Annotated in this window: 59 protein-coding genes and 3 pseudogenes (2 of these 62 running past the window's edge); 25 read left to right on the top strand and 37 right to left on the bottom strand. The window is 68.8% G+C overall.

What is annotated here, in order from left to right:
- The 3 genes in view from ACIHFD_RS31725 to ACIHFD_RS31715 are tightly spaced (each overlapping or abutting the next) and all read left to right on the top strand, a layout consistent with a single transcriptional unit that may run on beyond the window.
- Positions 1-191, top strand: partial view of a KR domain-containing protein gene (locus ACIHFD_RS31725; RefSeq protein WP_397369997.1) — the 3' portion only. 2,353 nt of this gene lie to the left of the window's left edge; the window shows 191 of its 2,544 coding nt (coding positions 2,354-2,544); its start codon lies off the left edge, out of view; its stop codon occupies positions 189-191.
- Entirely contained in the window at positions 188-1,522 is a 1,335-nt protein-coding gene (locus tag ACIHFD_RS31720) for a cytochrome P450 (protein WP_397369996.1), read from the top strand. The genes ACIHFD_RS31725 and ACIHFD_RS31720 overlap by 4 nt, the downstream gene beginning before the upstream one ends.
- Positions 1,519-3,828, top strand: coding sequence for an SDR family NAD(P)-dependent oxidoreductase (locus ACIHFD_RS31715; protein WP_397369995.1), 2,310 nt, complete (start codon positions 1,519-1,521; stop codon positions 3,826-3,828). Before ACIHFD_RS31720 ends, ACIHFD_RS31715 begins: the two co-directional genes overlap by 4 nt.
- A gap of 30 nt (positions 3,829-3,858) precedes the next feature.
- Here ACIHFD_RS31715 and ACIHFD_RS31710 read toward each other — a convergent pair whose 3' ends face one another.
- Positions 3,859-5,175, bottom strand: a complete 1,317-nt coding sequence (locus ACIHFD_RS31710; RefSeq protein ID WP_397369994.1) for a S41 family peptidase — start codon at positions 5,173-5,175, stop codon at positions 3,859-3,861.
- Positions 5,176-5,262: 87 nt separating this feature from the next.
- Between ACIHFD_RS31710 and ACIHFD_RS31705 the strand changes: the two genes are divergently transcribed.
- Together ACIHFD_RS31705 and ACIHFD_RS31700 are read left to right on the top strand one after the other, a co-directional pair.
- On the top strand, positions 5,263-5,916 hold the full coding sequence (locus ACIHFD_RS31705; RefSeq protein WP_397369993.1) for a response regulator transcription factor: 654 nt from the start codon (positions 5,263-5,265) through the stop codon (positions 5,914-5,916).
- Entirely contained in the window at positions 5,913-7,019 is a 1,107-nt protein-coding gene (locus ACIHFD_RS31700) for an ATP-binding protein (protein ID WP_397369992.1), read from the top strand. The genes ACIHFD_RS31705 and ACIHFD_RS31700 overlap by 4 nt, the downstream gene beginning before the upstream one ends.
- 2 nt (positions 7,020-7,021) lie before the next feature.
- Here ACIHFD_RS31700 and ACIHFD_RS31695 read toward each other — a convergent pair whose 3' ends face one another.
- The 10 genes from ACIHFD_RS31695 to ACIHFD_RS31650 form a co-directional block, all read right to left on the bottom strand.
- The gene (locus ACIHFD_RS31695) at positions 7,022-7,609 is read right to left on the bottom strand and encodes an isochorismatase family protein (protein WP_397369991.1); all 588 of its coding nucleotides are present in this window, start codon (positions 7,607-7,609) and stop codon (positions 7,022-7,024) included.
- Positions 7,610-7,788: 179 nt separating this feature from the next.
- Positions 7,789-8,796 carry a 1-aminocyclopropane-1-carboxylate deaminase gene (locus ACIHFD_RS31690; protein ID WP_350740864.1) on the bottom strand — a complete coding sequence of 336 codons (1,008 nt, stop codon included), beginning with the start codon at positions 8,794-8,796 and terminating at the stop codon, positions 7,789-7,791.
- A gap of 10 nt (positions 8,797-8,806) precedes the next feature.
- The gene (locus tag ACIHFD_RS31685) at positions 8,807-9,493 is read right to left on the bottom strand and encodes a GntR family transcriptional regulator (RefSeq protein WP_397369990.1); all 687 of its coding nucleotides are present in this window, start codon (positions 9,491-9,493) and stop codon (positions 8,807-8,809) included.
- Between the two features lie 45 nt (positions 9,494-9,538).
- Positions 9,539-10,705 carry a pyridoxal phosphate-dependent aminotransferase gene (locus ACIHFD_RS31680; RefSeq protein ID WP_397369989.1) on the bottom strand — a complete coding sequence of 389 codons (1,167 nt, stop codon included), beginning with the start codon at positions 10,703-10,705 and terminating at the stop codon, positions 9,539-9,541.
- A 357-nt stretch (positions 10,706-11,062) separates the two neighbouring features.
- Entirely contained in the window at positions 11,063-11,866 is an 804-nt protein-coding gene (locus ACIHFD_RS31675) for a carbohydrate ABC transporter permease (protein ID WP_397369988.1), read from the bottom strand.
- Positions 11,863-12,786: a carbohydrate ABC transporter permease gene (locus tag ACIHFD_RS31670; RefSeq protein ID WP_397369987.1), complete on the bottom strand. Its 924-nt coding sequence runs from the start codon at positions 12,784-12,786 to the stop codon at positions 11,863-11,865. Before ACIHFD_RS31670 ends, ACIHFD_RS31675 begins: the two co-directional genes overlap by 4 nt.
- Positions 12,783-14,150, bottom strand: a complete 1,368-nt coding sequence (locus ACIHFD_RS31665) for an ABC transporter substrate-binding protein (RefSeq protein WP_397369986.1) — start codon at positions 14,148-14,150, stop codon at positions 12,783-12,785. Before ACIHFD_RS31665 ends, ACIHFD_RS31670 begins: the two co-directional genes overlap by 4 nt.
- A 21-nt stretch (positions 14,151-14,171) precedes the next feature.
- Complete coding sequence (locus ACIHFD_RS31660) at positions 14,172-15,197, bottom strand: glycoside hydrolase family 99 protein (protein WP_397369985.1); 1,026 nt, start codon at positions 15,195-15,197, stop codon at positions 14,172-14,174.
- Between the two features lie 98 nt (positions 15,198-15,295).
- Positions 15,296-16,960 (bottom strand): substrate-binding domain-containing protein, encoded by a 1,665-nt coding sequence (locus ACIHFD_RS31655; RefSeq protein WP_397369984.1) that lies wholly within the window; start codon positions 16,958-16,960, stop codon positions 15,296-15,298.
- Between the two features lie 106 nt (positions 16,961-17,066).
- Positions 17,067-17,918: an NAD-dependent epimerase/dehydratase family protein gene (locus tag ACIHFD_RS31650; protein WP_397369983.1), complete on the bottom strand. Its 852-nt coding sequence runs from the start codon at positions 17,916-17,918 to the stop codon at positions 17,067-17,069.
- Between the two features lie 505 nt (positions 17,919-18,423).
- Between ACIHFD_RS31650 and ACIHFD_RS31645 the strand changes: the two genes are divergently transcribed.
- On the top strand, positions 18,424-21,204 hold the full coding sequence (locus tag ACIHFD_RS31645; protein WP_397369982.1) for a carbohydrate-binding protein: 2,781 nt from the start codon (positions 18,424-18,426) through the stop codon (positions 21,202-21,204).
- A gap of 6 nt (positions 21,205-21,210) precedes the next feature.
- Complete coding sequence (locus tag ACIHFD_RS31640; protein WP_397369981.1) at positions 21,211-23,808, top strand: ThuA domain-containing protein; 2,598 nt, start codon at positions 21,211-21,213, stop codon at positions 23,806-23,808.
- A gap of 57 nt (positions 23,809-23,865) precedes the next feature.
- On the opposite strand, the gene ACIHFD_RS31635 is transcribed toward ACIHFD_RS31640, so the two are convergent.
- Positions 23,866-24,540: a GntR family transcriptional regulator gene (locus tag ACIHFD_RS31635; RefSeq protein WP_397369980.1), complete on the bottom strand. Its 675-nt coding sequence runs from the start codon at positions 24,538-24,540 to the stop codon at positions 23,866-23,868.
- A 123-nt stretch (positions 24,541-24,663) separates the two neighbouring features.
- Between ACIHFD_RS31635 and ACIHFD_RS31630 the strand changes: the two genes are divergently transcribed.
- From ACIHFD_RS31630 to ACIHFD_RS31605, 6 genes are all read left to right on the top strand, one after another.
- Positions 24,664-25,722, top strand: coding sequence for a sugar ABC transporter substrate-binding protein (locus ACIHFD_RS31630; RefSeq protein ID WP_397369979.1), 1,059 nt, complete (start codon positions 24,664-24,666; stop codon positions 25,720-25,722).
- A gap of 27 nt (positions 25,723-25,749) precedes the next feature.
- Positions 25,750-26,835 (top strand): mandelate racemase/muconate lactonizing enzyme family protein, encoded by a 1,086-nt coding sequence (locus ACIHFD_RS31625; RefSeq protein ID WP_397369978.1) that lies wholly within the window; start codon positions 25,750-25,752, stop codon positions 26,833-26,835.
- The gene (locus tag ACIHFD_RS31620) at positions 26,832-27,893 is read left to right on the top strand and encodes an ABC transporter permease (protein ID WP_397369976.1); all 1,062 of its coding nucleotides are present in this window, start codon (positions 26,832-26,834) and stop codon (positions 27,891-27,893) included. The genes ACIHFD_RS31625 and ACIHFD_RS31620 overlap by 4 nt, the downstream gene beginning before the upstream one ends.
- Positions 27,890-28,888, top strand: a complete 999-nt coding sequence (locus tag ACIHFD_RS31615; protein ID WP_363964416.1) for an ABC transporter permease — start codon at positions 27,890-27,892, stop codon at positions 28,886-28,888. The genes ACIHFD_RS31620 and ACIHFD_RS31615 overlap by 4 nt, the downstream gene beginning before the upstream one ends.
- A complete protein-coding gene (locus tag ACIHFD_RS31610; RefSeq protein ID WP_397369975.1) occupies positions 28,885-30,414 on the top strand; it encodes a sugar ABC transporter ATP-binding protein in 1,530 nt (509 codons plus the stop codon). The genes ACIHFD_RS31615 and ACIHFD_RS31610 overlap by 4 nt, the downstream gene beginning before the upstream one ends.
- A gap of 148 nt (positions 30,415-30,562) precedes the next feature.
- Positions 30,563-31,117: a nuclear transport factor 2 family protein gene (locus ACIHFD_RS31605; protein WP_397369974.1), complete on the top strand. Its 555-nt coding sequence runs from the start codon at positions 30,563-30,565 to the stop codon at positions 31,115-31,117.
- Between the two features lie 210 nt (positions 31,118-31,327).
- Here the strand turns inward: ACIHFD_RS31605 and ACIHFD_RS31600 are convergent, their stop codons facing one another.
- The 3 genes from ACIHFD_RS31600 to ACIHFD_RS31590 are packed head-to-tail and all read right to left on the bottom strand — an operon-like array spanning position 31,328 to position 32,850.
- Positions 31,328-31,771: a hypothetical protein gene (locus ACIHFD_RS31600; protein ID WP_397369973.1), complete on the bottom strand. Its 444-nt coding sequence runs from the start codon at positions 31,769-31,771 to the stop codon at positions 31,328-31,330.
- Entirely contained in the window at positions 31,762-32,088 is a 327-nt protein-coding gene (locus ACIHFD_RS31595) for a hypothetical protein (protein ID WP_397369972.1), read from the bottom strand. Before ACIHFD_RS31595 ends, ACIHFD_RS31600 begins: the two co-directional genes overlap by 10 nt.
- A gap of 15 nt (positions 32,089-32,103) precedes the next feature.
- Positions 32,104-32,850, bottom strand: a complete 747-nt coding sequence (locus ACIHFD_RS31590) for a hypothetical protein (protein WP_397369971.1) — start codon at positions 32,848-32,850, stop codon at positions 32,104-32,106.
- 280 nt (positions 32,851-33,130) lie between these two features.
- On the opposite strand from ACIHFD_RS31590, the gene ACIHFD_RS31585 reads away from it, so the two are divergent.
- Positions 33,131-33,259: a hypothetical protein gene (locus tag ACIHFD_RS31585; protein ID WP_397369970.1), complete on the top strand. Its 129-nt coding sequence runs from the start codon at positions 33,131-33,133 to the stop codon at positions 33,257-33,259.
- A 48-nt stretch (positions 33,260-33,307) separates the two neighbouring features.
- Positions 33,308-33,775 carry a CAP domain-containing protein gene (locus ACIHFD_RS31580; RefSeq protein ID WP_397369969.1) on the top strand — a complete coding sequence of 156 codons (468 nt, stop codon included), beginning with the start codon at positions 33,308-33,310 and terminating at the stop codon, positions 33,773-33,775.
- A 277-nt stretch (positions 33,776-34,052) separates the two neighbouring features.
- On the opposite strand, the gene ACIHFD_RS31575 is transcribed toward ACIHFD_RS31580, so the two are convergent.
- The 4 genes and pseudogenes from ACIHFD_RS31575 to ACIHFD_RS31560 all read right to left on the bottom strand — a co-directional run.
- Positions 34,053-34,211, bottom strand: a complete 159-nt coding sequence (locus ACIHFD_RS31575) for a hypothetical protein (RefSeq protein ID WP_397369968.1) — start codon at positions 34,209-34,211, stop codon at positions 34,053-34,055.
- Between the two features lie 46 nt (positions 34,212-34,257).
- Positions 34,258-34,452, bottom strand: coding sequence for a hypothetical protein (locus tag ACIHFD_RS31570; RefSeq protein ID WP_397369967.1), 195 nt, complete (start codon positions 34,450-34,452; stop codon positions 34,258-34,260).
- Positions 34,453-34,461: 9 nt separating this feature from the next.
- Complete coding sequence (locus ACIHFD_RS31565) at positions 34,462-34,845, bottom strand: hypothetical protein (protein ID WP_397369966.1); 384 nt, start codon at positions 34,843-34,845, stop codon at positions 34,462-34,464.
- A 67-nt stretch (positions 34,846-34,912) separates the two neighbouring features.
- Positions 34,913-35,107 (bottom strand): annotated as a pseudogene (locus ACIHFD_RS31560) (hypothetical protein); the annotation flags it as partial.
- On the opposite strand from ACIHFD_RS31560, the gene ACIHFD_RS31555 reads away from it, so the two are divergent.
- On the top strand, positions 35,089-35,379 hold the full coding sequence (locus tag ACIHFD_RS31555; protein ID WP_397369965.1) for a hypothetical protein: 291 nt from the start codon (positions 35,089-35,091) through the stop codon (positions 35,377-35,379). The pseudogene ACIHFD_RS31560 and the gene ACIHFD_RS31555 sit on opposite strands and share 19 nt — an antisense overlap.
- 436 nt (positions 35,380-35,815) lie before the next feature.
- Positions 35,816-36,379, top strand: a complete 564-nt coding sequence (locus ACIHFD_RS31550) for a hypothetical protein (RefSeq protein WP_397369964.1) — start codon at positions 35,816-35,818, stop codon at positions 36,377-36,379.
- A gap of 387 nt (positions 36,380-36,766) precedes the next feature.
- Here the strand turns inward: ACIHFD_RS31550 and ACIHFD_RS31545 are convergent, their stop codons facing one another.
- Both ACIHFD_RS31545 and ACIHFD_RS31540 read right to left on the bottom strand, forming a co-directional pair.
- On the bottom strand, positions 36,767-37,747 hold the full coding sequence (locus ACIHFD_RS31545; protein ID WP_397369963.1) for a tyrosine-type recombinase/integrase: 981 nt from the start codon (positions 37,745-37,747) through the stop codon (positions 36,767-36,769).
- A gap of 39 nt (positions 37,748-37,786) precedes the next feature.
- On the bottom strand, positions 37,787-38,227 hold the full coding sequence (locus tag ACIHFD_RS31540; protein ID WP_397369962.1) for a hypothetical protein: 441 nt from the start codon (positions 38,225-38,227) through the stop codon (positions 37,787-37,789).
- A 189-nt stretch (positions 38,228-38,416) separates the two neighbouring features.
- Here ACIHFD_RS31540 and ACIHFD_RS31535 point away from each other — a divergent pair, with 189 nt between their 5' ends.
- Positions 38,417-38,911 carry a hypothetical protein gene (locus ACIHFD_RS31535; protein WP_397369961.1) on the top strand — a complete coding sequence of 165 codons (495 nt, stop codon included), beginning with the start codon at positions 38,417-38,419 and terminating at the stop codon, positions 38,909-38,911.
- Here the strand turns inward: ACIHFD_RS31535 and ACIHFD_RS31530 are convergent.
- Positions 38,908-39,093: pseudogene (locus ACIHFD_RS31530) on the bottom strand (helix-turn-helix domain-containing protein). The gene ACIHFD_RS31535 and the pseudogene ACIHFD_RS31530 sit on opposite strands and share 4 nt — an antisense overlap.
- A gap of 748 nt (positions 39,094-39,841) precedes the next feature.
- On the opposite strand from ACIHFD_RS31530, the gene ACIHFD_RS31525 reads away from it, so the two are divergent.
- Positions 39,842-40,387 (top strand): hypothetical protein, encoded by a 546-nt coding sequence (locus tag ACIHFD_RS31525; RefSeq protein WP_397369960.1) that lies wholly within the window; start codon positions 39,842-39,844, stop codon positions 40,385-40,387.
- Between the two features lie 107 nt (positions 40,388-40,494).
- On the opposite strand, the gene ACIHFD_RS31520 is transcribed toward ACIHFD_RS31525, so the two are convergent.
- Genes ACIHFD_RS31520 through ACIHFD_RS31505 form a run of 4 tightly spaced genes read right to left on the bottom strand, consistent with a single transcriptional unit; the run spans position 40,495 to position 42,424 of the window.
- Positions 40,495-41,160 carry a hypothetical protein gene (locus ACIHFD_RS31520; protein WP_397369959.1) on the bottom strand — a complete coding sequence of 222 codons (666 nt, stop codon included), beginning with the start codon at positions 41,158-41,160 and terminating at the stop codon, positions 40,495-40,497.
- Positions 41,161-41,215: 55 nt separating this feature from the next.
- On the bottom strand, positions 41,216-41,788 hold the full coding sequence (locus tag ACIHFD_RS31515; protein ID WP_397369958.1) for a hypothetical protein: 573 nt from the start codon (positions 41,786-41,788) through the stop codon (positions 41,216-41,218).
- Between the two features lie 52 nt (positions 41,789-41,840).
- Positions 41,841-42,185, bottom strand: a complete 345-nt coding sequence (locus ACIHFD_RS31510; protein ID WP_397369957.1) for a hypothetical protein — start codon at positions 42,183-42,185, stop codon at positions 41,841-41,843.
- The gene (locus tag ACIHFD_RS31505; RefSeq protein ID WP_397369956.1) at positions 42,182-42,424 is read right to left on the bottom strand and encodes a hypothetical protein; all 243 of its coding nucleotides are present in this window, start codon (positions 42,422-42,424) and stop codon (positions 42,182-42,184) included. The genes ACIHFD_RS31510 and ACIHFD_RS31505 overlap by 4 nt, the downstream gene beginning before the upstream one ends.
- On the opposite strand from ACIHFD_RS31505, the gene ACIHFD_RS31500 reads away from it, so the two are divergent.
- Positions 42,393-42,830: a hypothetical protein gene (locus ACIHFD_RS31500; protein WP_397369955.1), complete on the top strand. Its 438-nt coding sequence runs from the start codon at positions 42,393-42,395 to the stop codon at positions 42,828-42,830. The two genes, ACIHFD_RS31505 and ACIHFD_RS31500, sit on opposite strands and share 32 nt — an antisense overlap.
- Positions 42,831-43,021: 191 nt before the next feature.
- On the opposite strand, the gene ACIHFD_RS31495 is transcribed toward ACIHFD_RS31500, so the two are convergent.
- Complete coding sequence (locus ACIHFD_RS31495; RefSeq protein ID WP_397369954.1) at positions 43,022-43,504, bottom strand: hypothetical protein; 483 nt, start codon at positions 43,502-43,504, stop codon at positions 43,022-43,024.
- Positions 43,505-43,645: 141 nt separating this feature from the next.
- Positions 43,646-43,927, bottom strand: coding sequence for an HU family DNA-binding protein (locus ACIHFD_RS31490; protein ID WP_397369953.1), 282 nt, complete (start codon positions 43,925-43,927; stop codon positions 43,646-43,648).
- A gap of 123 nt (positions 43,928-44,050) precedes the next feature.
- Between ACIHFD_RS31490 and ACIHFD_RS31485 the strand changes: the two genes are divergently transcribed.
- Both ACIHFD_RS31485 and ACIHFD_RS31480 read left to right on the top strand, forming a co-directional pair.
- Positions 44,051-44,257, top strand: a complete 207-nt coding sequence (locus tag ACIHFD_RS31485; RefSeq protein ID WP_397369952.1) for a DUF397 domain-containing protein — start codon at positions 44,051-44,053, stop codon at positions 44,255-44,257.
- A 220-nt stretch (positions 44,258-44,477) separates the two neighbouring features.
- Positions 44,478-45,239 carry a hypothetical protein gene (locus ACIHFD_RS31480; RefSeq protein ID WP_397369951.1) on the top strand — a complete coding sequence of 254 codons (762 nt, stop codon included), beginning with the start codon at positions 44,478-44,480 and terminating at the stop codon, positions 45,237-45,239.
- A gap of 378 nt (positions 45,240-45,617) precedes the next feature.
- Here ACIHFD_RS31480 and ACIHFD_RS31475 read toward each other — a convergent pair whose 3' ends face one another.
- From ACIHFD_RS31475 to ACIHFD_RS31455, 5 genes are all read right to left on the bottom strand, one after another.
- On the bottom strand, positions 45,618-46,001 hold the full coding sequence (locus ACIHFD_RS31475; RefSeq protein ID WP_397369950.1) for a hypothetical protein: 384 nt from the start codon (positions 45,999-46,001) through the stop codon (positions 45,618-45,620).
- 173 nt (positions 46,002-46,174) lie between these two features.
- Complete coding sequence (locus tag ACIHFD_RS31470; RefSeq protein ID WP_397369949.1) at positions 46,175-46,579, bottom strand: hypothetical protein; 405 nt, start codon at positions 46,577-46,579, stop codon at positions 46,175-46,177.
- The gene (locus ACIHFD_RS31465) at positions 46,579-47,337 is read right to left on the bottom strand and encodes a hypothetical protein (protein ID WP_397369948.1); all 759 of its coding nucleotides are present in this window, start codon (positions 47,335-47,337) and stop codon (positions 46,579-46,581) included. The genes ACIHFD_RS31470 and ACIHFD_RS31465 overlap by 1 nt, the downstream gene beginning before the upstream one ends.
- On the bottom strand, positions 47,334-47,657 hold the full coding sequence (locus ACIHFD_RS31460) for a hypothetical protein (protein ID WP_397369947.1): 324 nt from the start codon (positions 47,655-47,657) through the stop codon (positions 47,334-47,336). The genes ACIHFD_RS31465 and ACIHFD_RS31460 overlap by 4 nt, the downstream gene beginning before the upstream one ends.
- 84 nt (positions 47,658-47,741) lie before the next feature.
- Positions 47,742-48,149: a hypothetical protein gene (locus ACIHFD_RS31455; RefSeq protein ID WP_397369946.1), complete on the bottom strand. Its 408-nt coding sequence runs from the start codon at positions 48,147-48,149 to the stop codon at positions 47,742-47,744.
- Positions 48,150-48,392: 243 nt separating this feature from the next.
- Here ACIHFD_RS31455 and ACIHFD_RS31450 point away from each other — a divergent pair.
- A pseudogene (locus ACIHFD_RS31450) lies at positions 48,393-48,545 on the top strand (hypothetical protein); the annotation flags it as partial.
- Between the two features lies 1 nt (position 48,546).
- The gene (locus tag ACIHFD_RS31445; protein ID WP_397369945.1) at positions 48,547-49,323 is read left to right on the top strand and encodes a tyrosine-type recombinase/integrase; all 777 of its coding nucleotides are present in this window, start codon (positions 48,547-48,549) and stop codon (positions 49,321-49,323) included.
- Positions 49,324-49,412: 89 nt separating this feature from the next.
- Here ACIHFD_RS31445 and ACIHFD_RS31440 read toward each other — a convergent pair whose 3' ends face one another.
- Positions 49,413-50,621 (bottom strand): acyl-CoA dehydrogenase family protein, encoded by a 1,209-nt coding sequence (locus ACIHFD_RS31440; RefSeq protein ID WP_397369944.1) that lies wholly within the window; start codon positions 50,619-50,621, stop codon positions 49,413-49,415.
- 46 nt (positions 50,622-50,667) lie between these two features.
- A complete protein-coding gene (locus tag ACIHFD_RS31435; RefSeq protein WP_397369943.1) occupies positions 50,668-51,870 on the bottom strand; it encodes an MFS transporter in 1,203 nt (400 codons plus the stop codon).
- Positions 51,871-51,956: 86 nt separating this feature from the next.
- Here ACIHFD_RS31435 and ACIHFD_RS31430 point away from each other — a divergent pair, with 86 nt between their 5' ends.
- Positions 51,957-52,541 (top strand): TetR/AcrR family transcriptional regulator, encoded by a 585-nt coding sequence (locus ACIHFD_RS31430; RefSeq protein WP_397369942.1) that lies wholly within the window; start codon positions 51,957-51,959, stop codon positions 52,539-52,541.
- A 29-nt stretch (positions 52,542-52,570) separates the two neighbouring features.
- On the opposite strand, the gene ACIHFD_RS31425 is transcribed toward ACIHFD_RS31430, so the two are convergent.
- Together ACIHFD_RS31425 and ACIHFD_RS31420 are read right to left on the bottom strand one after the other, a co-directional pair.
- Positions 52,571-53,497, bottom strand: a complete 927-nt coding sequence (locus ACIHFD_RS31425) for a glucosyl-3-phosphoglycerate synthase (RefSeq protein WP_350740818.1) — start codon at positions 53,495-53,497, stop codon at positions 52,571-52,573.
- Positions 53,498-53,530: 33 nt separating this feature from the next.
- Positions 53,531-54,827 carry the 3' portion of a helix-turn-helix transcriptional regulator gene (locus ACIHFD_RS31420; RefSeq protein ID WP_185073509.1) on the bottom strand. 143 nt of this gene lie beyond the right edge of the window, so the window shows 1,297 of its 1,440 coding nt (coding positions 144-1,440); its start codon lies off the right edge, out of view; it ends in the stop codon at positions 53,531-53,533.

Genomic DNA, 54,827 nt, shown 5'->3' with positions numbered 1-54,827 from the left:
AGCTCTACGTCACCCCCGTCGACCTCGACCTGGAGGATCCGGAGCCGGAGAACCGGGCGATCGCGGTGGCCGCCGACGGCGAGGTGCTGCTCCAGGTGAAGGACATCACGGGCGCCATCGTCGGCTACGTGGACCAGGAGACCGGCCAATACCTCGACAGGGAACGATTCGACCGCCAGGAGCGCTCATGACCCGCCAAGGAACCTGCCCTGTCGCCCACGGCCCGGCCGGGCTGCCGGTGATCGGTGACGCCATCCCCTACTTCAAGGACCCGCTGGCCTACACCCTGCGCATGCAGGAACGCGACTCGCTGGTGTCGGTCAAGCTGCCCATCCCGTTCGTGCAGGTCACCGAGCCGGAGGCGATCGAGCGGGTGCTGCGTACCAACCCGGACAACTACGTACGGGGCAAGCTCTACCGCGGATTCTCCGGCGTCATGGGCTCCGGCCTGCTGACGCTCGACACCGACCAGTGGCGCGCGCCGCGCAAGGCCGTCCAGCCCGCGTTCAGCCTGCAACTCGTGCGGAGCAACGCGCGCGAGGCCGTCGGCGCCACCGAGGAGGTCGTCCGCCGTTGGACGGCGCACGCGAAGTCCGGTGACGTCGTGGACGTGGCACCCGACCTGATGGACATCGCCGCCAGGGTCCTGGGCATGGCGCTGATCAGCCAGGACCTGTCGGGCACCGACTACGCGCGAGCCGCCGCGATCGCCAACAAGGTCATCTTCACCCGCACGATCATGGGCCTGCCCGCCATGATCCCCTCCTTCGTGCCGACCCGGTATCACCGCGACCGGAAGTGGGCGGACCGGGTGCTCGACGGCATCATCCACCGGGTGATCAGCTCGCGCCGCGCCGGCGGCGAGTACGGCTCCGACGCCGCCGGGCAGCTGCTCGGCGCCGGCCTTTCCGAGGCGGAGGTGTCGGACAACCTCCGCACCCTGCTGCTGGCCGGCTCCGACACCACCGGCCAGGCGCTCGCCTGGACGATGTACGAACTGGCCAGGCACCCGCAGGCCCGCCGCGCCGTCGAGCGCGAGGTCGACGAGGTGCTCGCGGGCCAGGCGCCCGCACCCGACCGGCTGGGCGAACTGGTGCAGACCACGGCCGCGATCAACGAGGCGCTCCGGCTGCACCCGCCGGTCTGGCAGTTCCCGCGCGACGCCGTCGAGCCGGACTGCCTGGCCGGCCGCACGGTGCCGGCGGGGACGACGGTCCTGCTCAGCGTGTACGGCACGCACCGCTCACCGGAGCACTGGTCCGACCCGGAGGCCTACGATCCCCGGCGTTTCCTCGACGACACCCAGGGCAAGCGGCACAAGTACGCCTTCCTGCCGTTCGGCGGCGGGCGGCGCATGTGCATCGGCAAGGGGCTGGCGATGGCCACGCTGGTGACCGCGGTGGCCATCCTGTCGCAGCGCTACCGGCTGCGGCTGTCGGGTGCGCACACGGTGCGCAGCGGGCACTACGTGACTCTGTTCCCCAGCGGCGGGATCCCCGCGGTCGTGCAGGAGCGGACATGACGGCCGCCGCGCCGGTCCGCCCGCACCTGGTGTCCTTCGACACCACCTCCTTCGTCCGGCCGGTCCGTCGCATGATCTGGGAGCCCGTACCGCACCCGCTTCCGCCTCCCTCCCCTGTGGCGCGGCGGCTGCTGGTCATCGGCTCCGACGCGGAGCTGGCCGCGGAGGTGGCGCGCGCGCTCGGCGCGGACCTCTGCGTGCCCGGCCGCGAACCCGAGCGGGACGACTGGGACGGGATCATCGACCTGAACGTCGTGGGCGTCCCCTACCGGTTCGACGGCAAGGAATGGCGGGACGCACTGGCCAGGACGACCCGGATGGTGCAGCGCAGATACGGTGCCTGGGGAGCCGACCCCCGCGCCGACCGGTACTGCTACGTCGCCGTCACCGCCATGGGCGGGCTGATGGGTTACCACGACGGGGCGATCGACGCCCCGCTGGGCGGAATCTGGGCCGGCTTCGCCAAGTGCCTGCCCCGCGAGCTGCCCAACCTCGCGGTGAAAGTCCTGGACGTCGACGCCGTCGACCCGGCCCGCCTGGCCGAGCTGCTGACGGCTGAGCTGGCGGCCTGGGACCTGTTCGAGATCGGCTACCGGCGGGGAGTCCGCCACGCCTTGAACGCGCGGCCGAGCCCGGAACCGCCGCCCCGCGTCGAGCTCGGGTCCGACGACGTGGTGCTGATCTCGGGGGGCGCCCGTGGCGTCGGCTTCGCCCTGGCCCGCGGGCTCGCCGAGGAGGTCGGCTGCCAGGTCGTGGTGACCGGCCGCGACGAGCTTCCGGCCGACGCCGGCTGGCTGACCATGGACGACGCGGACTACTCCGAGTACTGCCGGGCCAGAGTGCGGTCCGCCCGCACCGCCAGGGAACTCCGGGACGTACGCGCCGCGCTCAAACGCGAGGCCGAGCTGCGGCAGGTCGGCGCGAACCTGGCAGCGGCCCGGCGGGACGGCCTGCGCATCACGTACGAGCCGTGCGACTGCGTGCGGCCGGAACAGGTCGACGCGCTGTTCGCCCGCATCCCCGATCCCAGCGTGATCGTCCACAACGCGGGCATCGACGTGCCGACCAGGCTCGACAACAAGACCCCGGAAGACGTGGTGCGAACGGTCGACGTGAAGGTCACGGGCTTCGCCAACCTCACCCGCGCGGTGCTCCACACTCCCGGGAGGCGGGACACGCTCAAGGTGTTCTGCAACGTCGGCTCGCTGGCCGGACGCATGGGCGGCATGATCGGGCAGATCGACTACGCGGCGGGTAACGAGGCTCTGTCCAGACTCGGGTTCTGGGCGCGCAACACGCTCGGGCTGCCCGCGCAGACGTTGTGCTGGCCGACCTGGGAGCGGCTCGGGGTCATCGCCAACTACGACGCGGCGGTCCGCTACGTGTCCACCATCGATCCGGCCGAGGGAGTCCGGCGGTGGATCCGCGAGCTGCGCTCCGGCCACACCGGGGAGGTCATGTTCATCGGCCAGGTCGGCAGCATGCTGGTGCCCACTCAGCTACGCGGCTTCCGGCTCTTCACCGGGCATCCGGATCTGCCCAGGTTGCACGGGCTCGCGCATTTCCTGGGCTCCGTCGAGCTGTTCGAACCGTCTCGCCGGCTACGCAGCAGCGTGATCCACACGCCGGGCTCTCATCCGTGCCTGACCGAGTTCACCCTGGATGGGCGTGCCGCGTTGCCGATCTCGGTGCTGATCGAGCAGGCGTGCTCGGTCGCCGACTGGGTCGTGCCGCCGGACCGGCCGCCGCAGCACCTGGTCGAGGTGGGGGACGTGCAGGTCCGGCTGTCCGCGCTGGTCCTGGCCGCCGACGGGAGCCGGTTCACCACCCTGGCGCTGGGCGAGACCCTGGAGGAAGGCTGGAGCGTCCAGGTCACGATCACGGCGGAGACCGGGGAGACGGCCGGGTCGATGCGACTGCTCTACCGGTCGTCGCCGCCGACGCCTCCGCCGTCCGTGCCACCATCGGTCACGCGCGGCGTGGCCGCTTCTGGAGGGCGGCTGGCCTGGTCGGGGCTGGTGCTCGGCGCGGGAGACCGGCTGCCCGCCGTGACCGCCGCCGATCTGTGGACGTCGCCGTTCCCGCCGCAGCACGGGATCGCCCCCGCCGCGCTCGATGCCGTGGTGCGCCGAGCGGGGCCGGTGACGGGCGACGTCGTCGAGATCGCCCGTATCGTTCCGTATCCAGGGGCGCAGCAGGTCGACGAGCTCCGTCCGGTCGCCGGCGGCTGGGCCGGGCTGAGATCAGGCCGCCAGGTCCTGTCCGTCGAGGGGGTGGCAGCCGGGCCCGCCCTGCCCACTCCCTGAGCCCGCCCGAGGACCGTCGCGGCGAGCGCGTCAAAGAAGCGTCAGTGCCTTGGCCACGCCCGGGTCGCGCCCGGTGGCCAGGTCCAGGGCGGTCATGGGGGCGTAGTGGTCGACCGGGACGCCGATCGTGTCGATGATCTCGCGGGCGGGCCCGAGGTGCCGGACCTTGGGCAGGAGCAGGATGCTGCCGTCGTCGAGGAGGTATCCGTCGCTGGGGCCGGAGACGGCCCCGGCGGTGCGGGTCCCGATGAGGGTGCCCAGGCCGTTGTCCTTGACGGCCGCGCTGAAGTCCTCGCAGGCCGAGGCGCATCCGCGGTCGGTGAGGACGACCAGGCGCGAGCCGAGCAGCGGGATGCTGTCGTCGGTCCGGTTGGGCACGCAGTCGCCCTTGAGCGGGCAGAAGTAGCTGGTGACCTTGCCGTGCGCGAACGCGCCGAGCAGCCGCGTCACCTCGCGAGGCGACCCGCCGCCGTTGCCGCGCAGATCGAGGACCACCGCCTTCGGCTTGTCCTTCAGCTTGGCGATGACCTGGTCGGCGGCGCCTTCATTGAATCTGGGCAGTTGGACGTAGGTGACGCCGTCGGCGAGCTTCTTCGACGTCACCGCCGGAGGCTGCTGCGTGACGGGGCCCTCTCTGAGCTCGACGGTGCGGGTCCGTCCCGTTGTGGGGCGCTTGAGCGTGAGCGTCACCGTGCCGGCGGCGAAGGCTTGGACGATGCTCTGGTTCACGGTGTCCCCGATGAACGCCGGTATGCCGTTGGCCTTGACGATGATGTCGCCGGGCCTGATGTCGGCCTTGGCGGCGGGGCTGCCGGGCAGGACGCGGGTGATGAACAGCGGCGGCTTGGCCGCCGGGTCGAGTTGCGGGCCCTGCTGGGCCGACACACCCACGATGCCCGTCCCGACCGGCCCGCCTTCCGGTGGAGGAGTCGGCCTGACCGCGCGGGCGTGGTTGTCGTGCAGTTCGGCGACCATCGCGGTGATCGCGGCGCGCAGCGCGGGCACGTCACCGGCGCCGAGGGCTTTCGCGAAGGCGGCCCAGTCGGTGTCGCGGTTCCCGGTCAGTTCGGGCAGCTTGAGGTCGGGCCGATCGGCGCCGCGCCGCATCAGGTCCTGGGTATAGGCGGCGAAGGCGCTCTTCAGCAGCGCCTTCGCATCCATGGCCGGACCGCTGTAGTAGTTGTCCAGTACGCAGAAGTACGCCTGCCGGAGCGTGTTCACCGAGGTCGGCGGCGCAGACTCCGGCGGTGGGCCGGTGAGGGCGGTGCAGCGCTCGGCAGGCGCGGAGGCGGGTGCGGACAGGGAGCAGGCCGCCATCAGGATGGCGGCGCAGAGGGATTTGATCATGCCGCCAGCGTGGCCGGAAGCGGGTTGCTCGGCTGTGAACGGATCCGTTAACGCCGCTGTTACCCCGATTCGGGTACGAACATCGCTATGCGGGTTCTGGTGGCCGAAGACGAACGAGACCTGGCCGATCTCGTGGCGGTGGGGTTGCGCCGCCACGCCATGGCCGTCGACGTGGTGTACGACGGGCTCGCCGCGTCGGAGCGGCTGGCGGTGAGCGACTACGACGTTCTCGTACTGGACCGGGACCTGCCCGAGATGCACGGCGACCTCGTGTGCCGCGAGCTGGTGGCGCGCGGGAGCCGTACACGGATCCTGATGATGACGGCGGCCGCGGCGGTGCCGGAGCGGGTGGCCGGCCTCGGGATGGGGGCCGACGACTACCTGCCCAAGCCGTTCGACTACGCCGAGCTGGTCGCACGGGTGCAGGCGCTGGGGCGGCGCAGCCAGGCGCAGGTGCCGCCGGTGCTGACGCGGCACGGGATCGTGGTCGACACCCACCGGCTGCAGGCGTCGCGGGACGGGCGGCATCTGCATCTGTCGCTCAAGGAGTTCGCCGTCCTTGAGGTGCTGATGAGGGCGGATGGCGCGGTCGTGAGCTCCGAACGGCTGCTCGAAGAGGCATGGGACGAGAACGTCGACCCGTTCACGACGGTGGTGCGGGTCGTGGTCAGCCGCTTACGCGCGAAGCTGGGCGATCCGCCCTGCATCCAGACGGTTCCCGGCGCGGGATACGTGCTGTGACGACGGTCCGGGTACGGCTCACGCTGATCTACTCCGGGCTGTTCCTGCTGACCTCGACCGTGCTGCTGGTCACGGTCAACCTGCTGCTGCGCCACGCGCTGGACAGGAGGATCGGGCGGATCGGGCCACTCCCGGTGGCGCCGGTGGCGCCGGACCTCGCGGACCATCAGCTGCCGACGCTGCCCGATCTGGTGGACGAGGTGATCGACTACCAGTGGGACGTGACCGTGGCGACGGTCGGAATCCTGACACTGGTATCAGTGATCGTCGGCTGGCTGGTCGCCGGGCGGATCCTGCGGCCCGTCCACCAGATCACCGCCACCGCGCAGCGGCTGTCCCTCTCGACCCTGCACGAACGCATCGCGCTCAGCGGGCCCAAGGACGAACTGAAGGAACTGGCGGATACGTTCGACGCGATGCTCGACCGCCTCCAACGCTCCGTCGAGGGGCAGCGGCGGTTCATCGCGAACGCGTCCCACGAGCTGCGGACCCCGCTGGCCGTCCAGCGAGCGGCGATCGAGATCGGCCTTCCTGAAGACGTCGGTGAGATCCGCGACAAGCTCCTGTTCCACAACCACCGCACCGAGAGCCTCATCGACGCCCTGCTGGTCCTGGCCCAGGCGGAGCACGGCCTTGAGAAGAGGACACCGGTGGCCCTGGACGAGGTGGTGCTGCTCGTCCTGGCCGAAGGCGGCTCGGACGAGGTCACCGTGACGACGCGGATCGAACCGTCGGTCGTCGACGGGGATCCGATCCTGCTGAGCCGGCTCGTCACGAACCTCGTCGACAACGCGGTTCGCTACAACCGTCCCGGCGGAACCGTTGAGGTGACGCTCTCCCGTGGAGTCTTGAAGGTCTGTAACACCGGCCCGCACGTTCCCGAGGAACGTTTCGGCGATCTCTTCGAGCCCTTCCGGCGGCTGCAGACGACCCGTGGACAGGGCGCCGGGCTCGGGTTGTCGATCGTCGCGTCGATCGCGAAGGCTCACGGAGCCGACGTGCGAGCGAGCCCCAACCCGGGGGGCGGGTTGGAGCTCGTCGTGATCTTCGCGGAATCCGAGGATGCGGCGGACGTGGAGCCTGATGGTGAGCGTGGCGCCTGAGTTCAGGCGACGACAGGTTCGCCGGTCAGGGCGACACCGGCCCGGCGCATTTCGTCCAGTGCGGTACGCGTGGTGTCGGCGGCGACGCCGGCCGTGTAGTCGAGCAGGACCCGCACCGTGAAGCCCGCGCGCGCCCCGTCCAGTGCCGTGGCCTTCACGCAGTGATCGGTCGCGATGCCGACGACGTCGAGTTCGGCGACGTCACGGGCCTTCAGCCAGGCGGACAGTGTCGTGCCGTCCTGGGCCGAGCCCTCGAAACCGCTCTTGGAGGCGGAGTGAGCGCCCTTGTAGAAGACCTCGTCGACGTGCCCGGAGTCGACGGCGGGCGCGAAATTCGGATGGAACTCGCCTCCCTCACTGCCGACGACGCAATGCACGGGGAATGAGTGCTGGAAGTCGGGGTTGTCGGAGAAGTGGGCGCCCGGATCGATGTGGTGGTCACGGGTGGCGAGGACGAAGGCATACTGCCCATCGGCGCGCCGGACCAGCTCGGCGATGGCGGCGGCTCGATCCGCACCACCCTTCACCGGAACGCTGCCGCCCTCGCAGAAGTCCTTCTGCACATCGACGATGATCAGTGCACGACTCACGGAAATCCCCTTTCCTCGGGTGAGTCACCTCCACCCAACTGTGACATTAAGTGCAATCATCCTCACTATACGTGTTCGTTTTAGGGGGCAGAAGGGAGCGCGCCGCTCGTTCGCCCGTCTCCCGCGCGAGCCGCAACCTGCCGTTCGAGCAGCCGATGGCGTTCGGCTCGGCCCAACGCTCAGCGGAAGACGCCGCTGTAGGCGTTGAGGGCGGGCTGGCCGCCGAGGTGGGCGTACAGGACGTTGGAGTCCTTGGGAATCTCGCCGCTGCGGACCAGGTCGATGAGCCCGGCCATCGACTTGCCCTCGTAGACAGGGTCGATGATCATGCCTTCCAGCCGTCCGGTGAGCCTGATGGCGTCGAGGGTGGACTGCACGGGGATGCCGTACCTGTCGCCGGCCCAGCCTTCCAGCACCGTGATCTCCTCCTCGTGCAGGTCCCGGCCCAGGCCGATGAGCTCGGCCGTGGCGCGGGCGATCTTCGCCACCTGGGCACGCGTCTCGGCGAGCTTGGCCGAGCCGTCGATGCCCAGCACGCGCCGGGGACGATCCTGGCCCGCGAAGCCGGCGATCATGCCTGCCTGGGTGCTCCCGGTGACGCTGCACACCACGATGGTGTCGAAGAAGACGCCGAGCTCGCGTTCCTGCCGCTGCACTTCGTACGCCCAGTTGACGAAGCCGAGACCGCCCAGCGGATGGTCGGACGCTCCGGCGGGGATCGCGTACGGGCGGCCGCCGGCGGCCGTGACCCCCTCCAGGGCTTCGTGCCAGCTGTCCTTGAGCCCGATCCCGAAATCGGCCTGGACCAGGCGGACGTCGGCGCCCATGATGCGCGACAGCAGGATGTTGCCGACCTTGTCGTTGACCGCGTCCGGCCAGTCCACCCAGCTCTCCTGCACGAGTACGGCCTTCAGCCCGACCTTGGCGGCGACCGCGGCCACCTGCCGGGTGTGGTTGGACTGCACTCCCCCGATGCTGACCAGGGTGTCCGCGCCCTGGGCGAGGGCGTCGGGGATCAGGTACTCCAGCTTGCGGGTCTTGTTCCCGCCGAACGCCAGCCCGCTGTTGCAGTCCTCCCGCTTGGCCCAGACGCGGGCTCCGCCGAGATGGTCGCTGAGCCGGTCGAGGCGGTGGACGGGGCTGGGACCGAAGAGCAGCGGATAGCGCTCGAAATCGTCGATGGACATGTACGGCTCCTCAGGTTGAAGGCTCGTTCTCGGAAGCGGCGGGCATGGCATCGAGGAGTGGGACCAGGGTCCCCCAGTTGGCGCGTACGGCGAGCGCCGCCCCCTCCACGTCTCCGGCCGCGCACAACGCGATGATCCGTTCGTGTTGCGCGACCGACCCCCGGCCGCTCAGGGAGGAGAACCGCATCCGCTCCACGCGCCGCAGCACCGGCGTGAATTGGTCGAGAACAGCACGTATCGCATGATTCGCGGACGCGATCACCGGGATGCCGTGGAAGGCGTCATCGGCGGCGAGCGCCGCGTCCACGTCGTCGCGGCGCAAGGCATCGGCGAAACGCGCGTTGGCCTCACGCATGGCGTCGAGTTCGCCGGCGGACAGATTCGGCAGCGCCTCCCGTACGGCGAGCTCGTGCATGGCGGCCGTCACCGACTGGGCGGCGCGCACGGACCGGACGTCCACCGTGCTGACGATGGTGTAACGACCGGGCTTGGTCCGCACCAGCCCGGCCTGCTCCAGACGCGTCAGCGCCTCCCGGACGGGAGTGCGGCTCACGCCCAGCCACTGTGCCAGATCGCCGTCGTTGAGACGTTCGCCCGGGGCGAGCGTGCCGTCGACGATGGCGTCTCGGATGGCGCGATAGGCGTTCTCCCGGAGAAGTGACCTGGCGACCACTCCCCGGCTCTGTGGAACCGGCATGCAATATATTGCATGACGCATGTCGCGAGGAGTCAAGCCCCCGTCTCAGAAACGCCCGGCGGGGTGAAGGAGGCCGCTGGCGCAGATGCGGCGGATGCCTTCACGCAGGTCGTCGGCGGAGGCCGCGAGCGACAGGCGGATGTACTCGCCCGAGCGTTCGCCGAAGGCCGGGCCGGGGCCGACCGCGACGCCGTGCTCGGTGATCAGTCTCTTGGCGATCTCCATGCCGTCGAGATCCCGGTTGCCGGTGCGAATCCACAGGTAGAAGGCGCCCTGCGGCCGGTAGACGTCGAAGCCGTGGGCGGCGAACTCCCCGACGGCGAGATCGCGGTTGGCCCGATAGGTCTCGACCATCGCGCGCTGCTCGTCTTGCGGCCCGGTGAGCGCGGCCAGTGCCGCGTACTGACCCGGTGTGCTGATGCAGGAGACCATCGGCTCCTGCAACCGCGTGATGATCTCCGCGAGCGACGGCGGCGCCGCCAGGTAGCCGATGCGCCAGCCGGTCATCGCGTACGTCTTGGAGAAGGTGAACACCGAGATCGTCCGCTCCGCGCCGCCGACGGCCGCCGTGGAGGCGAAGGTGTCGTCGAACACGACCTGGTCGTAGCACTCGTCGGAGACGATCCACAGGTCGTTCCGCTCGGCGAAGGCGATCAGCTCGGCGAGGGTCCCGGCCGGGAACACCGACCCCACGGGGTTGGACGGCGAGTTCAGCATCAGCACCTTGGTGCGCGGCGTCACGAGCCGTTCCAGCTCGGCGAGGTCGGGGAGGAACCCGGTCTCGGGCGCCAGGGAGTAGGCCGTGGTGGAGGCGCCGAGGATCTTCCCGAACGCGATGTAGTTGGGCCAGGCCGGGTCCGGGATCAGGATGTCGTCGCCCGGCTCGACCAGCGCGGTGAGCGTGGCGAACAACGCCTGCACCCCGCCGGCCGTGACCACGATGTCCTCGGGGCGGGCGTCGAACCCGTTGACCCGCTTGATCTTGTCACTGAGCGCCGCCCGCAGTTCCGGGATCCCGGCGTTGGCCGTGTACTTGGTCCGCCCCGCCGCCGCGGCCTCGTCGGCCGCGCGCACCACGTGCGCGGGCGTCGGGAAGCCGGGCTCGCCGATCTCCAGCCGGATCAGGTCCGGGCGGGTGCCGGACATCGCCAGATCCATGATCGTACGGATGCCGTTGTGCTTCATGCCTGCGACGGCGGGGGCAGCGCGCATGCTTGGCTCTTTCCTGGAGGACCGCGTCCGGCGGTCAGTGAATGCTGCGGAGGAACTGCTTGGTGCGCTCGTGCCGGGGATGGTCGAAGAACTCCTCCGGCGAGGCCGACTCGACGATGCACCCCTGGTGCATGAACACTGATGGACGCCGCCCGGCACCACACCGGACCAGGACGCCCTCTGTATGCGCCGAGCGGACATCGCACAGGCGCTGTCCGGCCTCGCGGGCGCCTACGCACTCGACGGCCACCCTCACGAGGCCGCCCAACTGCTCGGAGCAGCCGCCGCGGCGTTCGCGCGGGGCCGCGCGCTCCTTGATCGACCTGGACGATTCGTGACAGCTTCGCCCCCCGGGGGTCAGCCCTTGATCGCCCCCACCAGCCCGTTGACGAAGTAGCGCTGCAGAAGCAGGAAGAGCGCGATCACCGGGAGCACCGTGATCAGGGAGGCGGCCATGACCTCGTTGTAGCGCGGCACCTCGCTGGAGATGAGCGACTCCAGCCCCAGCGGCAGCGTGAACCGCGACCGGTCCGAGAGTGACACCCGCGTCAGCACGTATTCGTTCCAGGTCGGCACCGCCGTCAGCACGGCAACGGTGATGTGCGCCGGCTTGGCGAGCGGCAGATACACCGACCAGAAGATCCGCGCCTCCCCCGCGCCGTCCGACCTGGCGGCCTCGCGCAGCTCGCGTGGGATGGAACCGTAGCTGTTGGTCAGCAGCAGCACCGTCAGCGGCGCGGTGCCGTTGACGAAGGGGAGCACCAGCCCCAGGTGGGTGCCCAGCAGGCCGAGGTTCTTCTCCAGGATCACCACCGGCAGCAGCACCGTGATGCCGGGCACGAACAGGAGCGCCACGAAGAACCAGTACAGGAAGCGGCGGCCGGGGAAATCCAGGACGGCGAAGGCGTAGGAGGCCAGGCTGTAGACCACCAGCACGCCGATCACGGTCATCGCCGTGACCTGGAGGCTGTTGAGGAAGTAGTCCAGGAAGTGCAGCCGGCCCCACGTGGCGATGAGGGTGTCCAGCGTGGGCTCGCGCGGCAGCAGGTTGTGTTCGAGGACCTCACTGCGGGTCTTGAAGGCGCCCGACACCATCCACAGGAACGGATACATGCTGATCAGCGCATAGACGATCAGCCCAGCATAAGCGAAACGCTTCACTGAGCCCTCCGGAGCAGGCGCGCGTTGGCCAGGGTCAGCAGGACGGCTCCCGCGAACAGCAGCCAGCCCAGCGCGCTCGCGTGGCCGAGCGAGGGTGCCAGGCCCTTCATGAAGGCCAGCCGGTACGCCATCAGCCCCAGCACGTCGGTGTGCCCGCCGGGCCCGCCGTTGGTCGCGATCAGGAAGATCTGGAAGCCGTGCAGCGTGTCGCGGACGCCCAGCAGCACGATGGCCATGGTGATGGGCCTCAGCAGCGGCCAGATGATGCGCCGCAGCACGTGCCAGGAGCCGGCGCCGTCGATCTGCGCCGCCTCGACGAGGCTGCGGTCGATGGCCTGCAGCCCGCTGAGGTAGAGCAGCGTGGCCACCGGCACGCTCGACCACACCAGGATGACGATCAATGTCGGCAGCGCGGTGTCCGGGTTGCCGAGGAAGCCCTGCGGCTGCCGCAGGCTGCCCAGGCCCAGCGAGCCGAGCAGCAGGTTGAGCGCGCCGTCGGGCTCCAGTACGTACCGCCAGGCGAAGTAGACGGCGATGCCGCTGGTCACGTACGGCAGGAAGTAGGCGGAGCGGAGAACACCACGCAGGCGGGTGATGGAGTTCAGCATCACCGCGAGCGGGAGGGAGACGGCCACGGTCAGCAGCGGCACGGCGACCATGACCTGGGCCGTGTTCCCCGCGGCCCGGCGCAGGTCGCCGGTGAGCGACGGGTCCGCGTACAGGAGGTCGGCATAGTTCCCCAGCCCGGCCCAGCGCCACTCGGGGGTGAAGCCGTTCCATTTGGCGAAGCTCAGCAGGAACCCGCTGACGATCGTGTAGGCGCCCATCAGCAGGAACAACGCGACAGCGGGCGCGACGAAGGCCCATCCGATCAACCAACGCCGCCACCGCGCGGGGAGCTCGACAGAGGTCGTGCTCACTTGGTGGACTTCCACATCGACGCCATGATCTTGTCCAGCTCAGTGCCCGCCTGCTGTGGGCCGACCTCCCCCAGCGGTGTCAGCCGTACGGTCAGGTCACCCGGCTTGACCTGGTCCCAGTCGGAGGGGAAGAAGCTGTCGTCGGCAGCCTCGTAGCTGCTTTCCGGCGGCCCGGTGAAGTACTTCTGGAGCGCGGCCAGGTCCTTGCCGAGCAGCGACTCCGCCTGCGTGCCCAGGTCCGTGGAGGGCAGGTCGAGCGACTCCTTGGCCACCATGCCCGCACCCTCGGGCGAGGTCACCCAGTCGATCCACTTGACGGCGGCCTCGCGGTTGCGCGTCGTGGCCGTCACACCGAGCCCGGTCAGCGCCAGCGGCGCCATCGAGATCTGCTTGTGCGTGCCCTCGGCCGACGCCGGGATGGGGAAGGCGAGCACCTTGTCGGGGCTCATCCCGTTCTGTGCGAGGAAGGCCAGCGTGAACGTGCCGCCCACGTCGAAGGCCGACTTGCCTTGCGCGAAGGCGATGTCGGCCTCGTCGATGCCGAGCGTCGTGGCGCCGGGCATCCAGTACGGCGTCAGCCTGGCATACGTCTCCAGCGTCCTGACACCGTCCGGCGAGGCGAAGCCCTGTGTGGTGCCCTTGCCGAACAGCGCCTGGAAACGCTCCTTGCCGAGGTAGGCGAAGGCCAGCGGCTGATAGATCCAGTTGAAGCCGGTCTGGGAGATCTTCAGCCCCAGCGACAGCCCGCCCTGGCTCTTACCGGTCGTGGCCTTCAGCGCCTTCAGGAACTCCTCCCACGACTTCGGCGGGGTGTCCGGATCGAGCCCGGCCGCCCGGAGCTTGTCCTTGTTGGCGTAGACGATGCCGAAGGCGCCCGCCGTGAACGGCACGGAGAAGCGCTGCCCGGCCTTGCCGTTCTTGATGGGCGAGTCGGCGGCCACCGAGTCGATCTTCTTCTGCGTCAGCACGCCGCTCTCACGCGTGGAGGGCAGCAGGCGCTGCTTCCACGCGTCGGTGACATCGGCCGCCAGGTCCTGCAGCAAGCCCGACGAGCCCATCTCGTAGTCCTCGCCGGACGAATGCACCTCCAGCACGTCCGGCAGGCCGTTGGTCTGCGCGGCGCTCTGGACCTTGCTGACGAACACGTCGTCAGGAGTGACCGCCTCGACCGTGACGCTGATGCCCGTCTTGGCCTTGAACTGCGCCGCCGCCTTGTTCAACGCGTCGGCGTGCGACTTCTTGAACGTCCACATCCGCAGCGACTGCCCGGCCTGCCCCTGCCCGCCTCCGCCGCTCGAGCAGGCGGCGAGTCCCAGCACGAGCGCCACGGCCAGACCGAGCGCGCGCTTGCCCACCGTTGTCATCGGTCTTCCCTTCCCGTACGGCTAGCGCACGCTCTCGAACTTCTCGACCCAGTACCGCGTGCGGTCCAGGTAGGCCGTCTCGGCGGCCCTGCCCTGCTTGCCGTAGGCGCCCTGGAAGGTCTGGTAGCCGTGACCGGGCGGCGGGGTGCGGTCGGCGGGCTCGATGACCGAGCCCTCGTGCCACTCGTTGAAGGAGGTGACCGACACCCAGGTCGGCGAGCCACCGATGGCCGGGTCCAGGGCGTTGGTCCACTGCCGGTCATAAGCGGCGCCGTTGTCCCGGGCGACCGTCGGCGTGGTGTTGCCGGGTACGGCGCGGTCGTCGAGGTAGCCGGGGGCCACCGAGGGCGCCCAGATCAGCCCGTGCGCCTCGGCGTACTCGCCGGCCTGCTTCCAGCCGGGCGCGGTGGCCCCGGCGATGCCGTCGTAGGTGTACATACCGTTGAAGTGCGCGATCTTGGTGGTGTCGGTGGTCTGAGCGAGGATGATGTCGTCCTGGTCAACCTCGTCCAGCGCGGACCAGTCGGCGACCTGAAGGCTCCAGAACACGTAGAAGACGTTGTCGAAGGCCGGGTGCGAGCCGTACTGCCGGTGCAGGTAGCGGATGTCCTCGACGGTGGAGGCGGCCGTGCGGCCCTCGTACGGCTCCAGGTGCCAGGCGACCTTGACGCCCCGCTTGGCCGCGGCGTCCATGACGCGTCGGGCCAGGCCGTCCTCGTAACTGCCCTGGCCCCACCAGCTGTAGACGATCACTCCGGCGCCGGTCCGCGCGATCCACTTCATGTGCTGGGCCAGGACCCGGGAGTCGCCGGAGTCATAGGCGCCCAGGGCGGGGTAGAGGTCGGCGCCGACATCCTCCGGCGGGGTGTGGCCGCCCTGCTGCCAGTGACGCCACTCGCCGCTTCCGGCGGGCGTGCCGTACCAGGGGTAGTAGAACAGGTGCACGTTGCTCGACAGGTTCGCTGCGGCGGCCGGCGCCACCTGCGGCGACCAGGCCAGGGCCGCCAGGATGAGCACAAGGGCGAGATTCCGACGTTTTGCGATCACGGCGTCCTTTCGGGGGGAGAAGGATGCTCCAGGCGCGCGCAAATCGTTAAGATCTCTCGAAATCTACACGTAACGATTGCGGTGTCAAGAGTTCGCCCTCAGGCGGATTGACGCCGTACGAGGCGCGCGGGCACGACCAGCTCGGTGGACGGCTCGTCGATGGCCTCGCGCAGCCGTTCCAGCAGCCGCACGGCCGTGGCCTGGCCTATCTCGCGGGCCGGGTTGGCCATGGTGGTCAGGCCGGGTGAGACCATGCCGGCGGCGTCGATGTCGTCGAAGCCCATCACGGCCAGGTCTTCGGGGACGCGCAGGCCCCGTCGAGCCGCCTCGTCCAGGGCCCCGATCGCCATGACGTCGTTCGCGCACAGGAGGGCGTCGGGCGGCTCGGCCAGCTCCAGCAGCCGCGCCACGCCCTCGGCGCCGCCCGCGCGGCTGAAGTGGGTGTGGGCCACGAGGGCCTGGTCGGCCGGCGCGCCGGCCTCGGCGAGGGCCGCACGGTAGCCGGCCACGCGCTCGGCCGCCGGACCTTCGGCGGCCGGGCCGCACACGAAGGCGATCCTGCGGTAGCCACAGCCGAGCAGGTAGCGGGTGGCCTCGGCCCCGCCCCCCTCGTCGTCGCTGTGCACCAGGTCCACTCCGTGCTGGACCAGCCTGCCACCCAGCCGGACCACCGGGATGCCGGCCTCGATGACCGGCAGCAGGTCCTCAGCGTGGGTGTGGAACACGGCGAAGGCCAGCCCGTCGACCTGGCGGGCGATCATGTGCTCGATCGCGGCCTGCTCAGTGCGCCGGACGCCGTCGGTGTTGCTGATGATCTGGTCGTAGCCCTCCGGGCCGAGCACGTCCTGAAGGCCGCGGGCCAGCGCCGGGTAGAAGGGGTTGGTGATGTCGGGAATGATCAGCCCGATGGTCTGGCTGCGGCTGGTGCGCAGGCCTCGGGCCAGGACATTGGGCCGGTAACCGAGCTCCTCGATGGCTTGCAGCACGCGCTGCCGCGTCTCCTCCGCCACGGGGCGGCGGCGGTTCAGCGTGTGGGACACGGTCGTCGCGCTCACCCCCGCCAGCTCGGCGACCCGCCGGATGCTCGGCCGCTCGCCTCGGAGCGCGCGCGAGTGCTCCTCGGGGACCGGCGGAGCGTGGTGTGCCGCCGGCGCCCGATGGTGCAGGAGGCTCTCGAACGCGCCGCCCAGGACCGCGTACGTCTCCTCCAGCATGCGCACGCCTCGCGCGACGGCCTCGGCGGGTGGCACCCGTTCGGCCGCCTCCAGCAGGATCGACTCCCACACCTGCCGCAGGGGCCCGAGCGCGGCGACGGCCAGGATCCGCGGCCTGAGGTCGCCGCCCGCCTCCTCCACCAGGGCCTCGGCCAGCGCGCGCTCGCGCGCCGCGAACAGCTCCCGGCCGTAGGCGCGCAGCGTCTCGCTGTCGCGGTGGATCCGGCCGAACAGCGCCAGGTCACCGGTCGGCTCGGCACGCAGCAGCCGGCTCAGCGCGACCAGCACCCGCCCGCCGGGCGGGCGCTGCCGCACGACCTCGGCGGGGTCGCCGGCCAGCAGCGGCTCGTGCTCGAAGAACAGCTGCTCCTTGGTGGGGAAGTGGTTGAACACGGTCTTGGCCGACACATCGGCCGCCTCCGCGACCTCGTTGACCGTGACCGCGTCGAACCCCCGCAGGGCGAACAGGCGCAGCGCCGCGTCCGCCATGGCGCGCCGGGTCTCGGCCTTCTTCCGCTCACGGCGGCCCTGCGGCTGCTGGATCAGCATGCGGTGATATTACATCGGCATAATCCTTTCAGCCGCTGAACTTTTACGACAGGGCGCCTCCAGCCCTCCGTCGGGCTCGTCAGGGTGGTGTGAACCTCCCGGCTCGTCACGGCAGCACGTGCCTCGCGGTGAAGCCCAGCACCCGCTCGGCGGCGCGCAGGTCGACCGGAACGGCGCGGCCGGGCAGCGGCGCCCGCCGCTCGCTGCCGGGGTGGAACGCGGCCAGCAGTTCCTCGGTCGGCTCGGACATCAGCGTGTCGGGCGCGGCGACGGTGAGCACGTGGTGGCCCTCGATCGGGCGCGTGACCGCCAGCCAGGCCGCCCGCGCGGCGTCCCGGACGTCCAGGTAGCACCACAACTCCCTGGCTCCGGCGGCCCGGTCGGCGGCCCACTCCTCCGCTGTGCGCCGGAGCTTGTCCTCCGGCCCGCCCAGCCGGGGGAAGCGCAGCGCGACGGTCGTCATCCCATGCCGGCGGCTCATCATGGCCGCCGTGAGCTCGTCCGTCTGCTTGGACAGCCCGTACGGGTCCTCGACCTGCAACGGGATGTCCTCGTCGACGGGCACGTAGGCCGGGTGCAGCACCCTGTCCGCCCAGGCCAGCCCCAGGGCCGACATGCTGCTGGCGATGGCGGCGCGCCGCACGCCCGCCCGCCCGGCCTCCTCCAGCACCACGAACGTGGCCCTGGTGTTACCGCAGAACACCTCCTCCGGCGTGCCCAGCACGGGCGCGGGGAGCGCGGCGAGGTGGATCACGGCGTCCACGTCGTCCAGCGCCTTCCGCACGATCTCCGGATCGCCCGCGCTGCCCACCACCATGCGATCGAGCGGCAGGCCGTCAGGACCGCGCAGGTCCAGGCCCGTCACCGCCACCTGATGGCGCGCGAGGAGATCGAGGGTGGCCCGGCCGACGCTTCCTGCCGCCCCCGTCACCAGCACCCGCCGTGGAAAGCCGGTCATGTACTCCCCAACGTGCAAACCGATTTGTGAGACGCAGCATGACGGACGAGGCCAGGAGCGTCAAGGTTGGTACAGCGACTGTAAGTTTCGCGTCAAGGAAGCGGATTCCGCCCGCCTGGCCCGCGGACAGCACCCAGTGCGGCGACTCCGAAGTCGGCGGTAAGGAGGCCCGCCGCAACTCTCCGTTCGGCGGCCAGGCGGACGTGGGGACGATTTAATGCCACGGAGCCGACCGGCGCAAGACGGTGGAGCGCTCCAGGCGCAAAGTTGCGGATAAATGTTGATTTTTTACGGATCTTCATCGCGATCAACCATTCATCGACCGAAATGACAGTTCCTTGACAGGCACATTACGGCGCGGTAAGCATCTGTATTGAGCCCAATTGTCGGAAAATCTCACTGCCAAAACGTCAAGCGCAACCTGGGGCAGCACCCCCAGCCCTACCAGCAAAGCGCGGTCGGCGCGCGCCTTGCCTGACGTCCCCCCGGTCAGGAAAGGAAGCCCATGTCTGCGTGGTCGAGGCTGCTCGTCGCGGCGTCGCTGGTGCTCACCAGCGCGGCGGCGATGGACATCCCTCCCGGCGACTATCAGCAGGTCCAGCTGGCCCTCGGGCCGGCCGAGCTGGGCGAGGCCATGTCGCTCGCGGTCCTGCCCGACAGGTCGGTCCTGCACACCGCCCGCGACGGCACGGTCCGCCACACCGATGCCTCCGGCGCCACCAAGGTGGCGGGCAAGCTCGATGTCTACACCCACGACGAGGAGGGGTTACAGGGCATAGCCGTCGATCCCGGCTTCGCCACCAACCGCCTCGTCTACCTCTACTACTCCCCCAAGCTGAGCACTCCCGCCGGGGACGCCCCCGTGACCGGCACCGAGGCCGACTTCGCGCCCTGGAAGGGCCACCTCAACCTGTCGCGCTTCACCCTCAAGGCCGACAACACCCTCGACCTGGCCGGCGAGAAGGTCGTGCTCGAGGTGCCCAACGACCGAGGCCAGTGCTGCCACGTCGGCGGCGACATCGACTTCGACGGCGCCGGCAACCTCTACCTGACCACCGGCGACGACACCAACCCCTTCGAGTCCAGCGGCTACTCCCCGCTCGACGAGCGCACCGACCGCAACCCGCAGTTCGACGCGCAGCGCTCCTCGGGCAACACCAACGACCTGCGCGGCAAGCTGCTGCGCATCAAGCCGCAGCCGGACGGGACCTACACCGTCCCGGCGGGCAACCTCTTCCCGCCCGGCACCGCCAGGACCCGGCCCGAGATCTACGCCATGGGGTTCCGCAACCCCTTCCGCATGTCCGTGGACAAGCCGACGGGCACGGTCTACCTGGGCGACTACGGCCCCGACGCGGGCGCCGCCGACTCCAACCGAGGCCCCGGCGGCCAGGTGGAGTTCGACCGCATCACCGCCCCGGGCAATTACGGCTGGCCGTACTGCACCGGGACGAACACCACCGCCGAGACCTACAACGAGTACACCTTCCCCAGCGGCCCGGCCGGCGCCAGGTACAACTGCGCGGGCGGGCCCGCGAACAACTCCTTCCGCAACACCGGGCTCGCCACGCTGCCGGCGGCCAGTCCGAGCTGGATCAAGTACGGCGACGCCGGCGCGCCGCCCGAGTTCGGCGGCGGCTCCGAGTCGCCGATGGGCGGCGACGTCTACCGGTACGACGCGAGCTCGACCTCGACGGTCAAGTTCCCGCAGTCCCTCGACGGCCGCTACTTCGCCATGGAGTTCGGCCGCCAGTGGATCAAGGCGATCGAGGTCAAGAGCGACGGCACACCCGGCGTGATCGAGGACTTCCCCTGGGACGGCACGCAGATCATCGACTCGGAGTTCGGCCCGGACGGCGCCCTGTACGTGCTGGACTACGGCACCGGCGGCGGCAACCAGGCGCTGTACCGGATCGAGTACCTCGCCGGCGCCAACCGCAACCCCGTCGCCAAGGCCGCGGCCGACAAGACCTCCGGGCAGGCGCCGCTGACCGTGGCCTTCTCCTCGGCCGGCAGTTCCGACCCCGAGGGCGGCGCGCTCACCTATTCGTGGAACTTCGGCGACGGCGCCACCTCCACGCAGGCCAATCCGACCCACGCCTACAGCGCCAACGGCACCTTCCGGCCGACCCTGACCGTACGTGACCCGCAGGGCCTGACCGGGACCGCCAGCCTGGTGATCACGGTCGGCAACACCGCGCCCACCGTGACGTTGACCAACCCGGTCGACGGCCAGCTCTTCTCCTACGGCCAGGCCATGCCCTTCAAGGTCACCGTCACCGACCCCGAGGACGGCACCGTGGACTGCGCCGGCGTCAAGGTGACGTACCTGGTGGGCCACGACAGCCACACCCATGCGATCACCTCCAGGAACGGCTGTGAGGGAACGATCACCATCCCGGCGGACGGCGAGCACGACGCGGCGGCCAACCTCTACGGCGTCTTCGACGCCGAGTACACCGACAAGGGCGGGCTGACCGGCCACGGCCTCCGCACGCTGCAGCCGGTGCACCGGCAGGCCGAGCACTTCGGCGCCCAGCAGGGCATCCAGGTCGCCAACCACGGCGGGGCCGAGGGCGGCGCGACCGTCGGCTTCACCGACAACGGCGACTGGATCTCCTTCGAGCCCTACCTGCTGGCCGGAGCCATCAGGGTGACCGCCCGGGTCTCCTCCGGCGGCCCCGGCGGCACGGTCGAGGTGCGGGCGGGCTCCTCGACCGGGACGCTGCTGGGCACCCTCACCGTGTCCAACACCGGAGGCTGGGACTCCTTCACCGACGTCTCCGCCGCTCTGAGCAACGCCCCCAGCGGCACGACAAAGCTGTTCCTGGTCTTCAAGGGCGTGTCGGGGCAGGGCAACCTGTTCGATGTGGACGCCTTCACCTTCACCACCGGAGCGCCGCCCGGCACCACGGTCGAGGGCGAGTCGTACACCTCCGGCTCCGGGGTGCAGATCGCCGGCCACACGCCTGCCAGCGGCGGCCAGACACTCGGCTTCATCGAGAACGGCGACTGGGCAGGCTACTCCGGCGTCACCACGGCAGGCGCCAAGACCTTCTCCGCCCGCGTCTCCTCCGCCGGGTCAGGCGGCACCATCCAGATCCGCTCGGGATCGGCCACCGGCACCCTGCTCGGCTCGGTCACCGTACCCACCACCGGAGGCTGGGAGACCTTCCAGAACGTCTCCACCACCCTGACCGGCACCGCCACCGGACCACTCTTCCTGGTCTTCACCGGCGGCAGCGGCTTCCTCTTCGACATCGACACCTTCACGATCACCAGGTAGGCGGCGATGATTCACAAACTCCTCGGCCTCGTACTCGTCGCGGCGAGCCTGACCGCCGCCCCCTCGGACCCGGCCTACCAGGTGCTGGTCTTCTCCAAGACCGCCGGCTTCCGCCATGACGCGATCCCGGCGGGCATCCAGGCCATCCGCGATCTCGGCGGCGGCAACAACTTCACCGTGACCGCCACCGAGGACGGCGGAGCCTTCACCGGCGCCAACCTCGCGGGTTACAAGGCCGTCGTCTTCCTCAACACCACCGGCGACGTGCTCAACGACACCCAGCAGGCCGCCTTCCAGTCCTACGTCGACTCCGGCGGCGGATACGTGGGCGTGCACGCCGCCGCCGACACCGAGTACGACTGGCCGTACTACGAGAAGCTGGCCGGCGCCTACTTCAAGAGCCACCCCGCCATCCAGCAGGCCACCGTACGCACCGAGAACCGCGCGCACCCGGCGACCGCCCACCTCGGTCCCACCTGGACGCGTACCGACGAGTGGTACAACTACCGCACCAACCCGCGCTCCTCCGTACGCGTGCTGCAGAACCTCAACGAGAGCACCTACAGCGGCGGCGACATGGGCGACCACCCCATCACGTGGTGCCACCCGCAGGGTCAGGGGCGCGCCTTCTACACCGGGCTCGGCCACACCACGGAGTCGTACGCCGACCCCGCCTTCCGTAACGTGCTCCTCGGCGGCATCCGCTACGCGGCCGGGGTCGCCAAGGCCGACTGCCGGCCGGAGACCAGCTACACCACGCTGTACGACGGCTCCACCAGCGGCTGGTCCCAGGCCGGCCCGGGCAGCTTCGCCAACGCCGACGCCACCCTGACCTCGCAGGGCGGGATGGGGCTGCTGTGGCACAGCGCCAAGGAGTTCGGCTCGTACTCGCTGAAGCTGGACTGGAAGCTGACCGGCGACAGCAACTCCGGGATCTTCGTCGGTTTCCCCGCCTCGTCCGATCCGCAGTCGGCCATCGACAACGGCTACGAGGTGCAGATCGACGCCACCGACACCCCGGACCGCACGACCGGGGCGATCTACGGCTTCAAAGCCGCCGACCAGGCCGCCCGCGACGCCGCGCTGAACCCGCCCGGCGAGTGGAACACCTACGAGCTGCTGGTGGAGGGCGAGCGGCTGCAGGTCTTCCTGAACGGCGTGAAGATCAACGACTTCACCAACACCGACCCGCGGCGCTCGCTGCTCCAGGGGTACGTCGGCATCCAGAACCACAGCGCCTCGGACCAGGTGGCCTTCCGCAACATCCGGATCAAGGAGCTGGGCGGGAGCAGCGTCACGGTCGAGGGCGAGTCGTACACCTCCGGCTCCGGGGTGCAGATCGCCGGCCACACGCCGGCCAGCGGCGGCCAGACACTCGGCTTCATCGAGAACGGCGACTGGGCGGGCTACTCCGGTGTCACCACCACAGGCGCCAAGACCTTCTCCGCCCGCGTCTCCTCCGCCGGAGCGGGCGGCACCATCCAGATCCGCTCAGGATCGGCCACCGGCACCCTGCTCGGCTCGGTCACCGTACCGAACACCGGTGGCTGGGAGACCTTCCAGAACGTCTCCACCACCCTGACCGGCACCGCCACCGGACCACTCTTCCTGGCCTTCACCGGCGGCAGCGGCTTCCTCTTCGACGTCGACACCTTCACCCTGACGAGCTCGACGAACGGCGGCACGGCGCTGTCGGACAAGGTGCACATCTTCTACTACCCCTGGTACGGCTCGCCGCAGGTCAGCGGCGGCTGGCGGCACTGGCCGCAGGGCGGGCACACCCCGCCCGACGACGTCGGCGCGGACCTGTACCCCGCCCTGGGCGCCTACGACTCCGGCGACTTCGCCGGCGCAGTGCCCCAGCACATGAAGTGGATCAAACAGGCCGGCGTCGGTGTGCTGGTGCTCAGCTGGTGGGGCCGCGGCAGCTATGAGGACAACCTCGCCAGAGGCGTCATGGACGCCGCGGCGAAGGAAGGGCTCAAGGTGGCCTGGCACCTGGAGCCCTACTCCGGCCGCACCGCCGCCTCCACCGTGGAGGACATCCGCTACATCAACCAGACCTACGGCTCGCATCCGGCCTTCCGCAACGCCTTCTACGTCTTCGAGAGCCTGCGCATCACCGACTGGTCGGCCCTGAGCCAGGTCAACCAGAGCAACGTCATCCTCGCCCAGACCACCGACACCACGAAGATCGCGAACTTCAACGGCATGTACACCTACGACGCGATCGCCGGCGCCACGGCGCCCGGCTGGCAGCAGGCCGCGGACTACGCACGCCAGCGCGGGCTGGTGTGGGCCCCGTCGGTGGGCCCTGGCTACATCGACGACCGCGCGGTGCCCGGCAACACCACGCCCACCCTCTCCAGGGACAACGGAGCCACCTACGACAAGGAGTGGTCCAACGCTCTCCAGACCAACCCCACCTGGGTGTCGATCACGTCCTTCAACGAGTGGCACGAGGGCAGCGTGATCGAGCCGGCGGTCGTGCGGACGGGGTACCAGAGCTTCGAGGGCGCCTACGGGCGCACCGGCGCCTCGGCTCAGACCGCCTATCTGGACCGCACGGCTACCTGGGTCAACCGGTTCGCGAACACCGGCTGACGACCGGACCCGGCCCGCCCGCCGACCGGCCCGTGCCGGGCGGCGGGCGGGCGGGCGTCAGTCGAATGCCGTCAGTTGTCGCTCACGCGCCGCGCTCAGGTGTCCTCGCGTCGCCGCCTCGGCCGCGTCCGGGTCCCCGGCCCCGATGGCCGCGGCGATGCGTTGATGCTCCTCGATCGTCGTGCCGGCGTGGGCGTAGGGGAAGTATCTCCGGTGCAGGTGAAGGTGGACATGCAGGCGCTCGAGGCCGTCCCGGAGCAGGGGGTTGCCCGACGCCTCGGCGATGAGGTCGTGGAAGCGGGCGTCGTGGGCGGTGAAGGCCGCGTGCCAGCGCCAGCCTTCGGGGTCGTCCGGCTCCTGCGCGATCGAGGTGGCCGCCTCCGCGATGATCGACTCGCGTTGCGCTGAGGTGGCCCGCTCGGCGGCCCACCGCGCGGTGGCGCACTCCAGCAGCAGCCGCATCTCGAACAGATGGTTGAACTCGGCGCGCGTGAGCAGCGGGGTGACCGTGTAGCCCACGAGGGGGCGCTTGCGGACCAGCCCGTCGGACTCCAGGCGGGCCAGGGCCTCGCGAATCGGCGTCTGGGACACCTCGAGCTCGCGGGCCAGCGCGTCGATGTTGACGCGGTCGTCGGGCCGCATGCTGTGCTCGAGGATGCGCGCCCTGAGCACGTCGTAGACGTCGTCGCCGAGCGTCGACCGCCTGAGCCGGATCGGTTCGGTGGATGCCATCGGGCCCAATCCTCCCACGGAGTCGACGTGTCGCCGGAAGGTCAAGTCTTGACGTCCTGACGGAACAGGAACTATACCTCCATGAAACATCCTATAGGATCTATGATTCTGAGAGGCGCTGTCATGAATCAACGATCACTGAACCGGCTCGGCGGGCTGGCTGCCGCCCTCGTGCTCGCCGTCACCGCCACCGCCGGTTGCACGAGGAAGAGCGACGACACGACACCGGCCGGCGCGTCCACCCGGACGCCCGACCAGGTCAAGATCGCCCTGGTCCCCGGCGGGGCACATCCCTACTTCCAGCCGTGGAAGGACGCCGCCACCAAGGCGAAGAGCGATCTCGGCGTCGGCGACGTCACCTTCAACGAGACCTCCGACTGGGACCAGACCAAGCAGAACGACGTGCTGAAGTCCCTCGCCGCGCAGGGCTACAACGCCTTCGGCGTCTTCGGCGTCTCCCCGGAGAACATCAACGCCACCTTCGAGGACCTCAAGCGGCAGGGCTTCCCGGTCGCCTCGCTGGCGTCCTGCCCGGCCGGCGAGGTCGACAAGGCGGACTTCTGCCTGTCCACCGACGTGCAGCTGGCCGCTTACAAGGCGGCGCAGGCCGCGATCGAGGCCATGGGCGGTCAGGGCGACCTCGTGCACCTGACCGGCAACAAGGTGGATTCCAACACCCAGCGCCGCATCGCGGGGGTGCAGAAGGCGGTCGATGAGACCGGCGGGAAGGTCAAGCTCCTGCAGACCGTGACCGACGTGGACAAGGACCTGCAGACGGCCCAGAAGGCCGTCGCCGACCTCCTCGCCGCCAAGGGCGACCAGATCCAGGGCATCGTCAACACCGCCTACAACCCCGCGGTGGCCTCCGCGGAGGGCGTCGAGCGGTCCAAGCTGCCGATCAAGGTCGTCGCGATCGACGACGACAAGACCATCCTCGCCGGTCTCAGGGACGGCTCGGTCGCCGCGACCGTGCTGCAGAACCCGGTCGGCCAGGCGTCCGTCGGCTCGTACGCGCTGATGAAGCTCGCGGGCGGCTGCACGATGGCGCAACCGGGAGTGATCATCGACTCCGGTTCCTTCGTCGTGACCAAGGACGACATCGACACCTACGACACGGACCGCCAGGCGAAGACGGACGAGCTGAAGAAGGCGTTCGACAGCCGGTACCTGTCCTGCAAGTAGTCCCACGAGCCCCAGGAGGAGCCTCCCTTGCCCGCGATCACTCACGCCGAGGCATATCTTGTCGACCTGGAGGTCGAGACCGTCCGCACGGACGCCGTCCAGTCGTTCATCAAGCAGGAGACCGTCTTCGTCGAGATCCGGACCGACGACGGCGGCACCGGCACCGGTTACACGTACACGATCGGCACCGGTGGCACCGCCGTGCTCGCCCTGCTGCGCGACTACCTGCTGCCCAGGCTGGCGGGCGCGGACGCCCGCCGGGTGGAGGCCGTGTGGCACGACCTGTTCGCCGCGACCCGGGCGACCACGGTCGGCGCGATCACCTCCCTGGCCCTCGCCGCCGTCGACACGGCCCTGTGGGACTGGCGGTGCCGCGACGCCGGCCAGCCGCTGTGGGTCCTCGCGGGTGGCGCGAAGGACCGCATCCCGCTGTACGACACCGAGGGCGGCTGGCTGCACCTCACCACCGAGGAGATCATCGCCGGCGCCAAGGCCAGCAAGGCCGCGGGCTGGCCCGGCGTGAAGCTCAAGATCGGCCGCTCCCCCGTCGAGGACGCGGAACGGCTGGCCGCCGTCCGTGCGGCGGTCGGGCCCGACTTCGACCTGATGCTCGACGCCAACCAGTCGCTCACCCCCGCGGAGGCCGTCAGGCGGGCCCGGCTCCTCGAACCGTCCGACCCCTACTGGTTCGAGGAGCCGCTGCCGGGCGATGACGTCGCCGGGCACCAGGCACTGGCCGCGGCCTCCTCGATCCCCGTCGCGGTGGGCGAGTCGCTCTACTCCGTGGCGCAGTTCCGCGAGTACCTGCACCGGCAGGCGGCCGGCATCGTGCAGGTGGACGTGGCACGCATCGGCGGCATCACGCCCTGGCTCAAGGTCGCGCACCTGGCCGAGGCGTACAACGTGCCGGTTTGTCCGCACTTTCTCATGGAGCTGCACGTGAGCCTCTGCTGTGCGGTCCCGAACAGCCGCTACCTGGAGCACATCCCCCAGCTCAGGGCGATCACCCGGCAGGAGATCGGGATCGCCGACGGGCACGCTCTGGCGCCGGCCTCCCCCGGGCTCGGCATCGAGTGGGACCGCGACGCGATCGACGACCGGAGAGTCGCGTGAGCACGCGGACCGCGACGCCGCCGGAGATCCCCGCGGCGGGTCCGCGCGAGCCCTCGAGGATGCCGATCTGGGCGAACCCGCGCCTCGGGCTGCTCATCCTGCTGATCGCCCTGGTCGCGATCTTCACCGTGCTGCGGCCGGCGTTCATGGACACCACGCTCACGCTCGTGCCGCTGCAGTCGGACATCAGCGTGTACGCGGTGGTCGGCCTCTCCCAGCTGGCGGTCCTGTCGCTGGGGCACATGAACATGGCCGTCGGCCGGATGGCGGCGATGAGCGCGTTCGCCATGGGCCTCGCCTACGACCGGCTCGGCGTGTCGCTGCTCGTCGGCCTGGCGATCGGGCTGATCGTGGGCACGTTGCTCGGCGCGCTGGCCGGGCTGATCATCTCACGTACCGGCGTCAACTCGTTCGTGGTCACGCTGGCGATGGACTTCGCCCTGGTGGGGCTCATCACCATCCTCTACACCAGGTTCACCGACGGCGTCGCCTTCAGCAGCCGGCCCGCCGGCATGGACGCGCTGCGCAACGACACGTTCGCCGACTACTGCATGGGCGACCTGTGCGGCCCGTACATCCCACTCGTCGCGCCACTCGCCCTCGTCGCGGTGCTGGCGGTGGGCCTGCTGTTCCGCTTCGGCAGGCTGGGCCGGGAGATCCTGATGACCGGCGCCAACGAGAAGGCGGCCGAGCTGTCCGGCATCCCCGTCCGGAGCCGGGTGGTGCAGGCCCACGCGCTCAGCGGGCTGCTGGCCGGGCTGGCCGGCTTCCTGCTCGCCGCGAACAACGGCGCGTTCTCGGCGCGCATCGGCGACGCGTTCCTGCTGCCTTCCTTCCTCGGCCCGGTACTCGGCGGCACGCTGCTGGCCGGCGGCGCCGTCAGCGTGCTCGGCACGGTGCTGGGCGCGACGCTCACCCAGGTCATCTACAAGGGCCTGAACCTGCTGCAGTTCCAGCTCGACCAGCTCAATCTCTACATCGGCCTGGTGCTGCTCGGCGCGCTGTCGCTCGATCGGGTGCGCCACGTCGCTGCGGAACGAAGGAGGGCACGGGCATGAGCACCGGCACCACGACCGCCGTCCGCGCCGGACTCGGCGGGCGGCTCAAGGATGTCACCGCCCGGCCGGAGTTCACCCTCGCGGTGCTCGCGGCCGCCGGTTTCGTCGCGCTCGCCGTCGCCACGGACGGCAACCTGCTCTCGCGCGGCACGCTGGACGCGTTCTTCCGCTTTCTCGCCGTCCCGATCGTGATCGGGCTCTCCCAGATGGTCGTGCTGGCCATCGGCCAGATGAACCTGTCGGTCGGCACCCTCACGGGCCTGTGCGCCATGGTCGCGGCGTGGCTCATGCTCGAAGCCGGGCTGCCCGCCCCGCTGGCCGTGCTGGGCGCGCTCGGGGTCGGTCTCGCCGCCGGCCTGGTCAACGGGCTGCTCGTCGTGTTCACCCGGATCAACGGGTTCATCGTGACCCTCGCCACCATGACGATCATCGAAGGGCTGCGGTACGGGGTCAACGGCCCCGACACCTTCCAGGGGTACTCGCCCTGGCTGCGCGGCCTCGGCACCGCCTCGATGCTCGGGCTGCCGGTCGTCCTCGTCCTCGCTCTGGTGGTGGCCGCCCTGGTGGCCCTGTTCTTCGGCCGCGCGGTCGTGGGCCGGCAGTTGCTGGCGACCGGCGGCAGCCCGTTCGCCGCGCGGCTTTCCGGCATCTCCAACGATCGGTCGATCGTCATCGCGCACGGGCTCAGCGGCCTGCTCGCCGGCGTCGCCGCCGTCATCACGGTCGCCGCCTCCGGCTCCGTCAACTCCAGCATCGGCGACGATCTGCTGCTGCAGAGCTTCGCCGCGCCGATCATCGGCGGGGTGGCGCTCGCCGGCGGGGTGGTCAGCGTCGCCGGCACCTGCCTCGCGGCGTTCCTGGTTCGGCTGGTGGACGTCATGCAGGCGCAGTTCGGCATCAACCCGCGCTGGATCGACCTGATCGTCGGCGCGGTCGTCCTCGGCGCGGTGCTGCTCGGCGCCGTACGCCAGAAGCTGTCGAAGGGGTCGTCATGATGCTCACCGCCGAGAACCTGGTGAAGACGTTCCCGGGAGTCCGCGCGCTGGACAGGGCCACCCTGCGGCTCGCCGCGGGCAGCGTGCACGCCCTGCTGGGCGAGAACGGCGCGGGCAAGAGCACGCTCATCAAGATCCTCACCGGTGTGCACAGGCCGGACGGCGGGCGGGTCGCACTCGGTGACGCCGAGCTGCACCTGAACGGGCCACTCGACGCCCAGCGGGCCGGCATCGGCGTGGTGCACCAGGAGCGCAACCTGATCCCCGAGTTCTCCATCGCCGAGAACATCCTGCTCCACCACCTGCCGCGGCGCTTCGGTCTCGTCGACCGGGCGCGGATGCGTGCCGAGGCCCGCCGCTGCCTCGACCTGCTCGACTTGGACCTCGACCCGGGCACCCCGGTCTCCCGGCTTTCCGTGGCGCAGGCGCAGCTGGTCGAGATCGCCAAGGCGCTGAGCGTCGACAGCAAGGTGCTCCTGCTCGACGAGCCGACCGCGTCGCTCACCGGGGACGAGGCCGACCGGCTCTACGGGATCGTGCGCAGGCTGCGCGACAGCGGACACGCCGTCGTGCTGGTGAGCCACAAGCTGGAGGAGGTGTTCGCGGTCGCGGACACGGTCACCGTGCTGCGCGACGGGCGCAGCGTGGCCGAGGCCGAGTCGCTCGCCGGCTACACGCAGGACCAGATCGTCGACCTCATGGTCGGGCGGGCGTACTCCTCGGTCCGCCTCGCCGAGCGGCACGTCGACCCGGTGACGCCGCCGGCCCTGCGACTGGACAAGGTGTGCACCGCGCGGGGACACCGCGACGTCTCCCTGTCGGTGCGCCCGGGAGAGATCCTCGGACTGTACGGCCTGGTCGGGGCCGGCCGCAGCGAACTGGCCAAGGCGCTGCTCGGGCTCGACCGGATCACCTCGGGAACCGTGGAGGTGCGGGGCCGTCCGGTGCGCATCCGCGATGTCGGCCAGGCGCTCCGCGGCCACCGCATCGGCTACGTGACCGAGAACCGCAAGGAGGAGGGCCTCTTCCTCGACCAGCCGATCACCCGCAACGTCGGCGTCACCGTCTGGCGGCGCCTGGCCAGGGCCGGGCTGGTGACCGATCGGGCGGAACGTCGCCTGGTGGCTCGGTACGTCGACCGGCTGGGCATCCGGATCTCTTCACCGTCCCAGCTCGCGGGCCAGCTCTCCGGCGGCAACCAGCAGAAGGTGAGCCTCGCGAAGTGGCTCGCCGCCGAATGCGAGATTCTCATCGTGGACGAGCCGACGGTCGGCATCGACGTACGTACCAAGGCGGCGTTCCACGAGCTGATCGCCGAGCTGGCCGGAGCGGGGCTGGCGTTGCTGCTGATCTCCTCGGACCTGCCGGAGATCGTCACTCTCGCCGACCGGATCGCGGTGATGAACGACTTCAGCCTCAGCGGCGAGCTGGTCAACGACCACGACTACGCCCGGATGAGCCAGGCGATCATCCGGCTGATCCACGCCGAACGGGTGCCCGAGGGGCAGGCGCATCAAGCCTTGTAGGACGACGCCCTCGCCCTAGTGTCCTGAGTCAGCAATTCGTCTCGTGTTGTCGGCTATGGGGCGTGCGGGACCGAAGGTCGAGCCGAGGCGAGTGTTGCCGGATTGGAGGGACCACCCCGGATACCGCGCCACCAGCCGAAGGTGCTCCGTGCGGATCTTCGCCCGCCGCCCAAATGAACGCGACGTCCGCCGGATTCAGCGTGAAGATGGTCAGGCTGATGGGCCAGACCCGAGCCTGCCCATCAATGCAGGCCAGAGGCATCTCGATAAGGGGTTGCATCTTGCCCGTCGCCACGTAACGTCCCGAGCAGCGACCCTCGCCATGGGAGGAGAGATCGGCATGTCCGACGATGAGGCACAGCGCGTTTTCCAGGTGGTCGACTCGTTCGAGCCCGGCAAGTTCGTGCAGTTGCTGGCGGAGGACGCCAGGATGGTGTTCGGCAATGCCGAGCCCATGGTGGGACGCAACGCCATCGCAGAGGGGCTGCGAACATTCTTCGCGACCATCGCGGGCCTCGCGCACAGGCTCGTCAGAACGTGGCAGGTCGACGCCGACACCATTGCCGAGACCGAGGTGACATACCGGCGGCTCGACGGCAAGGACGTCAGCGTCGTGGCCGTGTCGATCTGGCATACCCGCGACGACGGTCTGATCTCGGACTACCGCGTCTTCGTCGACCTGGCGCCCGTCTATACGATGTAGAGCCACGTCTACTACGGCGTCGGTACTGATGAGGTCGCCTATTCAACTGTCGTGGGACCTGCTGGTGACCTTCCGCGTTCCCCGGCGGCGTCGCGGCTCCAGGCTCCACCGCCTTCCCTGAGAAGACGGACGGTGGTCCCGGCGACGACGGGCGCTGCTTGCTGGGGCCCCCGTAGCTCCGGCCGGAAATCCAACTGAACGGCGTTGATGCTAGGACTGGCCGGCTGAGCGCAGCCGGGTGGCCAGGGCCAGCCCCGCGGCGACGAGGTGGGGCCAGCCGACCAGCCCAAGGACGGTGGAGCAGTCGTGCGGCGCAGAGGTCGCGAGCTGGGCGATCGGTTCGAAGAGCGCGGAGACGAGCAGCACGACCGTGAGGACCGGCCCCGCCACGCCGCCCCCGACCACCGCGCCGATCGCGGCCATGCTGATCAAGATGCCCGAGCCCGTGGCTCTGGACAGGTGGCCGGCGAACTCCGCCCACGGACCTTCGAGCTGCGCGAAGCAGCCGGGAAGGCTGCCGGAGTAGGTGGAGATGAGCACCGCCAGTGCGATCCTGGCGAATGGGATGAGCACGATCCCCGTCCAGCAGACCGCCCGCAGCCGGGGCATGGGCGCCCGCCGTTCCCCGCGCGCCAGCAGGAGGGCTACGACCACGACCGCCTGGCATGAGAGTGACGTCCAGGGGGGAGCTGCGGGCCGCACGGGGTCGTGTAGGGGATGACGAGCGTGGGCGCGTTGATCGCCAGCGACACCGTCGCGGTGATCGCGCCGAGCACCGGAAACCGTCGTGGTGCCCAGATGGCGAGCAACGCCAGCACAGCCGGCAGCACTGGGACGGTCCACAAGGCGGTGTCCCAGATCGCCGCGCGCAGCCGGGTCGGCTCGGGCCACGTGGCCGGAGCCCAGCCGCAGAAGGTGCCGGGATGCAGGGAGTACAGGAGGCTCGGCGCGGCTGCGGCCAGGATGGCCAAGAGACGGAATATCGGCTAGGTCCGGTCGAGGAGGCGAGCGCGGGAGGTCGATGCCAGCACCCCCGCGATCAGGTACGGCCAGTCGAACAGCTCCAGAGGGCTGGAGCAGTTGTGCTGCGCGTTGGACAGGAGCCAGGCGGCGGGCTGGAGCAGTGCGGGCACCAGCAACACCAGGCCACAGAGCCGTGCAGCCCGATACCCGGAGAGCACGGCGCCGATCGCGGCGATCGAGACCCAGTAGTAGAGGGCGTGGGCGGTGTCGAGGTGGTAGAAGGCCAGCGCCCATGTCCCCTTCATGTCCGCGTAGCAGCCGAAGTCGCCGGTGGGGGTGTTCCTGGCCAGGGTCTGGCCGAGCGCGAGCAGCACGACCGCGCTCCAGATGACCGCCCGTGGCCATGGCACCCGCTGCTCCGGGCGGGTCCGCAGGAGAGCGACGACGGCGATCGCCTGGCAGGCCAGTATGGAGCCGAACTGCGGGCCGAAGCCGCCGGTTCCAGAGACCACGAGGGTCGACACGGTGAGCACCAACGCCACGGCCGCGGCGATCGCGCCGACCTTGGGAAGCCATCGCGGCGCCCAGAGCGCGAGGAACGCCAGCAGGACCGGCAGGTAGTCGGTGGCGTAGCCGTACGCCACCCCGATCGCGAGCTCCAGCGGATCCGGTTGTGGCGGCTCGTGGCCGAACCAGCCGAAGCTGCGGAGCATCAGGATGGATAAGAAGGTCGGCGCGGTGGCCGCCAGGATGGCCAGGAGACGGAACATCGGCAGCCTCTCGCGCGAAGGTGATCGGCGGAGAGCGTACCGGACCGCTACGACAAGATGATCTCGAAAGGGACGTGCCCTGCTCGCCATGGTGGGTCAGCCAGGATTGGCGATACTCGTGCAGACCCTGACCTGTGCCCAGCCCCGACGGGCGGTGTGCTCGTCCAGCAGGGGCGCGCCTAGCCGAGCGGTTTCACCGTCGCACAGCGTAGCGGCGACCATCCTCCTTTGAGTAGGCCTTACTCATGCGGCGCCGCGCGGTGCGAAGCACAGTCGAGACATGAGAGCCTTCCTCGCAGCGGCGCTGCTGGCCACCGGGCTGGCGGCCACCGCCGCGCCCGCCCACGCGCAGCGGGCCGACTGCGCCTTCGCCGACAACCCCGTCCGCACCGAGCCCTGGTTCAAGTAGCACAAACCCGAGCTGACCGAAGGCCAGCGCAAGGCGGCGATCGTCCTCATGGAGGGCTTCGCGTCCAACGCCATCCGCTGCCTGGTCAACGCCGAGCGCGCCCGCGTCGGCGTCGCGCCCCTGGAGGACAGCTACCGCCTGTACAAGGCGGCGGACGAGCACGTGCAGGCAGCCAGGCTGCTCAAATGGTGGATCGACCGGCCGGAGGACCCGAAGAACAAGCGGTGGCACATCAACCCGGTGACGCACTCCGACGTCACCGTCCGGGTCAGAGCGGCCGGCTACTGCCCGTCCGGCACCTGGCAGGTCAAGGAGAACGTCTTCTCGGGCTGGGACGGCACCGCCACGCCGCGCGCGGCCGTCCGCTGGTGGATGAACAGCGACGAACACCGAGCCGCCATTCTCGACCCGGCCATGAAGCAGACCGGCATCTCGGTCAGGTACGGCAAGGCCCGCCCGGGCCTGTTCACCGACGTGGCCATGCTCACGACGGAGGTGTTCGGCTCCTGCCGTTGAGATTGGGCACCAAGCTGGCGTTCGCCTGCACACGCAGCGCCAGGGCCTCGGTCGCCGCCTGATCCATCGTGCGTTCCAGGCCACCTGCTACCACGGCCCGACCGCACCCCCACCTCCACGCCCGCCGCGGCACCTGACCCCAGGAGGTCACAGTCATGGCATGAGTGCGTGGACTGCGTGGTCGCGGTCACCGCACTCTCCAGCCTGCTCAACGCCGTTCTGCCCTGGGGACGAGCTCTCCAGTGGTTCAACCAGGTGGACGCCGTGTGCGCGAAGGTCAGGCTGCCGACAGCGGCTCGGCGATGCTCTTTGCCGGCGTTGGGGCGACGAGCGCGCCGTTGGCCAGGGGCAGGAGCAGTCCGTCGTGGTGCAGCCGACCCAAAGCCTGGCGCAGATCAGCAGCCCCGGTGAAGGCGGTGGCCGCGATGTCGCGCATGACCTGATCAGCGGGAATCTGGTCGCCGCGCGGCCGCCGACATCGCCTACCTGTTGACCCAGATCGACTCGACCGCCACGGTGCGGACGTCCGACGACGCCTGACGCACCCGGTAGTCGATGCGGCGCCACCCAGACAGCACCTCGTCGTACAGGTCCGAGCGGTACCCCGATAGCACGACCGCGCCCCGGCAGGAGTTCAGCAGCTCCAGCAAGGGGCGGTGCTGGTCGTCGGCGTCCATCTCCTTCACCTACCGGCCCGACCCGGCCGCGTTCCGCGTCGAGCGGAGGTACGGCGGGTCCAGGTAGAACGCCGTGTCCGGCGTGTCCATCCGCTGGACGAGCTCCAGCGCGTCGCACTGCTCGATGAACGCCTCCCGCAGCCGGGCGGCGTGCCAGCGCAGCGCAGCGCCCATCCGCTTCGCGGTCATCGGGTTGTTCACCCGCGTCCTCGACGTCGGCCGCCGCCATGACGCGCCGGCCTCGCCGGAGCGGGACTGCGTGCACTGCACCCACCACCGGCGGGCGCGCTCGAGGTCGGACGCCGTGGCGTCGCCGAGCTTCGCCGCCTGGTGCTCGGCGCGGGCGTACGGGGTGAGCTGGATGGCGCGCGGCTGGTCGCGCAGGGTACGCATGAACGCCACCAGGTCGCCGTTGATGTCGTTGATCGTCTCGATGTTCGCGGGGTCCTTTGGCGAAGAACACCGCGGCGGACCCGGCGAACGGCTCGCAGTACACCTCGTGCTTCGGCAAGAGTGAGGCGAGGAACGGAGCGAGCTTGCCTTCGGCGCCGTAGTACTGGAATGGAGGGCGCAGCGCCACGGGGACCCTCCTCGCTATGGTGACGGAGTGGACGATTCGATCAGGTGAATGGCCGCGTGAGCAGGCCGCATCCATACGACGAGGAGGCTTATCCGGTCGCGATACCGCCGCTGGTCGCGTATGTGCTGCCCGGCGAGGTCAATGCACGGGGCGTCTACCTGCTCGCGTGGCGGCAGGCTGGCCCGAAAGCCTGCGAGGGGCTGGTGACGTGGGTGGTCACCACGCACTCGGGGACCGGGGCGTTGCATCAGAAGTTCGTGGAGTGGGTGCCCGCCGACGAGCAGCGCCAGGTCCCGGCTGAGGCGCTGCGCGACCTGTACAAGAAGGTGCCCCGGTTCAAGCAGTGAGATCCGGTGCCCCGCGTGGGATTCACCGGCTCGCTTTTGTCGTTATGTCGTTGACCTGCGAAAACGTCTCGGATCGACACTGACAAGATCAACATTTCGACCTATCCACTGACTTACAGACAGTCGCGATCATGCGTCAGCGTGCAACTGAGACGCGTGGATCGCGAGCGATCAGCGTTCCGAATGCACAGGAACTGTCCTTGCTCGCCGAAGTTGGCAGTTGCTCACCCTTGCTGTCATGAACTTGGCATTGATCATTGATCTTGTCATGTTGATCATGATTTGAGATTATGCGCTGGCTCCGCCAAAAACATGACAAGTGCGTTGAGCGGCCCGGTAACGTGGAGGCGTGTCCATGAATGCCGTTTGGCGCCGGATACACCACTGGAAGGCGACCTTCGTATCGGAGATCCTCGTACCGAGAATTGTCCGACGTGTGTCCAACGGCGAGACGCCGCAGCCCGGCTGGCTCCCTCGCCGGTGGCTGACGGTGGTGTCGTGTGACCTTGACCTCCGCGCGGGTGTCGGCGCGATCTGGCTTGTATCACTTCCAGGATCCACCAGAGCGATAAATCACACTGCGCTGATCGAGCGCTGCGGGCAACAGTGGCGGTGGATCGGCGGCGGCTCGGGAGCTGCTGATCTGCCTACGGAGAGATCAGCGGCAGGCAGCCCAGGGCAGATCGGCATGATGGAGATCGGCGGAGAATCAGGCGTGGTGAGCCTCGTCTATCGCCTGCGGCATCCACATCTCGACAGTGCCCCGTGGGTGCAATCCAGCGAGCTCCGGGTGGCAACCGAGGTGGACCATCTCCTCCTGGGCGAACGACGGATCGAGGTACCGGCGCACGGCGCGCTCATCGTCGTCTGGAAATCTCCCTCCAACCACGCAACGCGGCCGCTCATCGTGGCTTTGAATCACGAGGGCTCGCAGTTGTCCAAGATCGGTCCTCACGACAGGGTGGACAGCTTCACCTGGACCAGGCTCAACAATCAGTAGGAGTCGAAAGCCGCCAGCTCGGCGAGCCCTACGCCAGCGCACGTCTCAGGACCGACGATGCGACGGCTCCGCCAGGAAGATGACAGGCGAGTTGAGCAGAGGGCCACTCAACCCACCTCACGCTAGTTGTCAACGCCCTGCTCGTTGGCGTCGATCATTGTCAACTTCCCTGCGCAGCGACAGGAACGCGACGGATGCGAGGAATGCGAGGTTTCACCACGCCCGGGCCAGCCGGTACTGCTCCACGTCCTCGGCGTGATCCACCGCGTACCGGCAGCCGCCGCACACCGCCCGAGCAACCCACGCGCCCAAGTTGATCGCGCCGCAATGGTGCACCCAAGCCGACTTGTCCAACGCGCTTGACCTCGACCTGGGCACGCCACACTCCTACTCGATCGCCGATGCCACCAGTTGGGAAGGATCTCTTTCCAGTTGGTCCCGAGAATGCAGGTAGATCAGGGTCGTCTCGAACGACACATGCCCCAGGGCCTCCTGGATCTCGCGCGGCTTCGCACCCCGCGCCTCCGCGATCGACGCCCACGTGTGCCGCAGCGTGTGCGGAGTCACCTTGGACGTGATCCCGGCCTGGCGGGCGATCCGCTGCATCAGCTCCCACGCCTTCTCACGCGGTAGCGGCCGGCCCGAGACGGTAGCGAACAGCGGCCCCCGAAGGTCCCGCAGCTCAACCCCGGCCTGGCGCGCCCGCTCAGCGAGGTACTGGTCCAGCGCGTACGTCGTCTCAACCGGCAGCTTCCGATAGTGCGGCTTGCCGCCCTTCAGCGTCAGCCGTAACGTCCGGTAGCCCCGCGAGAACGACAGATCGTCGATCTCCGCGCCCACCGCCTCGGTGATGCGGATCCCAAGCTGCACCAGCAGCCGGATCAGCGCCGCAGTGCGCAGCCGCTCCCGGCCGTGGTCCTTGTCAGCGGCCCGGACCATGGCATGTGCCTCGTCCTCCGTCAACGCCGTCGTCTCAGAGTGGCGTCGAGAGATGTTCGGCCGGTCCGCCTCCGCGAACGGGTTGAACCGGGCGGCGTCGTTCTTGATCAGGTACTTGTACCAGGCCGACACCGCCGACATCCGCTGGGCGATCGTCTTCGGCGCCGGCGGATCGTCCCCGGCCTCGACCGCGGTCTCGACCATCCACCGGGCGTACAGCTCGGCGTGCCGAACTGACATGTCCAGCGGGTCCAGTCCGGTGCGCTCGCAGTAGGTGAACCACGGCCGGATCGCCCGCCGGTACGCGTCACGCGTGTTCGGCGACCGGCGGGTCTCCAGCCACATGTGTGTGATCTCGATGACGAGCGGCGGCAGGTCGAGCGATAGCGCGAGGTCGCCGCGCGGCGCCTCGACGAGTTCACCCGTCATGACTGCTGCTCCGTCTCGGCGTACCGAGGAAGGTGTACATCAGGCGTCATCCCCCACGGCGATGCCGTGCAGGTAGTCCATCGGCGGGTTGGTGCCATTCCCGGTGAGCAGCGCGAGACGCGTCAGCCGCTTAACGGCCATCGGGCTGTTGAACCCTGGATGCAGACCGAGCGCCGCTGCGTTGATCGCGTGCGCTGCCTCGCCGAGAAGGACTTTCTCCTCGTAGGGGTCGAGGGTGGCGCCGACGTGAGAGACCTTGATCAGGACGGCGAGGATGTCCGGGAGGCGAAGGTACCGCCAGGTGTCGTACGGCTCGCCCTGCTCGTCGTCCTCGGCGGACCGCGTCCAATCGGAGCTGGACTCCAGGTGCCGAGTCAACTCCTCAGCAGTTGGCGGCATGGACACCAGCCGAGTCCAGATGGGTGCGGGCGATGTGTCGGCGGCGGCCGGGTGGAGCCGGTCGCTGCTGTGGTTGCTCATGAGAGCACCTTTCGCGAGGGAAGTGGATCACTCGCGACGGACCCACGCAGAGCGGAACATAACGTGAATCATGTTCCTATCTTAACGATCTTGTCCGCAACGTCAGATAGCGATCTGATCACAGCACCAACACGTCACGATCAGCCGCGCTGCAATAAATGAATGCGCCCTCGACACATCATTGCTGTCTTGACCACGCTGATCCTTATGGTGGCCGGCGGGCTTCTCGGATGGTCCGCCTACCACAAAATCCCGGAAGCCTTCGCCGTCGCCATAGCGGCAGCAATCATGGTATTGCCAGTGTATTTGGTCGCGAGCGGAGAAGGACGAACGCAAGCCGAGGAAGACCCCGCCAAGGAAGACCCTGCCCAGGTACTTCGCCGCCGCGTCCAAGCAGTCAATCAGGCCTTCACGGAAGCGGTCGCCCTAATGGACCTACTCCGGCGCGACCTCGACGCCCAACAGGCTGCGCGCGAAGCGCTCCTCGCCGAAGCCGAGCGTCAACAGCGACTCCTCGAACTCAACGAGGAGGAAGCCGAGAAGATCCGGCAGATACTCATCGGCGAGACCAAGGCCAGCATCCGCGCTGGTCGGCGCCGCGAACTTCGCTTCTTCCTCGCCGGCATACTCCTGTCCGCCGCCCTGTCCATCCCCATCGGCATATGGGTGAACAGCATCAGCTAAGACGCGGCGCGCACCTTCCGCGCCCCACCCCGCGGCCGCAACGTCACGCCTGCCTCCTCCAGCAGCCGATGCACGAACCCGTACGAACGGCCCGTCGAGATCGACAGCTGACGAATCGACTCGCCCGCCACTTACCGGCACTTCGGGTCCGCCTTCAACGCCTCGCGCTCCGCGCCCAACACCCGCGCCTACCTCTTCGACTCCATCACAGCCACCCCTGTCTGCTCACTTCACGCCGCCGACGCTAACCGCGCCCGCAACGCATCCCGATCCTCCGGCGACTCGGGCACAGGATCGCCCCGCCAGATACAACCCTCGATCGTCGCCAGATCAGCGAAGTCGTGCACGACCTCACGACCGGCCCGGCCCAACACCCACGCGCCTTACCGGCGCGCCCACTGCCGGATCGTCACCGCCTCCCGACCCAGCCGGACAGCAGCAACCTTCGCCGTCACAGGGGACACCAACACCCCCCGAACAGCGGAAAGCCCTCGAACCATGATCAGTCCGAGGGCACACGTCTCTCCGTCGCCCGGAAGTGTTACACACTCCGCTACCAACTGCAATCCAACAGCGGTACCGCTATCAGCCTTCCGATGCTCTCGCACAACAAGAAACCCATGCACAATCGCCTCATCGGCAGCCGACGATAGCGGCTACGCCCTTCCTCGGCCCGCACGCTCATACCGCGCCCCTCCGCTCGCGGCACATGAGCGATCGCTGCCTGCCAACGCCTCAAGCCACACTCGCGCCCATCATCTCCACGAACGCATTGGACTCAGCGAACAGCAGCGCGCGGAATAATGAACCCCTGCAAAGCGGAAAGCAATAATTCATTGCCTGCGCCATACGTGTCGATCTAACAGGTGACAATAGCCAAATGCTAGCTTTCACTGCAATCAGAGAGCACATACAAAGCAGGGGATCAACATGAAGAAGCTGGGATGGTTCGCCGCAGTTCTGGCCGCCTCCTCGGGTGCTGCAGTTATCGGCAGCGCCGGCTCGCCCGCCTTCGCCGACTCTAATCCGATTATCGACATCATCGATGGCATCAGCCCGAGCACAAACCTGCTCCCCCTGAACGTGTCACCCACAGTGCTGTGCATTCCCACGGCGAGCAACGTCAACTCCGTCAAAGGTGACAACAATCACATAACCACCAATCAGACGAATAACTGCACACAGAGCGCGCAACAAACCACGCCGCCGCCACCAAACGGTGGATTCTCCGGATACGAGGTGCGCCCGGCACAAAGTGATGAATGCGCCCCCGGAGAAGTCTGCAGTGTTTCTATTCTTTGCCCCGAGGGGAAGAATTTGATCTCAGGCTATTACCAGGCCCAGCCAGGCACCCAGGCCGTCTTTCTATCGGCAACGAACAGTACCGCGACTGAATACGATGCGAGCTTTGTCAATACTTCCCAAACCACGGCGACACTGAGCGCTAACGCTACCTGCGCCGACGTCACGCCCTGACACTGGACCATCACCAAGAACGCAGAGCCTCAGGCATTAGACACCTGAGGCTTTTGCTTCCATCTCAAGGAAACCGGGGCTAACTATAAGCTCGGCCATCTGCCGGATCATCCTGCCTCCTCGACAACCAGGCCCCGCTGATTCCGCTCCCCACACCGACACCGCGCCGGTGTCCACCCTGGCCCATCCCCTATACGCCGCTCCCACCCGAGCGCCACCTCCACCAGGCCGTCCAACTCCTCCACCGCGAGCACACTCTCCAGATGCTCGACCAGGAACGCAACCGCCCGGCCGCGCGCATCCGCACCATGAGAAACGCTGACCGGAGCAGGCCAACCCCGAACCTTCAAGTACCGCGCCTCGAAGTCCAGCAGGTCCTTCGTCAGGTCATGCAACAGATCCCCCACCGGCGACGGCGACCCATGCGGCCGCGTCCCCGACACCCTCGACCAGCGAGACGCCGCCCTCAGCCCGTCCGCGTCCGCCGCCACCTCCGCAGCGAGCCTCCGAACCTCCAACAAAGCCCGCCGAGTCGTCGCCATGCAGCGCGAACACACGAACGGCTCCCCCGTCCGCCACCGAACCTCCGGCACCTCCGGCTCCACAGGAGGCTCCCCCACCTCTCCCCCACTGAACGAACTCGTGCGCTCATCCACGAACAGCCAGGCGTCCACATACTTGCCTGCGTGCGCGAGGAGTTCGGCGGCGTTCGGCAGCTCCGCCGCGGCGTTGCCGCCCTTGCTGTCCAGCCGCCACAGGCCCAGGCTGCGCACCTGCTTGAGGATGACGCCGAGGCGCGATTGCGGTTTGCACGGCCGCTTCTTGATCTCAACGTCCGCGCCGCACAGGCAGGGACCGTTGAACGGGGGCTGCATCACCACGCCGGTGCAGCGACTCGTAGTGCGCGAGCGGGATCAGCCCGCAGAACGCGTCGAACGCGTCACGGTCGGCTGGGAGCGGCACGAAGCCGTAGCCGTTCGTGCGGAGGTTGAGGATCGCCGTACCGACGAACTCCGGGACGGGGAACTCGTGGCTGGCGTCGTGGTTCTCGCTCTCGCCGTACCTGCACTCGGGCGGGCAGATGAGCGCGACTTCCGCGTGCCGCAGCGCGGCGAGCTGCATCAGGTGGTCGTCATAGACGGCGCTGGCCGGCTTGGTGAGGCTCGTCTTGAGGTCCACGAGCCACAGCCCGGACGGCGTCGGGATCGGGCCAGCTGGAACCGCGCGAGGCTTGAACCTCGGCATGATCGGCGACGTCGGAGCGGGGAATCGCAGGCGGGCCCAGATGTCACTCGTACCGCCGTACGGGATCGTGCGGTTGATCATCGTGCACTCGGCCGCCTTGATGTCGCGGCGGATGTCCACCCCGAAGTCGGTCAGGAACTCCATGTAGGCGTCCACGAACGGGGCGGCCTCTTCGTCCGGAATGTACGGAGCGCCGATGTTGATCGCCTCAGCGATGTTGTGGACTCGGCTGCCTAAGTCGGCCTTCTTGTCCCACTGAAGGCTGGTACTGCTTCTTAGCCTCCTTGATGAACGCTTCCATGTCGTCGGGGTCGGCGGCCGCGCGGATCGCGGCGGGGAGGTTGTCCATCAGCCAGATCGCGGTGTCACTCGCGGCGGCGGGGGCCAGCGCCTCGATCATGTGCTGGTCGATGGCGTTGGTGACGGAGATCTTCATCCGGTTGGGGTCGTCCGGCGCGCACATCGGGTCGCAGTAGTAACGGCCCGCGCTGGTGGGGACGGCGTGGCTCGGGTCGTACTCGTCGCATTCGTCCTCGCGGATGGTGATGCTCACGCACCACCGCCGAGGTGCCCGTCGTAGTCGGCCTGGCCGAACCAGCCGAACCGGTACTCGTCCTCGATCATCGAGTCGAGCTCGGGACCGCCGCCCACGCTCGGCCGGCACCGGGCGGGGAACGACTGGTACGGGTGCCGCCGCTCGTCGGTGGAGGTGATGATGCCGATGTAGTCGGCGACCTCTTCGACGGTGGGGATGTCGCGGGTGACGTCGAAGCCCGGTGGAAGGGTCTTCACTTCGCCCAAGTGGACGGGCCTCCAGCCCACCATCGCCCACCTCTTCGAGGACATCGACGAACGCCTCACCCACGCCCTCAAAGTCACTGGCGAGGGCCTGCAGGAGACGTTCGAGACGGCCATCAACACCTACTGCGATGCGCTGCAGCCGCCCGTCCCGGGCGAGATGCCAGAGGACGCCGACCTCAAGATGCCGCGCGACCCCAACCAGCCGCCGCCCGGCACACCGACCGACCGGGCCACCGCGCCGCCGGCCGTCGTACGGCTCACGCGCAACACCAGGGCACGGCTCGTCGCCGCGTGCCACCAGGAGCAGATGGGCGGCAAGGCCGTCATCAACGACGCCATCGAGGCGTATCTTGACGAGCTTGGCCTGGACGAAGTGGACCTGGACCACTCCCAGTAGCGGCGGGGCGCGAGCCGTCCCTTTGACCAGCTCGCGCCCCATATCTCATCCACGCCGGAGGCGCGACCGCTCCTTCTTCGGCATCACGATCACGACTCACAGCAGTGTCGATCCCGTCGTGCTCACCCCCAACCTTCTCGATGCCGAATCAGGCGACAGAAGGTGGAGCCGTAACCCCATCGATGCCAGGCTTACCAATAGGGGCTATCGAGCTTCTTGCTTTCGCCCCAGCTGACTTGTCCCGTAGGCGGATAACGCAGCCCGACCGCAACTTTGAGGTTGTAGACCCGGGGCTTTACGAACGTTTCTCCGACGGGCTCGGAGGATTGGTAGCCGCACGTTTCTCTGCGAATGGTCCTCGCGTCGGCGAACCCGTCGTTGACCGTCATCGACACCAGCGCACACCAGCCGTCGTAGGCGGTGTCGTGCACGGTTCCCGTAACCGCGACCTCGGTGGCGGAGACAAATGTGATCTTGGCGTCGTTACGGCCGTCCCCCCCGGCGAAGGCACCCGCACGAACGCCATCGTTGTACGCGGTCAGGCTAACGTCGAAGGTATATGCCTGTGCGCTGGCCGGGTGTGTAGTGATCAGCGTCAGGGCGAGCGCGCCAAATGCGGCTCCAAGAACCGAACGGACTCGCCCTGGCCGGGACACCCTCTTGAGATTGGCCATGATGGCCCCCCTTTCGCGTTCTGACGTCATCGGCCAGTGTGCGTAAAGGGCGTCATAATCACGTCATAGCAACCGTTCGCGATGATTAGGGAAATACGTCGGCGGCCCGCGCCCCCGCAACGGACCGCCGACGAGCTGGTGCTACTTCTTGTTGACGACGGCCTGGACGCCCTTAGCCGGCCGGAACCGCATGACCCACTTGCCGGGCACCTCGATCGCCTCGTTGGTGTTCGGGTTCCGGCGGACGCGGGCCCGGTGATAGGCGCGCTCGAACACACCGAGCCCGCCGATGCGGACCTCTCTACCGGCGGCCACGGTGCCGACGATGATGTCAATGAACGCCTCGACGCTCCGCGCTGCGGCGGCGCGAGACGGCGCGTCGGTGCGCTGGCGAAACTCCTCGATGCCGTCTGCCTTATTCAAGCTGCATTCCCCCGAGAGTGACAGTGCCGCTTGGCGCGAGAACGCAATATACGCGCCAGACACACATGACACATCATTCGCACCAGGTGTGACGTAACAGGCGATAGAGGATGCGATAAGAAAATGGAACAGCTGAACCTCGACAATGCGGAATGGCGCAAGTCCAGCGCCAGCGGCGACAACGGGCAGTGCGTGGAAGTCGCCACCAACCTGCCCGGCATCATCGCAGTCCGCGACAGCAAGAACCCCCAGGGCCCCGCGCTGATCTTCACCCCCGGCGAGTGGAAAGCCTTCCTCACAGGCGCCGACAAGGGCGAATTCGACATCTGACGGCGCCAACGAAACAAGAACAGCTGCGCAGCGGCGCTCGCTACGTAGCCCAAGGGCCTCCGGCTTCCCCGGCTGCCCGCCCACAGGCCCCCGCCCCGCGGGGGGCCTGTGACGTTCTGCCCGAGCGCGTGAGACTCGCCCGGATGGGCCGCGAATAAGCCACCAAGGCGATCCACCGCGTGGGTATTCGCCTACGGAACGATTTGAGACACTGCCGTTCGTGAATGCGCGATGGCTGGTTTCGCTCGGCGCCGGACTGAGCGGGTTGATCTTGGTCGCCATGACAGTGGGGCTATCATTCGATCTCCAGGGGGAGGAGTACGAGGCCATCTGGGAGATCGGCCTGGTCGTTGCCGGAGCCGGTCTGGCTGCGACCCTGGCCGGGCTCGCCTGGCGGCTCAGGGTCGCCGGTATCGGCACCATCTTGATCGGCGTCGGCCTTGCCGCAGGGCTGGCCGACTGGCTGGTCGATCGACCCCTCTGGACGGTGGAGGAGCTGGCGCTGCTGTGTGTCGGCGCCCCGCTTCAGGTGCGCACCATCGCCAAGCGGACAGGTTTCTTCAGCGCCGCAGGGGTCTTCGGCGCGGCCGGGATGGGCGCGGCTGGAGTTGCCTTGACAAGTCGGCTCGCGCGAGACGCAAGCGTCTCCGTGACCGTCGGCGTGTTCTTGGACATCGCCATGGTCTTGGGCCTCTTGGCAGCGGCATTATGCGCAGGGATGGCGCTGGCCACCAAACCAGCCCATCTGCCTTCCGAGGCGCGGCCGAAGGTTGAGATGGCGCCTGATTCTCCGCTATCCGTCAACCGGAGAGAGACCATCGCAACTGCCGGGGAAGACGATGCGGCCTCGCGGACGAGGGCCTCGGCAGAGCCGTTGAACCGATATCAAAGACTGACCTTGGCAATGGCGCTGATCGGGGCCGTGGCGGGTGCTCTTATCAGCGTGGCCGGCTCCATCATTACGGCCATGATCACGGGGTAAGCCAGCCGATCGCCGAGCACCGCATTTGCCACGGAATGACCGTGGCGAACGGGCATGGGCATCTGGGAGCACCATGGGACTCGCGCGGTTCAGACACCCACACCCCTCTCAAGCCGGCTCCCCCTCCGCAGCCAGCCGCCTATCCCATACCTATCAGTATCCGACTGAACGCATAAAGCGACTGCACGGCCTGGAACCCCCCGCCGTCATACCGGATGGCCTGGGCAAGCCGTTCAGCCAGGCGCTAGCCAGTCGTTCAGCTGTGATTCGCACCCAGTCCCACACCTCCGCGGGGGAATGCCCGAGGAATGCAGCCACCAGCAGGCCGCCTTAGTCTTCTTGGGCCTGTGTCGGCGTCCAGAGCCGGCTTCAACGTGGCTACCTGCTGGCTCGACGCAATCTCAGCGCGAAATACACCCATGCCAGCGTGCTGCAAACAGCAACGCTCCAGCCGGCGATCGCGGACAAGTCGATCTCGTCATTCAGGTCGTCAAACGCTGCCACCAGCATGCCTGAACCGAGAAACGCCGCAAGGAAAACCAGCGGGCTGAGCAAGAGACGGCGGGCAGCTGAACGTTGGCGTTGCGGGGTGCGCGCGCTGAGCCCCTCACTGGCCTCGGTCTCGGGCTCGACCGCATTGGCGGGCGCATTCGCCGTCCTGGACTGCCTGCGCCTGTCGACCAGCGTGAGAACGAAACCGGCGATGCCCACGAGGCCCACAATGATGCTGACGATCGTGTTGACGCCGTCCAAGAAGGCCATACCGGCACCTAAGCACGGCCCCCAACCTATGCCCACACGGAAGCCAGCGATGTGACATAGACCACATGTGCTAACGTTCCAATGGGTTCATAGATCAAGAAACGGGACACGAGGCTCTCCACACTTATGAAGTCGTCGTACTGCTGGGCACCCCTGGTAACCAGGACACGCACCTAACCAGACACGGGTTTTGCCGCGACAACGGTTGCGAAGTCCTCCCAGCGCCACCAGTCGCAGAATTCGAGATGATCCTGGGCGACCAGCGCGACCGGGTATCCCAATCGCCGGATGCGGTCGAGGAACGGGTACGAGCGGTTGACGGTGGCGAACGCGCTGAACGGGACGTCTGGCGCGGTCGCGAACAGGCAACGGTCGGCGAACGGCGCGCGTTCCTCCAGTCCATGTAGGCCCATCGCCGACGTACGAGTTGCCGAAGATGCCGGAGTCGGCGGCCCACACCCGTCCTCGGGGATGCGGTTCCCGGAGGACGGGGTGACGATGGCGCCGGGCCGGCCCGCGTGGATGTGCTCGCGGATCCGGCCGGTGGACGGCGGCGCCAGGGACAGCGGGGCGTGCATCAGGCCGCGACGTCGGAGAGCGCGAGCTGCCTGGGCTTGCGTCGCCTCCGCTTGATCTGGCCTGCCTGGTAGCGGCGGCGTAGCTCAGCGAGCGTGAGGGGCCGTTTCTCTCCGCGTACGGTCTCGGTGAGGATCGCGACGTCCTTGCCGAACTTCTCCCTGGACCGCTGCTCCTGGCGCTCGGCTTCGGCGTACCGTTCGGGGAACACCTCTAGCGTGAGCAGCCACTGCTCCCGGCCGGCCCGGACGCACACCCCACTGCAATTCGCGTGCGCGTAGCCGAGGGCGTACTGGCGTTGCGGGACCAGTCCGAGCTTGCGGCATTCGTCGAGCATCCGGTCTTTCGCCCAGTGCGGCTCGTCGGCCATCGGGAACTCGACCCGCCACGGTGCCCAGCCCTTGACGACGCCAGGGATGCGGCGCTGCTCCGCGTGGTCGATGCCGACGTACACCACGGTGTCGCCCAGGTCGCAGTTGGCTTCCAGCCACTTGCGGCACGGGATCTGCTTGAGCCGCTTGGTGCACGGTGCGAGGCGGGAGTTGCCCAGGAAATGCTCGTCGAAGAACACCTGGAACGGGGTCCGCCCGTCCCGGACGGTGACCAGCTCGACGCCGAGGTGGGCGGTGGCGTCGCCGAGGAATCGGTAGAGGTCTTCGTCCTCGACCAGGGTGTCGGCGAACAGCAGCACCATGTTGTCGGTGCCGTGCTGGTCGGCGACGTGTTTCGCGGCTCCGAACGACCCGATGCCGCCGCTCATCTGGACGACGTGGCGGGTGATTCGGCACCGTCCTGATCCGCGACGCACCAGAACTGGTAGCGCGGCCATGGGAAGAAGCGGTGCCTTGTGCAGGGGCTCACCCAGGTCTGCGGGTCCGGCTCCCACAGCCAGCCGTCCGCGTCGCGGCCGCACGTACGACACGGCTTGTCGGAGGCCGGTGAAGGCGCCTCCGGCTGGAGTGCGTCGGCGATCGTGGCGTCGTCCAGCTGGTGGTCTGCGAGTAGCGCGTTGACCAGACGCAGCAGGCGGGGGACGTCGTCGCGGGCCAGCAGGAGTGTGGTCCGGTCCGGGTAGGACATCTGTCCGTGGCGTCGGCGAACGTCGGCGAGGTAGTAGTTCAGGTCTCAGTCGCGGAGCCTGGTCAGCGGGTCGGCCGCTCCAGCTCAACCCCAGTGATCGCCTCCATCACGGCGCACGCAAGGACCTCCGCCATCGGCGGCGGGACGGAGTTGCCGATCTGCCGCGATGGTCCGCTTGTCCTTCGTCGCGAAACGGTATCCGTGGGCGAAGCTCTGCGCCCGGCGCAACTCGTCTGTGCCGAGCATCCGGAACCGGGCACGGTCGATGTCGATCTTCCCGTCTGAGGTGAGCAGCGCCCACCGGTCACGGGTCGGGAGCGTCCCGATCGGCTCGGACGCGCCGATGACGTTGCCGTTGCCGTAGTACGGCATCAGCAGCGGCTCCGGCATCGTGACCAGTGACTGATGCCCGGTCGTCGTGACCGTGCGCGCCGGCTCGTCGAACGGCGTGCAGTGCTCGCTGCCGTCGCCGTGTGAGCCGTTGTTCCGCATGACGAACCGCGCAGGACGTACTCGCCGTCCCGGCCCTCGGCGACGTCCTCTTCCATGTCAATGCGGGGCGTCCACCAATCAGCCGAATCATGCTGCCCCGCTGATAGTTCCATGATCGAATACTGATGCTTGACATGGGGTGCGCGGGCACGGCATGAGTGGCGGCGGATTGTCGTCCAGCGCCGGAGCAGCGTGGCGTGCGTCCAGTAAGCATGGCCAGCTCTGGGACAAGAAGGTGGGTCAATGCCGAAGGCGGTTGCAGTTCTCCGCGGCGACAGCAACGTAAGCGGCGTAGTCACATTCACACAAGAAAGCGAAAGCTCTCCGACCGTGATCGAATACGAGATATCAGGCAACGACCCGAACGCCCAACGCGGGTTCACCATCCACACGTTCGGTGACCTCACCAACGGGTGCCAAGGCCGAGATCGTCAAAACACCTGCGCACGCGTACAAGAAGGTGGTTCCCTGGGCGGACCTGGTGGTTCTCGCGATCATCGCCGCCCATCCCGAGCACCTACGGGCGATGCCCGTCCTCGGGGCGGGGTGTGGCATGCGGGCAGGTGAGTGGTTCGGGCTCGCCCTCGAGGACGTGGATTTCGAGGAGATGACCATTCACGTGCGGCGCCAGGTCAAGAAGCTGAGGAGCGACTTCGCCTTCGCCCTGCCGAAGAGGGACAAGGAACGCACCATCCCCATGTCTCAGTGGGTTGCGGAGCACCTGCGCACGCACATCGACGCCCACGAGCCGCGGCCGTACACGCTGCCCTGGGAGAAACCCCATGGAAAGCCGCGTACCCACAACCTGCTGTTCCGCTGGGCGACCGACGATTTACACATTCGGCACCGGAACTACGACTTGAGTGTCTGGAAGCCTGCGCTCGTTGCGGCAGAGGTCCTTCCTGAGCCGGTCAGGGACGCACGAGGCCGGCGTCAGTACCTCACCAATCGCCAGGAGGGCACACACCAGCTTCGCCACTACTTCGCGAGCGTCACTCTGGCGGGTGGCGTGACAATCAAGGACTTGTCCGAGTACCTGGGGCACTCCGATCCGGCGCTTACTCTCCGTGTCTACGCTCACATGCTGCCTTCGTCGCACAATCGAGTCCGCGAAGCTATCGATCGGCAACTCCGGCCACTCGAAGCCAGTGAGACAGAACTGAGACAGAACTGAGGTCTGTTCCACCGGCAAGGCAGCAGGCAGGGTGATGTGCTGCGGCGACTCTACCCGCGTCACGTCACCCCCGCTGACGTGCGAAGTTCTTAGCGAACCGGCAGGCCAGTCACAGCGCGGCCGATGATCAACCGCTGGATCTCCGACGTCCCTTCGAAGATGGTGTAGATCTTGGCGTCACGGTGGAAGCGCTCCACCGGGTGCTCCCTGGTGTATCCGGCGCCGCCCAGGATCTGGATCGCCTGCTCCGTCACCCACACCGCCGTCTCCCCCGCCACGAGCTTCGACATCGAGCCCTCCGCCTGCGAGAACTGCCTGCCGTTGCGGGCCATCCAGGCGGCCCGCCAGGTCAGCAGGCGGGCCATATCCACCCGGGTGGCCATCTCGGCGAGGAGGAAGGCGATCGCCTGGTTCTCGCCGATCTTGCGGCCGAACTGCTCCCGCTCGCGGGCATAGTCCCTGGCGTACTCGAAGGCCGCCCGCGCGATCCCGACGGCCATGGCGGCGACCGACGGGCGGGTGGTCTCGAACGTGCGCATCGCCGCCTGCTCCCCCGCCCGTTCCCCGTTGCGTACGCGGGACAGCCGGGCGTCCAGCTTCTCCTTGCCACCGAGCAGGCAGGAGCCCGGTACGCGGACGCCGTCCAGGATCACCTCGGCCGTGTGGGAGGCGCGGATCCCGTGCTTGCGGAACTTCTGGCCCATGGACAGCCCGGGGGTGCCGGGCGGGATGACGAAGGACGCCTGGCCCCGGGTGCCGAGGGAGGGGTCGACCGAGGCGACGACCACGTGGACGTTCGCGATGCCGCCGTTCGTGGCCCAGGTCTTGACGCCGTCCAGCACCCAGTCGCCGCCGTCATGGACGGCGCGGGTGCGGATGGCGCCGACGTCCGAGCCGGCGTCGGGCTCGGAAGCGCAGAAGGCGCCCAGCTTGACGTCGTTCTCCGTGCCGAACATCTGTGGCAGCCACTCCCCCATCTGGTCGGGGGTGCCGTTCGCGGCGAGGGCGGCGGCGGCCAGGCCGGTGCCGACGATGGCCAGGCCGATGCCCGCGTCGCCCCAGAAGATCTCCTCGAACGCCACGGGCAGCGCGAGCCCGCTGTCCTCGAACCACTGGGTGGCGAAGAAGTCGAGGGAGTAGAGGCCGATCTTGGCCGCCTCCCGGATGACCGGCCAGGGGGTTTCCTCGCGTTCGTCCCATTCGGCGCCCGCCGGGCGGATCACGTCGCGGGCGAACGCGTGCACCCAGTCGCGTACCTCGGCCACGTCGTCGCTGGGCTCCGGGCAGAAGCCGGTCATGTGCGCACTCTCCTCGACCCGATGTTACCGGTGGTAACAGAACACCTTACCGGTCAGTAGCTACGCGGTGGAATACCCCGGAGAGCAGTGTGGCCAGGGCCGCCAGCGCCATGCCGATCGCGAGGCCGTACAGGAGCGGGGTGAATCCCCCGAACGCGGCGGCCAGCTGCGGGCCGACGCTGCCGCCGACCGCGAGCGCGAAGGAGAACAGCGACAGCGCCGTCCCCCGGGCCGGTCCGGCGCCGGCGGAGATCGCCTCGTTCAGGCTGGGCAGGCCGCCGGTAATGGCGGCGACGTAGACGGCCAGTAGCAGCACCAGCGCGGCCGTCCCGGTGAGGCCGACGGCGGCGAGGGCGAGGGCTCCGGCCGTCAGGAACACCGCCGCCCTGATCGGCGCGTGGATCCGGGCCAGCCAGGGCATGAGCAGCGGCACCAGGACGATCGACGGGAGCCCCGCCGCGCGGAGCGCGAGGAGTTCGGAGGACGAGGTCACGCCGTAGATCTGCAGACCGGTGTAAACGGCCACGAAGCCCGCCATCAGCATGACCGTGGCCACGTACCGGAGGCCGAGGACGCGGTGGAACAGCAGGCCTGGCACCGCCCGGTAGACCGACAGCGGCGAGCCGCCACCCTCACGCGGCAGGTCGGGCAGCGTGACGGCCCGCACGCCCAGGAACGCCAGCACGAACCCGGCCGCCGACAGCAGGAACAGCCCGCGCCAGCCGATCACGTCCACCAGCAGCTGGGCGGCGACCTGGAGCAGCACGGCCGAGGCGAGGAACGCGCCGGTGATCGCCGCGATCGCGCCCACCCGGCGGCGCGGCTCGACCCGTTCCGCCAGGTACGCCAGGGCCGCGGGCGGGAACATCGCCACCGCCAGCCCCTGCACCGCCCGCAACGCCAGCGCCACTTCGGGGTTCGGGCTCAACGCCACCGCCGCCGAGGTGAGCGCGGCCAGGGGCAGTCCGATCATCAGCATCCGGCGGCGCCCGTACCGGTCGGACAGCGGGCCGAAGATCAGGAAACCGGCTCCGTACCCGATGCCGAACGCGGTCACCAGCCAGGTCAGGCCGCCGGCCGAGGCGCCCCAGCCGGTGGCCATGTCGTGCAGGAGCGGGATCACGATGTACAGCTGGCCGCTGACCAGCACGGCGGTGAGAGTTAAGGCCGCCAGCGTGCGTCCGAACGGCAAGCGGGCCGGCGAGGTCGCCGCGGGGTGCTGCGGCGCGGGGGAAATGGTGGTCGTCATGTGTCGGGACGGTAGCCAACCAACTAGTTGGATGTCAACCGTTCAGTTGGATTACAACCAACTGGTTGGTGGATATCATGGGCGGCATGGCACCCAAGGTCTCGACCACCGCCACGCGCGCCGCCCTGCTGGAGGCCGCACGGGAGGAGTTCGCCGCGTACGGCGTGGCGGGCGCCCGCGTGGATCGCATCGCCGAGCGCGCCGGCGTCAACAAAGAGCGCATCTACGGGCATTTCGGCAGCAAGGAGAAGCTGTTCGACGAGGTCATCAAGGAGGCGCTCGATGACCTGACGACGCAGATCTCCCTCCCGGGCGCCGATCCCGGTGACTACGTGGCCCGGCTGACGGACTACTACCACTCACATCCCGAGCTGGTGCGGCTGCTGATGTGGGAGGCGCTCAACTATCGGGACCAGGAAGCGCTGCCGGCCGGGCAGGAGGTACGGGTGGAGCGCTGCCGCCGCAAGACGGCCTCGCTGGCGGAGGGTCTGGGCGTGGAACCGTCGCCGGAGGTGGCCCGGACGCTGTTCATGATGACCGGGCTGGCGCTGTTCCCCTCGATGATGCGCCAGCTCGGGCGCATCATCCTGGGCGACGCGGCGGACGACCACGAGGCCATGCGCGACCAGATCGCCGCGTTCGTCACGTCGGGTTTGAAGGAGTCACGGTGATCGTGTTCACGGCGCCACGGTGATCGTGTTCACGGCGCTACGGTGATCATGGGTGGGCGCTCGCCGATCCCGATGTCGCGGAGCAGGATGTCGTGCCCGTCCGGCCCCCTCCGGAACTGTGCCAGCCGGACGGACGGCTCGTGGCAGGTCTCGATCTTGCCCTGACGCAGCAGGCGTGACCAGGCGGCCAGCATGATCTGGGACGCCATCCTCCCGAGCGCCTCGGTCGACTGCGGGGCGTGCTCGCGCGAGCCCAGGTCCACCTGCGCGAACGCGTCCAGCCCGGCGAGTTCGAGCAGGTCAATCAGCAGCCCCAGCTCCACGCCGTAACCGGTCAGGAACGGCACGCGTTCCAGGGCCGAGCGGCGGCCGGCGTACTCCCCGGCCAGGGGCTGGACGAAACCGGCCAGGTGCGGCCAGTGGAGGTTGATGAGCGGGCGGGCCACCAGCTCCGTGACGCGGCCGCCGCCGTTGGCGGTGCCGTGCAAGGGCCGGTCATAGCAACCCTTCGTGTAGACCACGGTGGGGTCCGCGAACAGCGGCCCGAGCAGGCCGAATACCAGAGAAGCACGAAATTTCCGGATGTCGGCGTCCACGAACACCAGCACATCCCCCGAGGTCACGGCGAGGGACTTCCACAGTGCCTCGCCCTTGCCGTCCATCGGCTTGAGCTGTGGCAGGATCTCGTCCTGCGCGTGCACGCAGGCCCCCGCGCGCCGCGCCACCAGCGCGGTGTCGTCGGAGGAACGCGAGTCGATCACCACGATCTCGTCCACGAGCCCGTCCAGCTCGCGCCGGATCACGCCGACGATCTGGCCCACGGTCTCCCGCTCGTCGCGGGCGGGGAGCACCACGCTCACCGTGGTCTCCCCCTTGGCGGCCTTCAGGTCCCGGAGCGGCCAGTCCTCAGCGGACGAAGTACGGTGCCGCAACCATCCTCGCACTTCAGGCAGCATGCGACCCCTCCCCCCGTATCCCCACATTTCAGATTATGCGGTGGCGGCGTGACGCTCCAGGAACGTGTACACGTCAGCCTCGTCCACCCCGGGGAACGACCCCGGCGGCAGCGCGGCCAGGACGTGGGAGTTGGCGCGGGCGGACGGCCAGGCGTAGCCCTCCCAGCGCTCGGACAGCTCGGCGGGCGGGCGGCGGCAGCAGTCGCCGTTGGGGCAGTTGGACTTGGTGCGGCTGGTGGTCTCCCGGCCCCTGAACCAGCGCGACTCCTTGTACGGCACCCCCAGCGTGATGGCGAAGTCGCGCTCTCGCGACGGATCGACGTGCGCCACGCAGAAATAGGTCCCGGTGGGCGAGTCGGAATACTGGTAGTACACCGAGAACCGGTCGGGCGAGGCGAACACCTGCCGCCCCGACCACTGCAGGCACATCCGCTGCCCCTCGATGGCCCCCTGCTCGTCGGCCGGGAAGACGATGCCGTCGTTCTCGTACGCCTTGTAGATGGTGCCCCCGGCGTCGTTGCGCACGAAGTGGCAGACGAGACCCAGGTGGTGGGTGGCGAGGTTGGTGAAGCGGTGGGCGGCCATCTCGTACGACACCGCGAACACGTCCCGCAGGTCCTCCACCGACAGCGCCCGGTCGGCCTTGGCCTCCTGGAGGTAGAGCGCGGCGGCCTTCTCGGGGACGAGGACGGCGGCGGCGAAGTAGTTCGCCTCGGTGCGCTGGCGCAGGAAGTCGGCGAAGTCGCGGGGCTTGTCGTGGCCGAGCGCGAGGTGGCCGAGCGTCTGGAGCAGGATCGTGCGCGGGGTGTGCATGCCGAGCTGCTCGTGTTTGACGTAGATGCGGCGGTTGCGGAGGTCGGTGATGGAACGTACGGATCGCGGCAGGTCCTGCGCGGTGTGCACGGTGTAGCCGAAGTGCGTGACCAGGCTCTGGATCATGCTCTGCGACAGCGCGCCCGTACGGTAGCCGACCGCGGCCAGCGCCTTGGCGGCGGCCTCCTCGATCTCCCCGAAGTAGTTGCCGACCTCGCGCTGCCTGCGCCGCAGCTCGGCGTTGGCGGCCCTGGCCTCCTCCGGGGTGGCGGTGCCGCGGGCCTGCCGGGCGCGCAGCTCGCCGTACAGACCGAGGAGGTGTTCGAGCACGTCGTTCGGGACGCGGGCGGAGACCTTCAGCCGGGGCAGCCCGAGCCCGGCGTAGATGGGGTCGCGCTGCGCCTCCTCCAGCGCGATCTCCAGCTGGGCGCGGCGGTTGGGCGGCTGGCGGCGCAGCAGCTCCTCGATGGGCACGCCCAGCGCGGCGGCCAACCCCTTGAGCAGCGAGAGCTTGGGC

The sequence above is a fragment of the Nonomuraea sp. NPDC051941 genome (genome assembly GCF_044593615.1).
This window is presented reverse-complemented; position numbering and strand designations above follow the sequence as displayed.

What these genes read in the sequence shown, in the direction of transcription:
- ACIHFD_RS31565 (WP_397369966.1), bottom strand. Translation starts at nt 34,845, where the DNA reads ATGCGTACCCTGCGCGACCAGCCGCGCGCCATCCAGCTCACCCCGTAC.
- ACIHFD_RS31685 (WP_397369990.1), bottom strand. Translation starts at nt 9,493, where the DNA reads ATGCCGGTTCCACAGAGCCGGGGAGTGGTCGCCAGGTCACTTCTCCGG.
- ACIHFD_RS31690 (WP_350740864.1), bottom strand. Translation starts at nt 8,796, where the DNA reads ATGTCCATCGACGATTTCGAGCGCTATCCGCTGCTCTTCGGTCCCAGC.
- ACIHFD_RS31630 (WP_397369979.1), top strand. Translation starts at nt 24,664, where the DNA reads ATGAATCAACGATCACTGAACCGGCTCGGCGGGCTGGCTGCCGCCCTC.
- ACIHFD_RS31585 (WP_397369970.1), top strand. Translation starts at nt 33,131, where the DNA reads ATGAGAGCCTTCCTCGCAGCGGCGCTGCTGGCCACCGGGCTGGCGGCC.
- ACIHFD_RS31710 (WP_397369994.1), bottom strand. Translation starts at nt 5,175, where the DNA reads ATGATCAAATCCCTCTGCGCCGCCATCCTGATGGCGGCCTGCTCCCTG.
- ACIHFD_RS31460 (WP_397369947.1), bottom strand. Translation starts at nt 47,657, where the DNA reads ATGTCCTACCCGGACCGGACCACACTCCTGCTGGCCCGCGACGACGTC.
- ACIHFD_RS31655 (WP_397369984.1), bottom strand. Translation starts at nt 16,960, where the DNA reads ATGCTGATCCAGCAGCCGCAGGGCCGCCGTGAGCGGAAGAAGGCCGAG.
- ACIHFD_RS31570 (WP_397369967.1), bottom strand. Translation starts at nt 34,452, where the DNA reads ATGGACGCCGACGACCAGCACCGCCCCTTGCTGGAGCTGCTGAACTCC.
- ACIHFD_RS31430 (WP_397369942.1), top strand. Translation starts at nt 51,957, where the DNA reads ATGGCACCCAAGGTCTCGACCACCGCCACGCGCGCCGCCCTGCTGGAG.
- ACIHFD_RS31650 (WP_397369983.1), bottom strand. Translation starts at nt 17,918, where the DNA reads ATGACCGGCTTTCCACGGCGGGTGCTGGTGACGGGGGCGGCAGGAAGC.
- ACIHFD_RS31715 (WP_397369995.1), top strand. Translation starts at nt 1,519, where the DNA reads ATGACGGCCGCCGCGCCGGTCCGCCCGCACCTGGTGTCCTTCGACACC.
- ACIHFD_RS31575 (WP_397369968.1), bottom strand. Translation starts at nt 34,211, where the DNA reads ATGCGCGACATCGCGGCCACCGCCTTCACCGGGGCTGCTGATCTGCGC.
- ACIHFD_RS31540 (WP_397369962.1), bottom strand. Translation starts at nt 38,227, where the DNA reads ATGAGCAACCACAGCAGCGACCGGCTCCACCCGGCCGCCGCCGACACA.
- ACIHFD_RS31495 (WP_397369954.1), bottom strand. Translation starts at nt 43,504, where the DNA reads ATGGCCAATCTCAAGAGGGTGTCCCGGCCAGGGCGAGTCCGTTCGGTT.
- ACIHFD_RS31705 (WP_397369993.1), top strand. Translation starts at nt 5,263, where the DNA reads ATGCGGGTTCTGGTGGCCGAAGACGAACGAGACCTGGCCGATCTCGTG.
- ACIHFD_RS31545 (WP_397369963.1), bottom strand. Translation starts at nt 37,747, where the DNA reads ATGACGGGTGAACTCGTCGAGGCGCCGCGCGGCGACCTCGCGCTATCG.
- ACIHFD_RS31425 (WP_350740818.1), bottom strand. Translation starts at nt 53,497, where the DNA reads ATGCTGCCTGAAGTGCGAGGATGGTTGCGGCACCGTACTTCGTCCGCT.
- ACIHFD_RS31615 (WP_363964416.1), top strand. Translation starts at nt 27,890, where the DNA reads ATGAGCACCGGCACCACGACCGCCGTCCGCGCCGGACTCGGCGGGCGG.
- ACIHFD_RS31485 (WP_397369952.1), top strand. Translation starts at nt 44,051, where the DNA reads ATGGAACAGCTGAACCTCGACAATGCGGAATGGCGCAAGTCCAGCGCC.
- ACIHFD_RS31435 (WP_397369943.1), bottom strand. Translation starts at nt 51,870, where the DNA reads ATGACGACCACCATTTCCCCCGCGCCGCAGCACCCCGCGGCGACCTCG.
- ACIHFD_RS31475 (WP_397369950.1), bottom strand. Translation starts at nt 46,001, where the DNA reads ATGGCCTTCTTGGACGGCGTCAACACGATCGTCAGCATCATTGTGGGC.
- ACIHFD_RS31610 (WP_397369975.1), top strand. Translation starts at nt 28,885, where the DNA reads ATGATGCTCACCGCCGAGAACCTGGTGAAGACGTTCCCGGGAGTCCGC.
- ACIHFD_RS31720 (WP_397369996.1), top strand. Translation starts at nt 188, where the DNA reads ATGACCCGCCAAGGAACCTGCCCTGTCGCCCACGGCCCGGCCGGGCTG.
- ACIHFD_RS31525 (WP_397369960.1), top strand. Translation starts at nt 39,842, where the DNA reads ATGAAGAAGCTGGGATGGTTCGCCGCAGTTCTGGCCGCCTCCTCGGGT.
- ACIHFD_RS31640 (WP_397369981.1), top strand. Translation starts at nt 21,211, where the DNA reads ATGATTCACAAACTCCTCGGCCTCGTACTCGTCGCGGCGAGCCTGACC.
- ACIHFD_RS31645 (WP_397369982.1), top strand. Translation starts at nt 18,424, where the DNA reads ATGTCTGCGTGGTCGAGGCTGCTCGTCGCGGCGTCGCTGGTGCTCACC.
- ACIHFD_RS31590 (WP_397369971.1), bottom strand. Translation starts at nt 32,850, where the DNA reads ATGTTCCGTCTCCTGGCCATCCTGGCGGCCACCGCGCCGACCTTCTTA.
- ACIHFD_RS31470 (WP_397369949.1), bottom strand. Translation starts at nt 46,579, where the DNA reads ATGCACGCCCCGCTGTCCCTGGCGCCGCCGTCCACCGGCCGGATCCGC.
- ACIHFD_RS31680 (WP_397369989.1), bottom strand. Translation starts at nt 10,705, where the DNA reads ATGCGCGCTGCCCCCGCCGTCGCAGGCATGAAGCACAACGGCATCCGT.
- ACIHFD_RS31665 (WP_397369986.1), bottom strand. Translation starts at nt 14,150, where the DNA reads ATGACAACGGTGGGCAAGCGCGCGCTCGGTCTGGCCGTGGCGCTCGTG.
- ACIHFD_RS31580 (WP_397369969.1), top strand. Translation starts at nt 33,308, where the DNA reads ATGGAGGGCTTCGCGTCCAACGCCATCCGCTGCCTGGTCAACGCCGAG.
- ACIHFD_RS31455 (WP_397369946.1), bottom strand. Translation starts at nt 48,149, where the DNA reads ATGCGGAACAACGGCTCACACGGCGACGGCAGCGAGCACTGCACGCCG.
- ACIHFD_RS31635 (WP_397369980.1), bottom strand. Translation starts at nt 24,540, where the DNA reads ATGGCATCCACCGAACCGATCCGGCTCAGGCGGTCGACGCTCGGCGAC.
- ACIHFD_RS31440 (WP_397369944.1), bottom strand. Translation starts at nt 50,621, where the DNA reads ATGACCGGCTTCTGCCCGGAGCCCAGCGACGACGTGGCCGAGGTACGC.
- ACIHFD_RS31465 (WP_397369948.1), bottom strand. Translation starts at nt 47,337, where the DNA reads ATGAGCGGCGGCATCGGGTCGTTCGGAGCCGCGAAACACGTCGCCGAC.